We start from the raw sequence: 57671 nt of genomic DNA on the forward strand, positions 1-57671 counted from the left end.
GGCAAATTGCCCCCGTAACTTAGGGAGAAGGGGGGCCGGAGACGTGAAGCCCCGCGCGGGTGGAGCGTTGTATGGCCGCAGAGAGCAGGGGGAAGCGACTGTTTACTAAAAACACAGGTCCATGCGAAGAAGTAATTCGATGTATATGGACTGACGCCTGCCCGGTGCTGGAACGTTAAGGGGACCTGTTAGCTCTTCGGGGCGAAGCGGAGAACTTAAGCGCCAGTAAACGGCGGTGGTAACTATAACCATCCTAAGGTAGCGAAATTCCTTGTCGGGTAAGTTCCGACCTGCACGAATGGCGTAACGACTTCCCCACTGTCTCAACCACAGGCCCGGCGAAATTGCAGTACGAGTAAAGATGCTCGTTACGCGCGGCAGGACGGAAAGACCCCGGGACCTTTACTATAGCTTGACATTGGTACTCGAATTAGCTTGTGTAGGATAGGTGGGAGCCGGTGAAGTCCATACGCCAGTATGGGTGGAGGCAATCTTGAAATACCACTCTGGTTGATTTGGGTATCTAACTTCGGACCGTTATCCGGTTCAGGGACAGTGTCTGGTGGGTAGTTTAACTGGGGCGGTTGCCTCCTAAAAGGTAACGGAGGCGCCCAAAGGTTCCCTCAGCCTGGTTGGCAATCAGGTGTTGAGTGCAAGTACACAAGGGAGCTTGACTGTGAGACTGACAGGTCGAGCAGGGACGAAAGTCGGGACTAGTGATCCGGCACTTGCGAGTGGAAGCGGTGTCGCTCAACGGATAAAAGGTACCCCGGGGATAACAGGCTGATCTTCCCCAAGAGTCCATATCGACGGGATGGTTTGGCACCTCGATGTCGGCTCGTCGCATCCTGGGGCTGTAGCAGGTCCCAAGGGTTGGGCTGTTCGCCCATTAAAGCGGTACGCGAGCTGGGTTTAGAACGTCGTGAGACAGTTCGGTCCCTATCCGCCGTGCGCGTAGGATACTTGAGAAGGGCTGTCCCTAGTACGAGAGGACCGGGACGGACGAACCTCTGGTGTGCCAGTTGTCCCGCCAGGGGCACGGCTGGTTAGCTACGTTCGGAAGGGATAACCGCTGAAAGCATCTAAGCGGGAAGCCTGCTTCAAGATGAGGTATCCCACCCACCTTGGTGGGGTAAGGCCCCCAGCTAGACGACTGGGTTGATAGGCCGGAAATGTAAGCCCGGTAACGGGTTCAGTTGACCGGTACTAATAGGCCGAGGACTTGACTACTAAGCTGCTACGCGTCCACTGTGCAACTCTGAACAAGCGAACACCCGTGACTGTGTGCCGGGGTTGTTTGATATGTTCATAGAGTTACGGCGGTCATGGCGGAGGGGAAACGCCCGGTTACATTCCGAACCCGGAAGCTAAGCCCTCCAGCGCCGATGGTACTGCACTCGTGAGGGTGTGGGAGAGTAGGACACCGCCGGACAATCTTCCAGTCGAGGGCCGCCCCATCCGGGTCGGCCCTCGACTGCGTAGCGCCATTGGTGGCGCAATCAGGAAGGATGTACCTGTGAGTTCAGGACCGCAGGGCGGAGATCGTCCCCGTCGTCACGAAGACCGCACCGACGGCCCGGGTGGACGCGACCGTGGTGCGCGCCGCGACGACCGGCCCCCGTACCGGGGGGATCGGGACAACGCCGGCGGCGCCCGAGGCGGATACGCCGGCGGCCGTGATGGTGGTTCCCGTGGTGGCGACCGTGATGGTTCGCGTTCCGGTGCTCCGCGTGAGGGTGGTTTCCGCGGTGGTGACCGCGACGGATCCCGCACCGGGGCACCGCGTGAGGGCGGCTTCCGTGGTGGTGACCGTCGCGAGGGTGGCGGTTTCCGTGGTGGCGACCGTGATGGTTCGCGTTCGGGTGCGCCGCGTGAGGGTGGTTTCCGCGGCGGTGACCGTGACGGTGGTTTCCGTGGTGGTGACCGTCGTGAGGGTGGTTACCAGGGTGGCGGCGACCGTGGCCGTTCCGGTCCGCCGCGCGAGGGTGGCTTCCGTGGCGGCGACCGCGAGGGCGGCTTCCGCGGCGGTGACCGTCGCGAGGGTGGCGGTTTCCGTGGTGGCGACCGTGATGGTTCGCGTTCGGGTGCGCCGCGTGAGGGTGGTTTCCGTGGCGGTGACCGCGAGGGTGGTTTCCGTGGTGGTGACCGTCGTGAGGGTGGTTACCAGGGTGGCGGCGACCGTGGCCGTTCGGGTGCGCCGCGTGAGGGCGGCTTCCGCGGCGGTGACCGCGAGGGCGGTTTCCGTGGCGGTGACCGCGAGGGCGGTTTCCGTGGCGGTGACCGCGAGGGCGGTTTCCGTGGCGGCGACCGCCGTGAAGGCGGTTTCCGTGGTGGCGACCGCGATGGTTCGCGTTCCGGCGCGCCGCGTGAGGGTGGTTTCCGTGGCGGTGACCGCCGTGAGGGCGGTTTCCGTGGTGGCGACCGCGATGGGTCGCGCTCGGGCGCTCCGCGTGAGGGTGGTTTCCGTGGCGGTGACCGCGAGGGTGGTTTCCGTGGTGGTGACCGTCGTGAGGGTGGTTACCAGGGTGGCGGCGACCGTGGCCGTTCTGGTCCGCCGCGCGAGGGTGGCTTCCGTGGCGGCGACCGCGATGGTTCGCGTTCCGGCGCTCCGCGTGAGGGTGGTTTCCGTGGCGGTGACCGTCGTGAGGGTGGTTACCAGGGTGGCGGCGACCGTGGCCGTTCCGGTCCGCCCCGCGAGGGCGGCTTCCGTGGCGGTGACCGCGAGGGTGGCTTCCGTGGCGGCGACCGCGAGGGCGGTTTCCGTGGCGGCGACCGCCGTGAAGGCGGCTTCCGTGGTGGCGACCGTGATGGTTCGCGTCCCGGTGCTCCGCGTGAGGGTGGTTTCCGTGGTGGCGACCGTGATGGTTCGCGCTCGGGTGCTCCGCGTGAGGGTGGTTTCCGTGGCGGCGACCGTGAGGGTGGTTTCCGTGGCGGCGACCGTGAGGGTGGTTTCCGTGGCGGCGACCGCCGCGAGGGTGGCGGCTTCCGTGGTGGCGACCGCGATGGGTCGCGCTCGGGTGCGCCGCGCGAGGGTGGTTTCCGTGGCGGTGACCGTGAGGGCGGCTTCCGTGGCGGTGACCGTCGTGAGGGTGGTTACCAGGGTGGCGGCGACCGCGGCCGTTCCGGCCCGCCCCGCGAGGGTGGCTTCCGTGGCGGTGACCGCGACGGCTTCCGTGGCGGCGAGCGTGGTGGCTCCCGCCCGAGTGCGCCCCGGGACGGCGGCCGAGACGGCGGCTTCCGGGGCGGTGACCGTCGTGAGGACGGCACGTCCCGTGAGGGCGGCTTCCGCGGTGGCGACCGTCGCGAGGGCGGCGGGTTCCGGGCCGACGAGCGGCCACGTCGCGAGGGGGACTTCCGCCGCGACGACCGTGGCGCGGCCTCCGAGTCGTCCGAGGGCGGGCGCAGCCTGGCCCCGGTGTTGCCGGACGACATCGTCGCGACCGACCTCGACAAGGACGTCCGCGCCGAGCTGCTCTCGCTGAACAAGCCGGTCGCCGAGACGGTGGCCCGGCACCTGGTCGCCACCGGTCAGCTGATCGACGAGGACCCGGCCGAGGCGTTGGCGCACGCGCTGGCCGCCCGACGGCTCGCGTCGCGCATCTCTGCGGTCCGTGAGGCGGTCGGTCTGGCCGCGTACCACGCAGGGGAGTGGCAGACGGCTATCGCCGAGCTGCGGACGTACCACCGGATGACCGGCCTGCAGAGTCACCTGGCCGTGCTCGCCGACTGCGAGCGCGCCCTGGGCCGGCCGGAGCGGGCCATCGACCTGTTCCGCGGCGCCGACCAGGCGAAGCTGGACCAGGCCGTCGCGATCGAGCTGCTGATCGTCGCGGCCGGGGCGCGTGGTGATCTCGGCCAGAAGGATGCCGCTGTCGCGATGCTCCAGGTGCCCGACCTCACCAGCGAGGCGACGGTGCCGTGGACGGCGCGACTGCGGTACGCGTACGCCGACGCGCTGCTCGCGGTGGGCCGACGCGAGGAGGCCCGCGAGTGGTTCTCCCGCGCGGCCGACGTGGACACCGAGGGCGAGACCGACGCCGCGGAGCGGCTGTTGGAACTCGACGGCGTCGTCATCGAGGGAGATGACGAGGACGAGGCCGAGGAGATCGCCGCTGGCCCGGGTGCGCCTGGATCGGTGCCGGCCCAGCCGGACACCGACCTGACCGCAGGCGACGACCGTGACGCCGACGACTCGGACACGTCCGACCGCGACGTCGACGCCGAGGCTGGCGGTCTCGACGACGACGACGAGGGCGAGGACGACCGCGGCGACGAGGACTTCGACGACGACGAGGACGACGACGCGGAGGGCGACGAGGGCGAGGACGACCGCGACGACGAGGACGAGGACTTCGACGACGACGAGGAGGACGGCGTCGCCGGCCGCCCGGGCGTCGGCGAGGGCGTCGACGGCGAGGACGAGGACCGCCACGCGGACGCGAGCGGCACCTCCCCGGACCCGACCACGCCCGCCAGCGACGACAGCCGCGCAGACGACACGCTGAGCGGTGACACGCTGAACGGCGACACGATTAGCGGTGGCACGGCCGACGGCGACGCCCCCACCCGGGGTGACGAGTCGGAGTCGACGCAGCGATGAGCGCGGACGCCGGGAAGCGGCTGATCGACGGGTACACCCTGGTGGTCTTCGACCTGGACGGGGTGATCTACCTGATCGACCGGCCGATTCCCGGCGCGGTCGACGCGGTGGCCCGGCTGCACGCCGAGGGGCGGGCGGTGGCGTACGCCACGAACAACGCCTCACGCCGTTCCAGCGACGTCGCCGACCTGCTGACCGGAATGGGCGTGCCGGCGCGGCCGGAGGAGGTGCTCACCTCCGCCGCCGCGTCGGCCGAGCTGCTGCGGGACCGGCTGCCGGCAGGCGCGCCGGTGCTGGTGGTCGGCGCGGAGGCGCTGCGCGCCGAGCTGCGCGCGGTCGGGCTGACCCCGGTCAGCCGCGCCGACGAGAAGCCGGCCGCGGTGGTGCAGGGCTACGGTCCGCAGGTTGGCTGGGCCGAGCTGGCCGAGGCATCCGTCGCCGTACGGGCCGGGGCGATCTGGGTCGCCACCAACACCGACCGGACGCTTCCCAGCGCCCGGGGTCCGCTGCCGGGCAACGGGTCACTGGTCGCGGTGCTGCGGACCGCGTTGGAGCGGGACCCGGACCTGGTGGTCGGCAAGCCGGAGTCGGCGCTGTTCGAGACCGCCGCCCGGCGCGGCGACGGCGGCCAGGTCCTGGTCGTCGGGGACCGGCTGGACACCGACATCGAGGGCGCCCGCCGAGCGGGGTTGGACAGCCTGCTCGTGCTCACCGGCGTCAGCGACGTACCCGAGCTGCTCGCGGCCGAGCCACGACGGCGGCCCACGTACGTCGCGCGGGACCTGGCGGGGCTGTTCGACCCGGCGGCGGCCGTGCGGGTCCCCGGCTCGGCGGACGTCGGCGGCTGGTCCGTCACGGACCGGGCGGGGACGCTGGAACTGGCAGGCGCCGGCCGGCCGCTGGACGCCCTCGCCGCGCTCTGTGCGGCGGCCTGGGCGGCCCCGACGCCACCGGCGATCCGCCCCGCGGGCCCGGACGCGGCTGCCGCGCTGGAGAGCTTCGGGCTGGCCACCGACGGGTGACGCAGTCGCACGCGCTCGTCAGAGCAGCTTGCGCAGCTTCATCAGGTCGAACGGGTTGGCCTTGATCGACACGCGGCGGGACGTGATCGCCTTGGTGACGTCCAGGTCACCGCGGACCAGGGCGAGCAGGTCGTCGCTGGACGTGCTCAGCGCGATCTTGGCCTTCGGGTCGTCACCGTCGGTCAGCTCGACCAGCCGGCCACCGCTGATCCGCCCGTGGAACGCCGTGTCCAGGTCGGTGATCCGGCAGGCCAACGTCCGTTCCAGGTCGATCCGTTCGCGGACCGTCTCGGCGTTGCGGTCCAACCGGGCGGCCAGCTCCTGCAACGCCTGCCGGCACTCGTCCACGCTGGCCACATCTCCCCCTCGCCGATCGCCACGCCGTCCCCGGCACCGTACCGCACAGGACAGTCCGGGGTGCCCGGTAGCGTGACACCTGCAGACCGGCGCCGGATGGAAGGACTCAGGCATGCAGGACGCGTGGCGCGCCTACCTCGAACTGGCCATGGGCCTGGCCGAGGCGCCCCGGAAGAAGGCCCAGGACGCGGTGCGTCGCCTCGTCGGCTCCGGCGGCGCGACAGCCGCCCAGCTGCAGGCCCTCGGCGAGGAGCTGGTCACCACCGGCGCCGCCAACCGGGAGGCGCTGACCAAGCTGGTCCGCTTCGAGGTCGACCGGGCCCTCGGCGCTGTCGGTCTGGCCACCGCCGACGAGGTGGCCGAGCTGACCCGACGCGTACGCGACCTGGAACGGCAACTGCGCGAGGCGCGCGCCACCGAGCCGCGCTCGGCGCCGACCGGCGAACCGGCTGCCGAACGGCTCGGCGATCCGACGCCGCAGCCCGACCCGACAGGCGCCGCACAGCCCGGCGCCGGCCTCGCGCCGTCGAACGCCCCGGCGGGCGCGCCGGTCTCCGCTCCGGCGGCGAAGAAGGCGGTCGCCAAGAAGGCCGTCGCCAAGAAGGCCCTCGTGAAGAAGCCGCCCGCGACGATCAGCCGGACCGCCGACGACACCCCGGCGCCGGCCGCCGTGTCGGCCAGGGACGACACCCCGACGCCCGAGGCCATGCCGGTCAGGGACGAGACCTCGACGTCGGCGGCTCCCTCGGCCCACGACGACATCCCGACACCGGCGGCGATGCCGGCGAAGAAGGCCGTCCGCAAGCGCCGCCCGGACGGTGACTCGTGAGCGACGACGCCCGCCCGGGCTCGCCGTCCGGCGTCCGTCCCGGTCCGCCCGGAGGCTTCCGGCCCGGCCCGCCGCAGGCCGGGTCGTTCGCCGCCCGGCCGAGCCCGCCGGTGGGCGTCCGCCCCGGCCCGCCGCCCGAGGGCGCGGACGTCGGCGACGACGCGGCCCGCCACCCGGCGGTGGACGCGGCCGTGCGGGCCATGGACAACGCGGCGGCGCTCGCCCCGGCCGACCAGATCGCGCAGTACGAGGCGGCCTACGAGACGCTGCGCGAGACGCTCGCCACCATCGACCAGACCTGACCAGGACGACCAGGTCGGACAGATCCGGAGAACCACCCATGGCACGTCGCAACCGGCTGGACGCCGAACTCGTCCGCCGCGGGCTGGCCCGCTCGCGTGAGCAGGCCGCCGCGCTTGTCGAGGCCGGTCGGGTCCAGCTGCGCGGAGTGCCCGCGCGCAAGGTCGCCGCGATGGTCGACCCCGCCGATCCGCTGCTGGTCACCGGTGCCGACCCCACCGAGGAGTACGTCTCCCGGGGCGGGCACAAACTCGCCGGGGCGTTGGCCGCGTTCGGCCCCGCAGGGCTGCGCGTCGCCGGGCGGCGCTGCCTGGACGCCGGAGCGTCGACCGGGGGCTTCACCGACGTGCTGCTGCGCGCCGACGCCGCCGAGGTGGTGGCCGTGGACGTCGGCTACGGGCAGCTCGCCTGGTCGCTGCGCACCGACGAGCGCGTCCGTGTCCTGGAACGCACGAACGTCCGTACCCTCGTCGCGGACGCGATCGGCGGACCTGTCGACCTGACGGTGGCCGACCTGTCGTTCATCTCGTTGCGGTTGGTGCTGCCGGCCCTGGCCGGCTGCACCCGTGACGACGGCGACCTGGCGCTGATGGTGAAGCCGCAGTTCGAGGTGGGCAAGCAGCGGGTCGGCGCCGGTGGTGTGGTCCGCGACCCGGCGCTGCGCGCCGAGGCGGTGCTCGACGTGGCCGCCGCGGCGGCTCAGCTCGGCCTCGGGTTGGCCGACGTGGCGGCCAGCCCGCTGCCCGGGCCCAGCGGCAACGTCGAGTTCTTCGTATGGTTGCGCCGGGGCGCGCCACCGGCGGACCCGCAGCGGGTGCGGGCAGTGGTGGAGGCCGGACCGGAGGGTCCGACGACGGCCGGCGACGTGCCGGACGTGGCGGCGGAGGAGGTCGCAGGGTGAACGCGTACAGCGAGCGGCGCACGACGGCGTACGGCCGTGCCGGCGCGGCGGCGATGACTGTGTGCCGTCCGACGACGGACGGACGGCCGGTCCGATGAGCCGCACGGCGCTGCTGGTGACCCACACCGGCCGTCGACGCAGCACCGAGCACGCCCGGTCGGTCGCCGCCGACCTCATCGCCGCGGGCTTCGAGGTGCGGGTGGTCGCCGAGGAGGCCGATGATCTGGACCTGCCCGGGACGGTTCCGGTCGCCGGCCCGGAGGCCGCCGAGGGCGCCGAGATCGTCTTCGCGCTCGGTGGGGACGGCACCTTCCTGCGCGCGGCCGAGCTGGCCCGCCCGGCGAAGGCGCCGCTGCTCGGCATCAACCTCGGCAAGGTGGGCTTCCTCGCCGAGGCGGAGATCGACGACCTGGACACCGCCATTCGGGACGTCGTCGAGCGCAACTACACAGTGCACGAGCGGCTCACGCTCGACGTCACGGCCGAGTTCGACGGCGGCCCGACCATCGAGTCGTGGGCGCTCAATGAGATCAGCGTCGAGAAGGGGGAGCGGGCGCAGATGCTCGAACTCCTCGTCGACGTGGACGGCCGCCCGCTGTCCCGCTACGGCTGCGACGGCGTGGTCTGCGCCACCCCCACCGGCTCCACCGCGTACGCGTTCTCCGGCGGCGGTCCGGTGGTCTGGCCGGAGGTGGAGGCACTGCTGCTGGTGCCGATCAGCGCGCACGCGTTGTTCAGTCGCCCCCTGGTCACCGCGCCCACGTCGACGTTCGTCATCACCGTCGACCCGTTCACCACTCTCGCCGTGCTCGCCTGCGACGGTCGGCGGGTCTACGACCTGCCGCCCGGCGCCCGGGTGACTGTGCGTCGGGGTGCCCTGCCGGTGCGTATCGTCCGGCTGCGCGACCGTGCGTTCACCGACCGGCTGGTCGCCAAGTTCGGCCTGCCGGTGCACGGCTGGCGGGGCAGCCGCCGGTGACTGTGGCGCACACCGTCGGTGTCCGGCGGTTGTCCACCTGACGACATGTCGCCGCTGCGGCGGCTGAACGCTAGTGACCTGGTTGTGCGCCGCGTCGCAGACTCCGATCGGTCCTCATCTACGGATGGCGGGCCCACAGGAGTAGAGGAGCGCATCGCATGCACTGGTCCCCCCGCTGGCTCAGCGCCGGCGCGGTCGGCGCGCTGGTGGTCGGCCTCGCCGCGCCGGCGTCCGCCGAACCGCCCGTCCGGCCCACCGGCCCGACCCTGGGCACGTCCGCCCCGGGCGCCGCGCCCGTCCGCATCACCCTCATCACCGGCGACCAGGTCGAGCTGGCGCCGGCCGCGCCGGGCCGGGTCGCCGCCACCGTACGCCCGGGGCCCGGGCGGGAGCGGATCATCTTCCAGACCGTGGAGGTCGACGGCGGGCTGCGGGTGCTGCCCAGCGACGCCCTGCCCTACGTCTCCAGCGGAGTCCTCGACGCCGACCTGTTCGACGTGCAGGAGTTGGCCGCCGAGGGCTACGGCGACGCCACGCAGGGCGCCCTGCCGCTGATCGTGCGCTACCAGGAGCCGGCCGCCGGTCGGGTCCGGCCACTCGGCGGCGTCACCGACGCCCGTCCCCTGGAGAGCATCAACGGTGCCGCGTTGCGGGTCGGCAAGGCCGACCTGGGTGGCTTGTGGAGCACCCTCGCCGGCACGCCGACGACACGCGCCACGACCGCCGCGCCCCGCCTGGGCGGCGGTGTCGCCCACGTCTGGCTGGACGGGCGGGTGCACCCGACGCTGGAGCACAGCGTCCCGCAGATCGGCGCTCCGACGGCCTGGGCGGCCGGCCGCGACGGCAGCGGCGTGAAGGTGGCAGTGCTCGACACAGGCGTCGACGCCACCCACCCCGACCTGGCCGGGCGGATCGCCGAGGCGCAGGACTTCTCCGGCAGCGGCAGCGCCCGCGACGGCCACGGCCACGGCACGCACGTCGCGGCCACCATCGCGGGCAGCGGCGCCGCGTCGGCAGGGCTGCGCAAGGGCGTCGCGCCCGGCGCGCGGCTGCTCGTCGGCAAGGTGCTCGACGACAACGGCTCGGGCTACGACTCGGCCATCATCGCCGGCATGGAGTGGGCCGCCCACTCCGGCGCGAAGGTGGTCAGCATGAGCCTCGGCGGCGACCCGACCGACGGCACCGACCCGATGAGCCAGGCGGTGAACGACCTGACCGCCGAGACCGGCGCGCTCTTCGTGGTCGCCGCAGGCAACGCGGGTGCGGCGCGTACCGTCGGCTCGCCGGGCGCGGCCGCGGCGGCGCTCACCGTCGGCGCGGTGGACCGCGACGACAACCTGGCGGAGTTCTCCAGCCGCGGGCCGCGACTGGGCGACAACGGCCTGAAGCCCGAGATCACCGCCCCGGGCGTCGGGATCGTCGCCGCGCGGGCCGCCGGCACCACAATGGGTACGCCCGTGGACGACGCCTACACGGCCGCGTCCGGCACCTCGATGGCCACCCCGCACGTGGCGGGCGCGGCGGCGATCCTCGCCCAGGACCACCCGGACTGGTCCGCCGGGAAGCTGAAGGACGCGCTCGTCAGCACCACGAAGGCGAACCCGGCCCTCACCGTCTTCGAGCAGGGCGGCGGCCGGGTGGACGTGGCGCGGGCGCTCACCCAGCGGGTGTACGCGTCGGCCACCGCGGACTTCGGCCGGATCACCACAGGCGGTACGGCAGTCGAGCGGAACGTGACGTACACCAATGGCACGAAGACCGCGCAGACCCTGCGGTTGGCCCTCGAGCTGCGCAACCTGGACACCGACGCGGCCGAGACCGACGGGGTCACGCTCGGATCCGGTGAGGTGAGCGTGCCGGCGGGCGGCAGCGTCGCCGTGCCGCTGCGCGCCGACCCGGCGAAGCTGGCCCGTGGCCCGCACGGTGGCTGGCTGGTGGCGACCGGTACGGACGGCGTGGCCGTGCGCACCCCGGTCGGGCTCACCGTCAGCGGTCCCGTGCACCACCTCACCATCAAGCTGCTGGACCGGCAGGGTCAGCCGGGCCTCTCGCCGGGGTTGACCCTCTTCGGTGAGCAGCCCGAGTCGGACTACTGGGGCTGGTGGCCGGGCGAGGGCACCCTGGAGGTCGAGGAGGGCACCTACCTGCTGACCGCGCTGGTCGAGCACGGCGCCCCCCTGGACGAGCAGATGACCGAGATCATCGAACCGGAGGTGACTGTCGACCGGGACCTGACAGTGGTGCTCGACGCCCGCAAGGGCACGCCGGTGCGGATCGAGACGCCGAAGCCCAGTGAGCAGCGGGCCACGCTCAGCTACTACGTGCACCGGGTGCTTGGCAACGGCCGGCAGATCGACCACGGCGTGATGGCGTACAGCACCGTCCAGCAGGTGAACGTCACGCCGACCCGCCCGGTGCGTCAGGGCGAGTTCGAGTTCGCCTCGCGCTGGCAGCTCGTCGCGCCAATGGTGGACGCGACGATCAGCGGGGTGTCCGGTCCGTCGGACATCAACCTGCTGGGCACGTCGCCGGCGCCGACAGGTCGGCGGAAGCTGCCGCTGGTCTGGGCCGGCGCCGGCGCCCCGGCCGAGTTGGCGCGGGCGCGGGGCGCTGCCGCTCTGCTCGCCGCCGACCCGAACCGGAGCGAGGACGAGCAGGTGGCAGCCGCGGCGGCGGCCGGCGTCGCCGTGGTGCTGATCGTTCGCCCGGAGGACCAGAGCGCGTGGACGGTCTGGCGGCCGGCCGGCGACCGGCTGCCGGTCCCGGCGATGGTCGTCGCGTACGACGACGGGCAGCGGCTGATCGCGGCGGCGCGCAAGGGCCGGGCGACGCTGGACCTGACGCTGACAGTGGACAGCCCCTACCTGTACGACGTGTGGCAGGTGTCGAAGGGCCGGGTGCCGGAGCGGATCGTGCACACGGTGACCGCGAGGAACACCGCCGAGGTGACCGCCAGCTACGGCGACACGGGCGCGGGCTGGGCCACCGAGGAGCGGTTCGGTTGGCGTCCGTGGCAGGAGTACTCCTGGAACGACGACCAGCGCCTGGTCCGCAACGGGACCACCCGGCAGGAGTTCGTCAGCGCCGGGGACTCCTGGTGGCAGCACCGGGTGCTGCACAAGGAGATGTTCATGCAGTGGGGGCAGTTGACAGGTGGGCTGACCGAGGCGCCCCGGCGGTACGCCGCCGACGACCGGGAGGTCGAGACCTGGCACGCCCCGGTGGTCCGTCCGGCCGTGCCGGCCAGCGGGACGCCGGTGCCCACGCGTACGGGCGACAGCCTGGACGTGCGGGTGCCCGAGTTCGTCGACGCCGACGGGCACTTCAGCGTGGCCGGCAACAGCGAGGAGGCGGACGGGGTCGAGGTTCGCCTGAGTCGAGACGGGCAGCAGATCGCCGACCTGTCCGACGGCTGGGCGCCGGTGCCGACCACCGCCGCAGCGGCCCGCTACCGCCTCGACGTGACGACGCGGCGGGCCTCGGACGAGTGGCGCTACGCCACCCGCACCGACACGGCGTGGCAGTTCACCTCGGCCCGGCCGACGGGTGGGGCGGCCGTGCCTCTGTCGCTGCTGCAGGTGGACTACCGGGTGCCGGCCGACCTGCTCGGCCTCGTACCGGGCCGCCGGCCGCACCAGCTGGGGCTGACCCTGCGCCAGCCGGCCGGAGTCGCCGCGCCGACTGGCACCAGCCTGCGGGTGGAGGTCTCCTTCGACGAGGGCGTCACGTGGCGGGCCGCGCCGACCAGAGGGTCGGGGACCCGCTGGACCGCGACGGTCCCGGCCGGGCGCGGAACCGTGTCACTGCGGGTGCACGCCACCGACCGGGCCGGGAACTCCGTGGACCAGACGGTGGTGCGGGCGTACGGGCTGCGCTGACCGGGGCTCGACACGTGGGGCCCGTCGTCGATCAGACGGCGGGCCCCGCCGCGTTTCAGAGCCAGCCGCGCCTGGCGACCTGGAACGCCAGCCCTGGTCGGGTGTCCACGCCTGCGGCGTCCATCAGGTCGGCGAGGCGGCGTTGCACCGTCCGGCGGCTCACCCCGAGCTGGGAGGCGATGGACTTGTCCGGTACGCCGGCCACGAACAGCGACAGCAGCCGGGCCTCGTCGGCGTCGGGCTGGTAGCCGTCGACCGGACGGTCGTCGGCGTCGTCGCGCCGGCTCTCGGTCGGGGCGGCGAGCGGGTCGTCGAGTCGCAGTCGGGTGGCCACCCGCCAGTGGCTCTCGAAGAGGGCGAGCAGCGCGTCGAGCAGTTGGCTGCGGCCGATCACCGCGGCGCTCGGCTCGCCACCGTGGAGGTCGGGCACCAGCGGGCAGATCGCGGTGCGGGCGTCCACGATGGCCAGTCGGACGGGCAGGCGGTCCAGCACCCGGGCCTGCTCTCCGGCGGCGACCCCCTTGGCCAGGTCCGCGAGGGCGCCCGGCTCCAGCAGCAGGTCCCGTTCGTAGATGGCCCGGTAGCTCACTCCGCGCGCCAGCGCGTCGAACTCCTCCACGTTCTCCGGGCCGGCCATCGCGAGGGGGTTCGCCCGGCAGAACCAGAGCACCTCGCTGCGGGCCGAGTTCTGCAGGTCACGCAGCCGGTCGCGCAGCACCCGGCCGCCTCGGATCACCTCGACGAGGTGGTCCACGTGGTGGCGGCGTAGCCCGGAGCGGTACTCCTCGGCCAGTTGGGTGACCCGGCGTCGGGCCGCCTCCAGGTCCTCCTGGTGGCGCAGCAGCGTCGCGCCCAGGGCGACGTCCGGCGCTCTCGGGCGCAGTGGGGCGTCCGGGTCACTGTCGGTGGTCTGCACCAGACCCTTGGCCCGCAGCGCCTCGACCTGCTCGACGACCTGCGCCCGGGGGCGTTGCAGTCGGTGGACCAGCTCGTCGACCCGGGCCGTGGTGAGCTGGAGCAGGCAGCGGTAGAGCTCCTCCTCGGCGGGGGTCAGGCCGATCACGTCCAACACGGGGCAAGACTGTACGTCGGTGGGGTGCGGGCCGCACCGGGGCCCGGCCGTGGGGCCGGTCGGCTGGTCAACTGTCGGCCCTCGCGTCTACTGTCGGGTGCTGTGCTGGAAGAGCTGCGCATCACCGGACTCGGCGTCATCGAGGACACCACGCTGCCGTTGACCGGCGGGATGAACGTCATCACCGGCGAGACCGGTGCCGGCAAGACGATGGTGGTGACCGGCCTCGGTCTGCTCTTCGGCGGCCGGGCCGACGCCGGGCGGGTCCGTGCCCAACCGGGCCGGGCCGTGGTCGAGGGGCGGCTGCGCCTGTCCGGCCGGGTCGCCGACACGGTGCACGCCCGGATCAGCGACGCCGGTGGCGAGCCCGACGAGGACGGCTCGCTGCTGCTGAGCCGTACGGTGACGGTGGAGGGCCGCTCCCGAGCCCACCTCGGTGGCCGGAGCATGCCCGTGTCGATGCTGGGCGAGGTCGGCGAGCAGGCGGTGGCCGTGCACGGCCAGTCCGACCAGTTGCGGCTGCTGCGCCCGGCCGAGCAGCGGGCCGCTCTGGACCGGTTCGCCGGGCCGGCGCACGAGAAGCTGCTCGACGCGTTGCGCGAGGCGTACACGGGCTGGCGGCGGGTGGTCGACGACCTTGCCGACCGGCGGCGCAACGCCCGCGAGCGCAACCAGGAGGCCGACCTGCTGCGGCTGGGCCTCGACGAGATCACCCGCGTCGACCCGCAGCCCGGCGAGGACGACGAGTTGAAGACCGAGGCGCAGCGGCTGGAGCACGCCGAGGGCCTGCGGACTGCCGCTCAGGTGGCCCAGCAGTGCGTGGCGGGCGGCGCGGAGGCGGCCGACGAGACACCTGACGCGGCGGCGCTGCTCGGCACGGCCCGGCGCACCCTGGAGGCGCAGTCCGGCACCGACCCTGCGCTGGGCGAGCTGGCGGCCCGCCTGGAGGAGGCGGCCACGCTGGTGACCGACGTCTCCGCGGAGCTGTCGGCGTACCTGGCGACCCTCGACGCGGACCCGGCCCGGTTGCAGCACCTCTACGAGCGGCGGGCCGCGCTGCGGGCGTTGACCCGCAAGTACGCCGACGACGTCGACGGCGTCATCGCCTGGGCCGACCGGGCCCGCACCCGACTGTCCGACCTGGACACGTCCGACGACCTGCTCGACGAGCTGGACCGGGAGGGGCAGCGGCTGGCCGCTGAGGTGGCCGACCTGGCCTCCCGGGTGTCGGTGTCCCGGCAGGAGGCGGCGGTCCGCTTCGCCGACCAGGTCACCGTGGAGCTGGCCGGTCTGGCCATGCCGCACGCCCGGATCGAGGTGGCGGTGCTGCCCCGACCGGCCGGGCGGGCCGAGCCGACGCTGACTGTCAACGGCGTCGAGGCGGGTGTCGCGGCGGACGGCGGCGACGAGGTGGAGCTGCGGTTGCTGGCCCACCCGGGCGCGCCGTCGTTGCCGTTGCAGCGTGGCGCATCCGGCGGTGAGCTGTCCCGGGTGATGCTCGCCATCGAGGTGGTCTTCGCCGGCTCGGGCGGCCCGCCCACGCTTGTCTTCGACGAGGTCGACGCCGGTGTCGGCGGCCAGGCCGCGGTGGAGATCGGCCGGCGGCTGGCCCGGCTGGCCCGCAGCCACCAGGTGTTGGTCGTCACCCACCTGCCGCAGGTGGCCGCGTTCGCCGACCGGCACCTGGTGGTGGCGAAGGACACCGGCGGCGCGGTGACCACGAGCGGGGTACGCGTCGTTGAGGACACCGAACGCGCCCGGGAGCTGGCCCGGATGCTCGCCGGTTTGCCCGATTCGGATCTGGGTATCGCTCACGCCGAGGAGCTTCTGGCCGTGGCCGCCAAGGAAAGGCGGTTGTGACGCCGCGTATTGTGAGCGCAAGCACACCGGCTTGTGCCGACGTGTGCTTCCCTGGGTAGGCGGCCCTGCTCAGGCATGTCGCGACAGAAAAACCTGCCTCACATGCCAGGATGGTCACGATGCGTCTACCCACGTTGCGCCGGAACCGAAACGCGGAGCCGGGCAGAGTCCTCGGCACCGCGCGCCTTGATCGCCGGACGAAACGGCTGGTCGGTCGGCTGCGCCCCGGTGACATAGCAGTCATCGACCACGTCGACGTGGACCGGGTGGCGGCCGACTCGTTGGTCGCTGTCGGTGTCGCCGCGGTGCTCAACGCCAAGCCGTCGGTCTCCGGCCGCTATCCCAACCTTGGCCCGGAGGTGCTCGTCGCCGCCGGCATCCCGCTCCTGGACGATCTCGGGGAGGGCGTCTTCGAGCGCATCCGCGAGGGCGACCAGGTGCGGATCGAGGGCAACACCGTGTTCGCCGGCGAGGAGCCTGTCGCGCACGGCATCCTGCAGGACGCCGAGTCGGTCGCCAAGGCGATGTCCGACGCCCGGGAGGGTCTGTCGGTGCAGTTGGAGGCGTTCGCCGCCAACACGATGGACTACCTGCGCCAGGAACGCGACCTGCTGCTCGACGGCGTGGGCGTTCCGGACATCCAGACCCAGATCCAGGGTCGGCACTGCTTGATCGTGGTGCGTGGCTACGACTACAAGGCCGACCTGGACGTGCTGCGCCCGTACATCCGGGAGTTCAAGCCGGTGCTGATCGGCGTGGACGGCGGCGCGGACGCGCTCGTCGAGGCCGGGTACACCCCTGACATGATCATCGGGGACATGGATTCGGTCACCGACGACGTGCTGCGCTGCGGCGCCGAGGTGATCGTGCACGCCTACCCCGACGGTCGGGCGCCCGGCCTGCCCCGGGTCAACGGTCTCGGTGTCCCGGCCATCACCTTCCCGGCCGCGGCGACAAGCGAGGACCTGGCGATGCTGCTTGCCGACGAGAAGGGCGCGTCGCTGCTCGTCGCGGTCGGCACCCACGCCACGCTCGTCGAGTTCCTGGACAAGGGGCGCGGCGGGATGGCCTCGACGTTCCTGACTCGGTTGAAGGTCGGGGGCAAGCTCGTCGACGCCAAGGGTGTGAGCCGGCTCTACCGGCAGAGCATCTCCGGCTCGTCGCTGTTGCTGCTGGTGCTCTCGGCGATCGCGGCGATGGCCTCCGCGGTGGCCGTCTCCACCGTCGGGAAGGCGTACCTGGGCGTGGTCGCCGAGTGGTGGGACAATTTCGTGTTCCAGCTGTACCGGCTCTTCTAGTTCCCGACCGATCAAGAGGCTGCAAGCGTGATCAACTTCCGCTACCACGTGGTGTCCCTCACCGCGGTCTTCCTGGCTCTGGCGATCGGCCTGGTGGTCGGCACAGCCGCCCTCAACGGCCCGGTCGCCGACTCGCTCAAGGAGCAGGTCACCGGGCTGCGCAAGGACAACCAGCAGTTGCGGCAGCAGGTCAACAGCATGGAGAAGCAGCTCGGTCTGGAGGAGGAGTTCGCCGAGCAGGTGTCCCAGGTCGTCCTGCCGGGCACCCTCACCGGGCGTCGGGTGGTGGTGCTCAGCCTGCCCAACGGGCGCGACCACACCGAGGGCGTGCTCAAGAAGCTCCAGCTCGCCGGTGCCACCATCACCGGCCGGGTCGACCTGCAGGACAAGTTCATCAACCCGGACAACAACTCCAACCTGCTGGAGCTGGCCGTCACCGCCGCGCGGCCGACCGCGCAGACCACCGGCCTGCCGGGCAACGGGCACGGCGTGGAGACCTCCAGCGCGCTGCTGGCAAGCGTCCTGCTGGACCGGGCCCAGGGCGTCGCGCCGGTGAGTGACGCCGACCGGCGGGCGGTGCTCGCCGCGTACAACAACGCCGGCTATCTGACCACCGACAACAACAAGGTCACCGGGCCGGCCGAGGCCGTCGTGGTCGTCAGCGGTCAGCCGTACGTCGACAAGGACTCCGAGAAGCGCGACGAGTCGGTCGTCAAGATCGCCGAGCAGTTCGACCGGACCGGGTCGATAGTGGTGGGCGGCAACGGCTCGGCCGGCGGCAACGTGGTGTCCGTGGTCCGCGGCGACCCGGTGCTGTCGCAGACCATCTCCACTGTCGACAACGCCAACACCGTGCAGGGCCAACTGGTCACCAGCCTCGCCCTGGTGCAGCAGCTCGTCGAGAAGAAGGCCGGTCAGTACGGCGTCGGCGACAACGCCGCGTCCCTGCTGCCTAGACTGCCCCAGTGAGCGAACGACGTACCCCCGTGTCCGTAGTCAACGAGGTGGCGCGAGCGCACCGGAGGGTGTCGTGAGGATGCTGGGCCGGCTGCTGATCGCCGGCGCCGGCGCGGCAGCCGCCCGGTACGCCCTGCGCGAGGTGCGGACCGCCCCGGTGGGGCCGGCGCTGGAGCGCACCAACTTCCGGGGCCGAACGGTGACGCTCGCCGCCGGGCCGGCGCTCGCCGCCGGTGCGACCGCGGCGAGCGCGTTCGGCGCGACAAGCGCCGCCTCCGGAGGTGCTGCCCTGGTCGCGGGTCTCGGCGCCGGCGGTGTCGGGCTCTACGACGACGTGGTCGGCGCACGTCCGGAGCAGAAGGCCGCCAAGGGCTTCGCCGGGCACCTCGCCGCGCTGCGGCAGGGGCGGGTCACCGCCGGGCTGGTCAAGGTCATCGGGGTGGGCGCCGCCGGGCTGGGCGCGGCCGCGCTGCTCGCCGCCGACCCCCGGGTCGCCGCGCACCCGCGCCGGCAGCGCCACGGCGCCGTCGGCCGAGGAGTCGACGTGCTGCTCGGCGCCGGGGTGATCGCCGGCACCGCCAACCTGCTCAACCTGCTCGACCTGCGGCCCGGCCGGGCCATCAAGTCCGGGCTGCTGCTGGGCGCCCCGCTGGCCGGTGGCCCGCACGGCGGGATCGCCGCCGGCGCGGCCGGCGCCGCAGCCGGCCTGCTCCGCGACGACCTGTCCGAGGACGTGATGCTCGGCGACAGCGGCGCGAACGCGCTCGGCGCCCTGCTCGGCGTCGCCCTCGCCGCCCGCAGCGGCCCGCTCGGGCGGGCCGGTCTGCTCGCCGTGCTCGCCGGTCTGACAGCCGCCAGTGAGAAGGTCAGCTTCACGGCGGTGATCCAGCGGACCCCGGGCCTGCGGCAGCTCGACGCGCTGGGTCGACGCGCCGACTGACGTGACCAGACCGGCACCCCTCGCCGGCGCCGGCCGGCTGGCCGGGGCAGCCGCGCTCATCGCCGTCCTCACCGTGCTCAGCCGGCTCGCCGGCTTCGGCCGTACCGCCGTGTTCACCGTGGGCCTCGGCCACACCGACCTCGGCGGCGCCTACGTGGTGGCCAACGCGGTGCCGAACTTCATCTTCGAGATCGTCGCCGGGGGAGCGCTGGCAAGCCTCGTCGTACCCCTGCTCGCCGGCGCGGTCGCGGCGGGCGACCGGACGGCAGTCGCCCGCACCACCGGGGCGCTGCTGACCTGGACGCTGGCCCTGCTGGTCCCGCTCGCCCTGCTCGTGGTGTTCGCCGCCGGGCCGGTGATCGGGCTGCTGGGCGACGGGTTGACCGCCGCCCAGCAGCAGAGCGGCGTGCGGATGTTGCGGGTCTTCGCGCCGCAACTGCCGCTGTACGGGATCGGCATCGTGCTCACCGGGGTGCTCCAGGCGCACCGCCGCTTCGCCTGGCCGGTGCTCGCCCCGCTGCTGTCCAGCCTCACCGTCATCGTCGTCTACCTCGTGTTCGGCGCCACGCAGGGCCGGTACGCCACAGTCGGCGGGGTGAGCCCCGGTGGCGAGTTGCTGCTCTCCGGGGGCACCACCCTCGGTGTGGTGGTGCTGTCGTTGTCGCTGCTGATCCCGGTCCGCCGGCTGCGCCTCGGGCTGCGCCCCGGATTCGGGTTCACCGACGACGCGCGGGCCCGGGTCGGCGGGTTGGCGGTGGCCGGCGCGGTCACCGTCACCACTCAGCAGATCGCCCTGATCGTCAGCCTGAACCAGGTCACCTACGGCGCGGCGACCAATCCCAGCGTCTACAACCTGGCGCAGACCGTCTACCTGCTGCCGTGGGCGGTGCTTGCGGTGCCGCTGGCCGTCGCGGCCTACCCGACCCTCGCGGCGGCGCGGTCGGCCGGCGACGAGGACGGCTACCGGGCGACAGTGGCCCCGGCCGTGCGGGGGGTGCTGCTGTTCAGTTGTCTCGGCGCGGCCGCGTTGATCGGGACGGCCGGCCCGGTCGGGCACTTCTTCTTCCCGGCATCCACCGCGCCGACGGCCGCCGCCGCGATCATCGGGTACGCCCCGGGTCTGGTCGGCTACGGCCTCTTCGCGCTGCTCACCCGTGCCCTCTACGCCCGGGGCGAGACCCGGGCGGCGACCGCCGCGACCGCCGTCGGCTTCCTGGTGGTGCCGCCCGCCGTCCTGGTGCTCGGTGTGATCCTGCCGTCGCGTGACCGGGTTTTCGCCGTGACGTCCGCCAACTCGGTGGGCATGGTGGTGCTCGGCGTGTTGCTCGTCACGGCGGTGCTGCGCAGCGCCGGCCGGCCGGCGCTGGCCGGCGCGGCCCGCGCCGGTGCGGCCGGTGGCCTCGCCGGACTGCTCGCCGCGCTCGCCGGGCTGGGCCTGAGCCGTTGGCTCGACAGGCTGGACGGCGGCACCCCGACGATGGCCGTGGCACTCGGTCAGGGCATGCTGTCCGGGGTTCTGGTAGGTGTCGTGTTCCTCGTCGTGGTCTGGTTCGTCGACCGGCGGGACGTACGGCCGCTACTGACCGGGGTGGTCCGCCGCCTCGGCCGGCGAGGGCCGCGGGGCCGGGCCGGGACGTCGACGCCGGGCGCGGTCCCCCCGGAGCGGGGCGACGGGAAGGAGACGGCGGTTCGGTGAGCGTTGTCAACGGGAACCGGCGGTGGCCGCGATGACGGAGACCAGTCTGCCCACCGGCTGGTCGGGCTCCGTGGCGCTGCTGCTCGCGTCCAGCACCGGCGGGGTCGGCCAGCACGTCCGCTCGGTGGCGCGCGGGCTCGTCGCGTCCGGCGCCACCGTACTGGTCTGCGGGCCGGCGGCCACCCAGGAGCAGTTCGACTTCACAGGCGTCGGCGCGCGTTTCCAGCCGGTGGAGATTCCGGCCAGCCCGACCCCGGCCGACGCGCGGGCGGTGCTCGCCCTGCGGCGGGCGCTCGCCGCCGCGCGTGTCGACGTGGTGCACGCCCACGGTCTGCGCGCCGGTCTCGTCGCCGTGCTTGCCCGTCCGTCCGCCCCGGTGGTCGTGACGTGGCACAACGCGGTCCTCGCGGGCGGCCTGCGCGGCGGGGTCTCCCGGCTCGTCGAGCGGGTGGTCGCCCGGGGCGCCCGGGTGGCCCTCGGCGCCTCCACCGACCTGGTCGAGCGGGCCGCCGCGCTGGGCGCCGCCGACGCCCGACTCGCCCCGGTCGCCGCCCCGACGCTGCCCGCGCCGCGTCGACGCCGCGCTGCCGTCCGCGCCGAGTTCGGCGTACGACCGGAGCAACAGTTGCTCGTCTCGGTGGGGCGGCTGCACCCACAGAAGCGCTACGACGTGCTGATCGACGCGGCGGCCCGCTGGCGTACGCGTACCCCGCCGCCGGTCGTGGTGATCGCCGGAAGCGGGCCGGCGTACCTGCCACTGGCCGCCCGGACCTCGGCGGCCCGCGCGCCGGTGACCCTGCTGGGGCACCGCACGGACGTGGCCGACCTGCTCGCCGGCGCCGACCTGGCGGTGGTCACCAGCGACTGGGAGGCCCGGCAGCTCTTCGCCCAGGAGGCGATGCGGGCCGGCGTACCGCTTGTGGCGACCGCTGTGGGTGGCCTTCCGGAGCTGGTCGGCGACGCCGCCGCGCTGGTCCCCGCCGGTGACGTGGACGCCGTCGACGCGGCGGTGCGCGCGCTGCTGGACGATCCGGCGGCCCGGGCCGAGCTGGGTCGGCGCGGCGCCGAACGGGCGGCGACGTGGCCCACCGAGGAGGACACGGTGGCCGTGCTGGCGGCCCTCTACGCCGAGCTGGACGCCCGTCCGACAGGTCCTTCGACCCCCGGCTCCGACGCGCCGATGACGGGACACCGGTGATGCTGCGTCGACTCGCTCCCGCCCTGTTGACAGTGCTCGTGGTGGTGTTGGGCGTCACCGCGCTGGCCGCCCGGCCACCCCAGGGCACGCCGCAGCGCACCGCCGACTTCGTGGTGCTCGCCGGGATCGCCGGGCTGCGCTGGGAGGACGTCGACCAGCAGAGCACCCCGACGTTGTGGCGGATGGCCCAGGAGGGCTCGATCGGCTCCCTGTCGGTGCGGTCCGCGCACCGGCCCACCTGCCCGGTCGACGGGTGGCTGACCCTCGGCGCGGGCAGCTTCGCCGCGTGGAACGGCACCCGGGCCGATGGCGACTGCCCGCCCGCCGGCGTGGCCGTGGAGCAACCCGACGGGATCGGCGCGAACCTGCCCGACCAGGAGAGCGTGGTCCAGTACAACCAGCAGAGGCTGCCCTGGGGCACCATGCCCGGGTCGCTGTCGGAGTCGGTGCGCTGCTCGGTCGCCGTGGGTCCGGGCGCCGCCGTGGCCGCCGCCCGCCCGTTCGGGCGGGTCGACAGGTACGCCGCGGGTCTGCCTGCCGATCCGCGGCGGCTGCTCGGCTCGTGCGTGCTGAGCATCGTCGACCTCGGCACGATCGAGGGGAGCGACCCGGCGGCGCGTGCCGTGCAGGCGCGGGCTGCCGACGACCAGTTGGCCCGGGTCCTGGCGGCTCGGCCGGAGCGGTCGCTGGTGCTTGTCGCCGGGATCTCCGACACCGAGCACCCGTCGCGGCTGCACGTGGCGGTCGCCGACGGGCCGGGCTGGGAGCGGGGCTGGCTCACCTCGGCGAGCACCGGTCGCGACGGCTACCTGCAGCTTGTCGACCTCGCGCCGACGGCGTTGGCCGCGCTGGGCCGGCCGATGCCGGAGCGGCTGTTCCTCGGCCGGCCGGCGGTCAGCACCGGTGGCCGCCCGGCCGACCTGACGGAGGCGATCAACGCGCCGGCGGACGCCGACCGGGAGGCGGCCGCCCAGCGGGCGGTCTCCGGCCGGTTCTTCGCCCTGCTCGCCGGGTTGCAGGTGCTGCTGGCCCTGGCGGTGCTGCCGTTGCTGCGCCGGGCCCGACCGCACGCCGGCCCGACCGGCCCGACCCCGGTCTCCGCCCGCGTCGTGGCGGTGGTGGAGTTGCTGCTGGTGGCGGCCGCGTTGACGGTTCCGGCCGCGCTGCTCGCCGACGCCGTGCCCTGGTGGCGGGGCGAGCACCCCGGATGGATCTTCGCCGTGGTCACCGTGCTGCTGGTCGCGGGCGGCACCGCGGCGGTCCGGTTCGCCCCCGGGTACGCGAGCACCCTCGGCCCGTTCGGCGCGGTGGCCGGCCTCACGACCCTGGCGGTCGGGCTGGACGTGGTCACCGGGTCGAGCCTCCAGCTCAACAGCGTGGTCGGCTACTCGGCGTTGCAGGGTGGCCGGTACGCCGGGCTGAGCACTGTCGGGCTGGGGGTGTTCCTCGCCGGCGCGCTGGTGACCGGCGGGTGGTTCGCGCAGCGGGTGCACCGCCGCTGGCGGCCCGCAGTGATGGTCGCCGTGGGCGGCCTCGCGGTGGTGGTCGTCGGCAGCCCGTACCTGGGCGCCGACCCGGTCGGCGCGATCGCGCTGACCGCCGGGCTGAGCGTGGCCGCGGCGATCAGCGCCGGCGGCTGGCTGACCATCACCCGACTGGCCTGGGCCACCATGGCCGCCCTGGCGGTCGGCATCGGCTTCGCCCTGGTGGACCTGCGCCGCCCGGCGGCCGAGCGGGGGAGCCTGGGCCGGTTCCTGTCCGCGGTGGGCGACGGCACCGGCGGGTTCACCGTGCACCGGTCCAGCACGGCGAACTTCGAGACGTTGGTGAACAGCCCGTTGACGGTGCTGGCGCTGGCCGGTGGGCTGCTGGTGTGGTTCGCCCTGCTGCAGCCGTGGGGCGGGCTGATGCGGCTGTTCGGCATCTACCCGGCGGTGCGGGCCGCGCTGGGCGGCACCGCGGTCGCGGCGGTGCTCGGTGGCGTGCTCGACGGCGCGGCACTGGACGTGGCGGGCGCGGCTGCCGCCCTGGTGGTGCCGATGGCCGCGCTGGCGTCGCTGCGGGTCCTCGGGCACGCCGCCGACCGGACCCGGCCTGGCACGGGCCGCGCCCGGGAGAACGGGGCGGACGACGACTCGGGCTCCGGGGGCGACGGGCCGGCCGGTGGCGGTGACGGTCCGACAGGTGGCGGTGGGCCGCTGGGCGCGGGCCATCCCCGGCCGATCGGCGGTCCGCCCGCGGCGCCCCCACCAGCTGTCGTGCTGCCCCCGGCCCCCGACGACGCGCCCGCGGGCCCTGCGGTGGCCGACGGGCCCGCGCAGCCGCCCGAGGGGGGCCCGGCGGCGGACGCGGCCGGGGCGCCTCCCGCGCCGGCGCAGCGACGACCAGTGGACACACCGGCGGACAGACCAGCCGACACGCCGGCGGACGCACCGGCCGCGCCTGTCGCCCGGCCATCGACAGAGGTTGCCGCTCCCTGACCGCCGGGCGTCGTCCCGGTGGCCCGGCGCTGTCCCGCCCGGGGTGCGGCCTGCGAGTACCCGCCGTGGAGGTGTTACCGTGGAATCCCGTGGATCGCGTGATCACTTTGCTGATCGAGCACGGCGGTCTGCATGACCGCGACAGACGACACGGGAGCAGGCCTTGGCCCCATCAGCACGGACGACCAGGCACATTTTCGTCACCGGGGGCGTCGCCTCCTCGCTGGGTAAGGGCCTCACCGCCTCCAGCCTCGGCAACCTGTTGACCGCGCGCGGGCTGCGCGTGGTGATGCAGAAGCTCGACCCCTACCTCAACGTCGACCCCGGGACGATGAACCCGTTCCAGCACGGCGAGGTCTTCGTCACCGAGGACGGCGCCGAGACCGACCTCGACGTCGGGCACTACGAGCGTTTCCTGGACCGGGCGCTGTCCGGCAAGGCGAACGTCACCACCGGCCAGATCTACTCCGACGTGATCGCCAAGGAGCGTCGGGGGGAGTACCTGGGCGACACCGTCCAGGTCATCCCGCACATCACCAACGAGATCAAGTCGCGGATCCTGGCGATGGCCGATCCGGACGACGACGGCGTCCTGCCCGACGTGGTCATCACCGAGGTCGGTGGCACGGTCGGCGACATCGAGTCGCTGCCGTTCCTGGAGGCGATCCGCCAGGTCCGCCACGACCTGGGCCGGGACAACTGCTTCTACCTGCACGTGTCGCTGGTGCCGTACCTGGCGCCGTCGGGCGAGCTGAAGACCAAGCCGACCCAGCACTCCGTGGCGCAGCTGCGCAACATCGGCATCCAGCCGGACGCCATCGTTTTGCGCTGTGACCGGGAGATCCCGGTGAAGCTCAAGGAGAAGCTGTCGCTGTACTGCGACGTCGACGCCGAGGCTGTCGTCGCCGCGCCGGACGCCCCGAGCATCTACGACATCCCGAAGGTGCTGCACCGTGAGGGCCTCGACGCGTACGTGGTGCGCCGGCTCGGGCTGTCGTTCCGGGACGTGGACTGGGCGAGCTGGGACGACCTGCTGGAGCGGGTGCACCGGCCCCGGCACACGGTCACCGTCGCCGTGGTCGGCAAGTACGTCGACCTGCCGGACGCGTACCTGTCGGTGAGCGAGGCGATCAGGGCGGCCGGTTTCGGTCACCGGGCGCGTGTGCAGCTGCGCTGGGTGCCCAGCGACGAGTGCGTCACCCCGGCCGGCGCCGCGGCGGCCCTGGCCGGCGTGGACGGCATCCTCATTCCGGGCGGGTTCGGGGTCCGCGGCATCGAGGGCAAGATCGGCACGGCCCGGTACGCCCGCGAGAACGGCATCCCCCTGCTCGGCCTCTGCCTCGGCCTGCAGTGCATGACGATCGAGGTGGCCCGGCACCTGGCCGGCCTGGACGGCGCGAACTCGCTGGAGTTCGACGAGCAGGCAGCGCACCCGGTCATCGCCACGATGGCCGACCAGGAGGACATCGTCGCCGGCAAGGGCGACCTGGGCGGCACCATGCGGCTCGGGGCGTACCCGGCGACGTTGACCGAGGGCTCGCTCGTCGCCGAGGCGTACGGCAGCACCGACATCAGCGAGCGGCACCGGCACCGCTACGAGGTGAACAACGCCTACCGGGACGCGCTGACCAAGGCGGGCCTGCACATCTCCGGCACCTCCCCGGACGGCAGGCTTGTCGAGTTCATCGAGCTGGACCGGGATCTGCACCCGTTCTTCGTGGCCACCCAGGCGCACCCGGAGCTGAAGAGCCGTCCCACCCGCCCGCACCCGCTGTTCGCGTCGTTCGTCAAGGCCGCCGTGACGTACTCGCAGGCCGACCAGTTGCCTGTCGACCTGGAGGCCGCGTCGGAGGCCCCGTCGGCGCGCAAGGCCGCCCGCAACGGCGCCGCCACGAAGGCCGCGTCGGCCTCGTGAGCGAGCGGAGCGAGCGAAGCACCGGCCTCACCAGCGCGGTCGAGCACCGCTACGAGGTGCGCTCCCGTGAGGAGCGCTACCGGGGTCGGATCTTCGACGTGGTCAGCGAGGTGGTGACCATGCCGGGAGGTGGGACCGCGCTGCGTGACCTCGTCCGGCACGTCGGGGCGGTGGCCGTGGTGGCTCTCGACGACGCCGGTCAGGTGGTGCTGATCCGGCAGTACCGGCACCCGGTCGGCCGGCACCTGTGGGAGCTGCCGGCCGGGCTGATGGACGTCTCCGGTGAGGAGTTGCCGGCCGCCGCGTTGCGGGAGCTGGCCGAGGAGGCCGACCTCACGGCCGGTCGGATCGACGTGCTCGTCGACCTGCACAGCTCGCCGGGTTTCACCAACGAGCTGGTCCGGGTCTACCTGGCACGGGAGCTGGCCTACGTGCCGGTGTCCGAGCGCCACGAGCGCCGCGACGAGGAGGCCGACCTGCAGATCGTCCGGCTGGCCCTGGACGAGGCGGTCGACATGGTCCTGGCCGGTGAGATCACCAACGCGTCCGCGGTGGCCGGGCTGCTCGCCGCGGCCCGCGCCAGGGACACCGGTTTCACGCAGCTGCGCCGTGCGGACGCGCCGCTGCCGCGCTGAGCGCCGCCGCCGGTCCATCCCGGCCAGGGTGTACGGACGAAAGGGGCCCCGCGGTCAGCCGCGGGGCCCCTTCGCCGTGTCCGGTCGATCAGTCGCGCAGCGTGCGGCCCTGCGCGTCCGTGCCGCCGTTGACCAGGATCATGATGCCGTCGATGACGCCCCAGAGCGCGCCGACACCGCAGGTCACCAGGCTCACGACGAGCTGGAGAACGGCGATCTTGGTGTGTCCGGTGTAGAACCGACCGGCCCCGAAGGTGCCGAGCAGGATGCCGAGGATGCCCGCGACGACCTTGCTCTTGTCGGAGTAACCCGGGGCGTACCCGGGCTGCTGGTAAGGAGGAGTGGTCATGGGCGGACACACTAGTGATCCACTCGCCCGCTGTCCGTACCGCCACACGGCAGATGGGACGATAATGGGCGAACACTGTCCTGACGGCTGAGGTGACGTCCCACCGCCGGCCCGTTCGGCGCCCTGACACTCCGTCAGGTCACCCGGGCACCGGATGCCACTGTGCTGGCTCCCGGCGGGGCCGGGCGCGCCTAGACTGCCGCCGGCGGGACCGGTGGACCGCGGCGGCATTGGGGCCGTCGTGGCACCGCGCAGTCGGGGGAAACCGGTGGACCGCGGCGGCAATGGGGCCGTCGTGGCACCGCGCAGTCGGGGGAACTCAGCCCCGAAGAGAGGTGTCTGCATCGTGAAGGTCGGAATCCCACGCGAGGTCAAGAACCACGAGTACCGCGTGGCGATCACGCCGGCGGGCGTCAACGAGTTCACCCGCAGCGGCCACCAGGTCTTCGTCGAGTCCGGCGCCGGCGTCGGTTCCAGCATCACCGACGAGGAGTTCGCCGCGGCCGGCGCCACGATCCTGGCCACCGCCGACGAGGTGTGGGACACCGCCGAGCTGGTGCTCAAGGTCAAGGAGCCGATCGCCGAGGAGCACCACCGGATGCGCGAGGGGCAGGTGCTCTTCACCTACCTGCACCTGGCCGCCTCCAAGGAGTGCACGGACGCGCTTGTCGACCGCAGGGTCACCGGCATCGCGTACGAGACCGTCGAGCTGCCCGACCGGTCGTTGCCACTGCTCGCCCCGATGTCCGAGGTGGCCGGCCGGCTCGCCCCGCAGGTCGGCGCCTTCTACATGATGCGTACCGGCGGTGGGCGCGGCGTGCTGCCCGGCGGCGTCTCCGGCGTCTACGCGGCCAAGACCGTCGTCATCGGCGCCGGCGTCTCCGGCATGAACGCCGCCGCCATCGCCCTCGGCCTGCAGTCCGAGGTGCTGCTGCTGGACAAGAACGTCGCCCGGCTGCGTCAGGCCGACGCCATCTACCGGGGCCACCTGCAGACCATCGCCTCGAACGCGTACGAGGTCGAACGGGCCGTGCTCGACGCCGACCTGGTCATCGGCGCGGTGCTGGTGCCCGGCGCGAAGGCCCCGACGCTCATCTCCAACGAGCTGGTCTCCCGGATGAAGCCGGGCAGCGTGCTCGTCGACATCGCCATCGACCAGGGCGGCTGCTTCGAGGACTCGCGCCCGACCACGCACGCCGACCCGGTCTACAAGGTGCACGAGTCGATCTTCTACTGCGTGGCGAACATGCCCGGCGCGGTGCCGAACACCAGCACCTACGCGCTTACCAACGTCACCCTGCCGTACGCCCTGGAGTTGGCCAACCACGGCTGGCGCGAGGCGCTGCGCCGCGACCCGGCCCTCGCCCTGGGCCTGAACACCCACGACGGCCAGGTCACCTACGGTCCGGTCGCCGACGCGCACGGCATGACAGTGCTCCCGCTGGCCGACGTCCTGGCCTGAGCGGTGGCGGTCTGAGCGGGGACGCGCAGCAGGCCGGCGTGGGCGCGGAGCCCGCGCCGGCCCTGCGTCGTGCCGTCCGCGGCTACCTCGACCACCTCACCGTCGAGCGCGGCCTGTCCGCGAACACCCTCGCCTCGTACCGCCGGGATCTCGACCGCTATCTCACGACCCTGGCCGACGCCGGCGTCGCCGACCTCGCGTCGGTCGGCGCCGGCGTCGTCGAGTCGCACCTGGCCCGACTGCGCGCCGGCGACGACGACCATCCGCCCCTCGCCGTGTCGTCCGCCGCCCGCGCGGCCAGCGCGGTCCGCGGCCTGCACCGCTTCGCGCTGAGGGAGGGGCTGGCCGGCGCCGACCCCAGCCGCGACGTCCGCCCGCCCACCCCGCCGCGCCGGCTACCCCGCGCGCTGGGAGTCGACGACGTGATCCGGCTCCTGGAGACCGCCGGCCCGATCACCGCGACGGGCGAGGACGCGCCGCTCGCGCTGCGCGACCGGGCGCTGCTTGAGTTCCTGTACGGCACCGGCGCGCGGATCTCCGAGGCGATCGGCGCCGCGATCGACGACCTCGACACCGACGAGGGCACCGTGCTGCTGCGCGGCAAGGGCGGTCGGGTGCGGCTGGTGCCGATCGGCGGGTACGCGGTCGACGCCGTCCGCGCCTACCTGGTCCGGGCCCGCCCCGGGCTGGCCGCCGCCGGCAGGGGCACCCCCGCGGTGTTCCTCAACGCGCGCGGCGGAGCACTGTCCCGGCAGGGCGCCTGGGCCATCCTGCGCCGCGCCGCCGGGCGGGCCGGCCTGCCGGTCGAGGGCGCCGCAGCGGTCTCCCCGCACACCCTGCGCCACTCGTACGCCACCCACCTGCTCGACGGCGGCGCCGACGTGCGGGTCGTCCAGGAACTGCTCGGCCACGCCTCGGTGACCACCACCCAGGTCTACACCCTCGTCACCGTCGAGCGGCTGCGCGAGGTGTACGCCACCGCCCACCCGCGCGCCCTCGGCTGACCCCCGGCGGTCGTCGGCCCCGACACGCCGGGCCGGTGCCGAACGCCCTGCTGGTCGGTGGCGTACAGTCGGCATCGGCGCGGACCTCCTGGGGCGACACGACCGGGGTGCGCAGCGGCGCCGCGAAGGACGTCGGACGGCTCCGACGCCGGGTGGGTCGTCGGGAGGGGGCAACGAGGACATGGCTGGCAACGGTGACCGTGCCGAGACCTGGACGTCGGAGCTCCGCGAGCAGCAGGCCACGCTCGGCGCGGACCTGGGTCCGGCGGACCCGGCTGCCTACACCATGCGCAAGCCGATCCCCGAGCCGATGCCCACCGATCGGCACGGCCCGGCTCGCATCATCGCGATGGCCAACCAGAAGGGCGGCGTCGGCAAGACCACCACCACCATCAACCTGGGCGCGGCGCTCGCCGAGTACGGCCGCAAGGTCCTGCTTGTCGACTTCGACCCGCAGGGCGCGCTCTCGGTGGGCCTGGGGGTCAACCCGCACAACCTCGACCTGTCCGTCTACAACCTGCTCATGCAGGACGACGTGATGGCCGAGGACGTCCTCATCAAGACCGACGTCGCGGGTCTGCACCTGCTGCCGGCCAACATCGACCTCTCCGCCGCCGAGATCCAGCTCGTCAACGAGGTCGCCCGGGAGATGGCGCTGGCCCGGGTGCTGCGCTCGGTCCGCAAGGAGTACGACTACATCCTGATCGACTGCCAGCCCTCACTCGGCCTGCTGGCGATCAACGCGCTGACCGTCGCGCACGGCGTGCTCATCCCGCTCGAATGCGAGTTCTTCAGCCTGCGCGGCGTCGCGCTGCTGCTGGACACCATCGACAAGGTGCGTGAGCGGCTCAACTTCGATCTGGAACTCGAAGGCATCCTCGCCACCATGTACGACAGCCGCACCACCCACTGCCGGCAGGTGCTCCAGCGGGTGGTCGAGGCGTTCGGCGACAAGGTCTACCAGACGGTCATCACCAAGACGGTGAAGTTCCCCGAGTCCACCGTGGCCGGTGCGCCGATCACGACGATGGACCCGGCGTCCTCCGGGGCGCGCAACTACCGTCAGCTGGCCCGCGAGGTGATCGCCGCCCAGTCGGAGCGGTAGCCGGAACGCCAGGTGTCCGCTTCGTGGACTACGGTCGTGCGGTGACCGCGCCGCCCCTCGACCCGCCCGAAGCCGCGGCCGTGGTCGACGGTGTGCCGCCCGCCGACCCCGCTGCCGACCCGCCGGCCACCGGCTTCACGGTGCGGCTGGCCAACTTCACCGGGCCGTTCGACCTGCTGCTGCAACTGATCGGCAAGCACAAGCTCGACGTCACCGAGGTGGCCCTGCACACGGTCACCGACGAGTTCATCGCCTACATCCGCGCCATGGGCGACAGCTGGGACCTCGACGAGGCCAGCGAGTTCCTGCTCATCGCCGCGACCCTGCTCGACCTGAAGGCGGCCCGGCTGCTGCCCGCCGCCGAGGTGGAGGACGAGGCCGACCTGGCCCTGCTCGAGGCACGCGACCTCCTCTTCGCCCGGCTCCTGCAGTACAAGGCGTACAAGGAGGCGGCTGCCCACATCGCCGAGTTGGAGGCGGTCGGCGGTCGCCGGTATCCCCGGGCGGTCAGACTGGAGCCCCGCTACGCCGAGGCGCTGCCCGACCTGGTGCTCGGCATCGGCCCGCAGCGGCTGCTGAAGCTGGCCGTGCGGGCGATGACCCCGAAGCCCGTGCCCGAGGTGTCGATCGCCCACGTGCACATGGTCCGGGTAAGCGTCCGCGAACACGCGGCGATCCTCGCGTCCCGGCTGCGCCGGGCCGGCACGGCGACGTTCTCGCTGCTGTGCGTGGACTGCGAGGCCACCCTGGAGGTGGTGGCGCGGTTCCTGGCGCTGCTGGAGCTGTACCGGGAGGGTCTGGTGGCCTTCGTGCAGGAACAGGCCCTGGAGGAGTTGACCGTGCGCTGGACCGGCCCGGTCGACGGCGAGACCGAATTGCACGTCGACGAGTACGCAGGCACCCCCGCCGACCCCGACCCGCCCGCAGCCCCGGAGCCGACAGGCGAACCCGGACCGCAGTCGGCCGCCGAACCTGGCCCGCAGTCGGCCGAGGCTGGACCGCAGTCGGCCGCTGAGCCCGGACCGCAGTCGGCGGGTGAGTCGGCGTCGGTGTCGGCCTTCGTGGCCGGGCCGGAGTGGGCGGCTGAGCCCGGACCGCAGTCGGCGGGCGAGACCGGGTCGGGATCGGCGTTCGTGGCCGGACCGCAATCGGCCGGTGAGACCGGGTCGGTGTCGGCGTTCGTGGCCGGGCCGGAGTCGGCGGGGGAGAGCGAGCCGGAGTCCACCGGAGCGGGCGGGACGGCAACGACGGAGGGTGAGCGGGATGAGTGACGAGGAACGCCGGGACTCCCTGGCCGACCAGGCCGCCGCCTGGGTTCCCCCGTGGGACCGCCCCCGCCCACCAGCCCTCACCCCGGCCGAGGCCCCCAAGTCCCCCGAGGCCGCCGGCTCTCCCGAGGCTGCCGAGCCTCCCGGCGCTGCCGAGGCTGCCGACGCTCTCGCGTCCGCCGCTGTCCCCGAGGTGCCGGCGGTGCCGGAGGTGCCCGAGCAGCTTGGTGCACACACGGTCTCCGAGTCTTCCGATGCCGCCGACGTCCACAGCGAAGGCGACAAGGAACTCGCGGCCACGGCGGTCACCGTCCCGCCGACGGCCGCAGAAGATCTTGGAAGCAAACCGCCCCTCCAGGGGCCGGAATCTTCCAAGATCGCTGACAGACCCACCGAACCGGCGGACCTGGCCGAGTTGGTCGAGGATGCCCCACCCATCGAGCTCGCCGAGCCGGCCGGAGCTGTCGAGCCGGCCGCCTGGATCGAGACGGCCGAGGCTGCCGAGCCGGCCGAGTCGATTGAGACGATCGGGGCAGCCGCGGAGGCCGGGGCGGGTGTGGCGGGCGGGGCTGGGGGCGTACCTCGGCGGGAGGTTGTGGGGCGGCGGCGGGTGACGGCCGCGCCGGAGCCCGCGCCCGACCTGCCCGACGGCGAGCTGCGCGGCGCGCTGGAGGCGATCCTGCTGGTGGTGGACGAACCGGTCAGCGAGCTGGTCCTGGCCCAGGTGCTGGAGCAGTCGGCCGAGCGGATCGGGCCGATGCTCGACGAGATCGCCGCCGGCTACACGGCCGCCGGGCACGGGTTCGAGCTGCGCCGGGCGGCGGGCGGTTGGCGGTTGTACACCCGGCCGGAATACGCTACGTACGTCGAGCGGTTCGTCCTGGACGGGCAGTCCGTGCGGCTGACCCAGGCGGCGTTGGAGACTCTGGCCGTGGTCGCGTACAAGCAGCCGGTGACCCGGTCGCGGATCTCGGCCATCCGGGGTGTCAACTGCGACGGCGTGATCCGTACGCTTGTCACTCGCGGCCTCGTCGAGGAGTGCGGCGCCGAACCGGACAGCGGGGCGTTCCTCTACCGGACCACCACGCTGTTCCTGGAGAAGCTCGGGCTGAACACCGTCGACGAGCTGCCACCCCTCGCACCCTTCCTGCCCGACGACGTAGAAGAGCTTGCTGATGCGACCCGATAACCGTTCCCCGAAGTCCGACGCCCCCGTCTACGAGGGGGCGGAGCGCCTGCAGAAGGTGCTCGCCGCCGCCGGCGTGGGTTCCCGGCGTGCCTGCGAGGACCTGATCTTCCGGCGCCGGGTGACGGTGGACGGGCGCGTCGCCAAGCTCGGCGACAAGGTCGACCCGGCCATTTCGGTGATCCACGTGGACGGCGAGCGCCTCCAGGTCGATGTCCGCCTGGTCTACGTGGCGATGAACAAGCCGCGCGGGGTGGTCACCACCATGGCGGACGACAAGGGACGCAACGAGCTGTCCGACTTCATCGGCGCCCGGCTCGAGCAGCGGGTCTACCACGTCGGGCGGCTCGACGCGGACAGCGAGGGCCTGCTGCTGCTCACCAACGACGGCACCCTCGCGCACAAGCTCATGCACCCCTCGTACCAGGTGCTCAAGACCTACCTCGCCGAGGTGGTGGGGCCGATCCCGCGCAACCTCAGCAAGCGGTTGCTGGCCGGCGTCGAGCTGGAGGACGGGCCGGTCACCGTCGACTCGTTCAAGGTCGTGGACACGCTCGGTAAATCCGCCCAGGTGGAGCTGAGCCTGCACGAGGGACGCAAGCACATCGTCCGGCGGTTGATGGACGAGGTCGGGCACCCGGTGACCCGGCTGGTGCGTACCGCGATCGGGCCGATCCGGCTCGGCGACCTGCGCACCGGGCGGATCCGGCGGCTGACCAACGCGGAGGTCGCCGCCCTGTTCCACGCGGTGGGTGACTGACCCCCGAGTTCGGGGTACGGCTGCCGGTAGGCTCGCGACGGCCGGGTACGCGGCCGCCGGAGGTGGCGTGGGTCGCCTCGGGCGGTGTCGCGCGTGGGTCCGTCGCGGACCCCGGGCATGATTGATGACGATTGACAAACCGCTTGCGGCGCCAGAGCACCGGGCGATCCGTGAGGTACGGGCTGAGGAGGACACGGTGGAGGAAAACGTACGGGCCGGGCGATGTGTGGTCGCTGTGGACGGGCCGTCCGGTTCGGGTAAGTCCACCGTGTCGCGGCGCCTCGCCGTCGGCATCGGTGCGCGCTACCTGGACACCGGGGCGATGTACCGGGCGATCACGTGGGCCGTGCTGCGCTCCGGCGTGGACCTCACCGACGCCGCGTCGGTGGCGAAGGTCGCCGGCGAGGTCAAGCTGCACATCGGCACACACCCGCAGGGGTACGCCGTGACCGTCGACGGCGTGGGCGTGGACGCGCACATCCGGGGCCCGGAGGTGACCGGAGCGGTCTCCGCCGTCGCCGCCGTGCCGGCCGTTCGTGAGCTGCTGGTTGCCCGGCAGCGCGAGATGATCGTCAACGCCGGTCGGATGGTGGTCGAGGGACGCGACATCGGCTCCGTCGTGGCGCCGGACGCCGACCTGAAGGTCTTCCTCACCGCCTCCGAGGCGGCCCGTGCCGCCAGGCGCAGCGCCGAGGACGCCGCCGACGTGGCGGCCACCGCCGCCGACCTGGCCCGCCGCGACCGGCTCGACTCGACCCGCAAGGTCAACCCGCTGGCCCAGGCGCCGGGCGCCGTCGTGCTGGACACCACCGAGCTGGGCATCGACGAGGTCGTCGCCCGGCTGCGTGACCTGCTCACCGAGCGGGGAGTGGCATGAGCGAGCGTAGCGAGCGAGTCATTGGGTTCAGCGCGGTCGTGCCTCATGGCGCTCCGGAGCGAAGCGGAGGAGCGGCATGAGCGAGCGTAGCGAGCGAGTCATTGGGTTCAGCGCGGTCGTGCCTCATGGCGCTCCGGAGCGAAGCGGAGGAGCGGCATGAGCGAGGGTGCGGGATGGGTCGAGCTGCGCGAGCCCGACGTCATCCTTGAGGAGCCGACGGGCCCGCAGCCGGTGGTGGCCGTGGTGGGCCGCCCCAACGTGGGCAAGTCCACACTTGTCAACCGGATCATCGGCCGTCGGCAGGCGGTCGTCGAGGACGTTCCCGGCGTGACCCGGGACCGCGTGCCGTACGACGCGCAGTGGAACGGCCGGTCGTTCACCGTGGTGGACACCGGCGGTTGGGAACCGGACGCGAAGGACCGGGCCGCGGCCATCGCGGCGCAGGCCGAGACGGCGGTGGTCACCGCCGACGTGGTCCTCTTCGTGGTCGACTCGATGGTGGGCTCCACCGACGTGGACGAGGCCGCGGTGAAGATGCTGCGCCGCAGCGCCAAGCCGGTGATCCTGGTGGCGAACAAGGCCGACAACACCGCCATCGAGATGGAGGCCACCTCGCTGTGGTCGCTCGGCCTCGGTGAGCCGTTCCCGGTGTCCGCGCTGCACGGGCGCGGCTCCGGTGACCTGCTGGACGCCATCCTCTCCGCGCTGCCGGAAGCCCCGGCGATCGTGGAGAACCGGCCGCGCGGGCCGCGCCGCGTCGCGCTCGTCGGTCGACCGAACGTGGGCAAGTCCAGCCTCCTCAACCGGTTCTCCGGCGAGGAGCGGGCAGTCGTCGACTCGGTCGCCGGCACCACTGTGGACCCGGTGGACAGCCTTGTCGACATCGGCGGTCAGACCTGGCAGCTCGTCGACACGGCCGGCCTGCGCAAACGGGTCGGCAAGGCCAGCGGCACCGAGTACTACGCCAGCCTGCGCACCGCCGGCGCGATCGAGGCCGCCGAGGTGGCCGTGGTCCTGCTGGACGCCAGCGAGCCGATCAGCGAGCAGGACCAGCGGATCCTGACAATGGTCACCGAGGCCGGCCGGGCGCTCGTCATCGCGTTCAACAAGTGGGACCTGGTCGACGCCGACCGCCGGTACTACCTGGACAAGGAAATCGACCGGGAGCTGCGCCGCATCCCGTGGGCGATCCGGCTGAATCTGTCGGCGATGACCGGCCGCGCGGTGGACAAGCTGGCCCCGGCCCTGAACAAGGCCCTCGCCAGCTGGGAGACCCGGGTGCCGACCGCGCACCTCAACCAGTGGCTGACCGCGCTGGTGCAGGCCACCCCGCACCCGGTGCGCGGTGGGCGCGCGCCGCGCATCCTGTTCGCCACCCAGGCCGGGGTGGCGCCGCCGCGGTTCGTGCTCTTCACCACAGGCCCCCTGGACGCCGGCTACCAGCGCTTCGTCGAGCGCAAGCTGCGCGAGGAGTTCGGGTACGAGGGCAGCCCCATCGAGATCTCGGTACGCCCCCGCAAGAAGCTCGGGCCCGGCGGCCGCGGCAAGGCGCACGGCTGACCTGTTCTGCGCGTCGAAATGCCGGATGGGCCATCGCGGTCCGTCCGGCATTTCTTCACCCCCACCCTCCTAGGACGCTGTAGGGGGTGTGCGGTGGTTCGCGACTCGTACGACCCGGGTGGGGCCTGTGCGGACGGGCGCGAGGTGCTGCGCTAAGCTTTAGCGGCTGTCGCGGGGGAAACCACGCGGGGGCGGGACGTGGCGCAGCTTGGTAGCGCACTTGACTGGGGGTCAAGGGGTCGTCGGTTCGAATCCGGCCGTCCCGACGCAGGTCAAAGGGCTGATCCGGAAACCGGGTCGGCCCTTTCGCCGTTCTGGGGACCAAGATCAGTCAAGTTGAGCTGGCTAGCGCTGCTTGACCGCCGGTCAAGCTTCAGCGGCCAGTGCGATTGTGGTCCGCCAGACAGCTGATGTGCGACGCAGCTCAGCCAGGTGATGTGCGACAGATCAGCAAGCTAGGGGCGACAGGACGGTCGCTGCCACAGAGTTCTCTCACGCCGGGTTGCCAGCATTCCCGGAGGTGGAGGCCCCGAGATCGGCGCAGGCATCCGTAACGGTCTTGGTCCACACCTCAGGATGGGTGAACCAGAAGTCATGCGGTACGCCAGGGACGGTCGAGAGCCTTCCGCGTGGAACCAGCGTGGCGACCTGCGCCAGGGGCCACGACGGGCGGATGTCATCGCCGGCTGCGATGAAATGCATCGGCACGGCGCAGGCGGCCAGTCCGCGCCACAGATCGGGTTGATGAATCCATGCGGTGAACGAATCGCTGAGAGCTGCATGCACTTCGGGCACCCAGCCGATGTCGACAACGGGCTCGCCGGCCTTGCCCGCTTCGTATGCCTCGGACCAGGTGCGGTCACGCTGGGGACCTCTGCCAGCGATGCCGATCAGCGCGGTCACTGTCTCCGGATGTTCGACCGCGTAGCGCACACCCAGATCGCATCCCCACGAATGGCCTACCACGATCCAGGTGTCGACGCGGACCGCCTCACGGATTCCTTCAAGATCAGCAATTGCCTCTTCCATGGTGTGCGGGCCGCCGCCCGAGCGACCAACGCCGCGCGGTTCGGGGTACCAGGCGCGGTGGTTCAGCGGCGAGATCTCATCCCGTTCCAGGTACTGCACACAACCCGGGCCACCGGTCAGGACGACGACGTCAGGCCCACGGCCCGTCACGCCAACGTGCAGTACAGAACCTCTTACGTGGAATGTCCGCGACTCCATGGCCTCGAACGCTACCCACATCAGCCGTACGGATAAGCACGATCAGCGCGGCGAGGGCTATGGCTGGCTGGAAGCCACCATGGGCCGTCCGTGGGCCAGGAAGTGTGATGCGCAGCGGGCACGGGACGCAATCGGACCTACAGCCAGCCGAAGGCGTTCCAGGATCACGGCCGGTCGGATGCGGTCTTCCATCGGGCGGCTTGAGGCCCTCAATCAAAGCCTTCCGAGCAGGGCAGATTGGCCGGCGGCCAGAACGTGTCCCTGGGCCACAGGCAGCCAGTACAGCTCGAAGCGGATCGGTTCAGTGTCGCCGTCGCCGCGTTCCACGGCGAGGTTCGGCTGCCCCGTGGCCTGCACGGCCTCGAGCTGGCGGCAGTGGACCCCAGTCTCGTTGTGTGCGCGGCGGATGACGGCCGCTGGCTTCATCTCACCCTGGGCGGCGCCGACGCGGAAACGACGGGTCCTGCCGGTCTGCGCGGTGTTCGAGAGGTCGCCCTGGATGGTGGAGGCACTTTGTCCGCCGCTGCCGTACGGGAAGCGGAGAAGCTGGAGGGCTTCCGGATCTTCTGGCGCAAGCCCCCGGGCCGGCTGGTCGACGCCGCAGCGCTAGCCGGTCTGCCTCGTCTGACTGTTATCGAGCTTGCCGATGGCTACGGTTTGGACGCGGGAACATTACCGGACCTGACCTCACTGACGCAGCTGAGCATCAGCGGTCTACGCCGATCGATCGTGCCGGCTTTGAAAGCCCGCTACCGCGGCGCCGGGGTGAGCCTGGTCATTGGCGGCGCGAAGCACGACACGTGGCTGGTCGCCAACCTGAACAACCCGTTCCGAGACTGGGTCGACGACGACGCCCGAGGCGGAGCCGCCGCCTGCAAGGCATACGCCAGCGCGGTCCGCGCTATTGACAAGCTTCCGCAGGACCGTGATCGGTGTGCGGGCGAAGCTGAAGCGGTGATGCGCACCCTGGTTGAGGCGCTCAACGGTATCGAGCAGAAGTACGACATCATCGACACGCTGCGCCGAGAGGAAGCCTGCGACGCGTTTATTGAACTCACTGCCCGAGCTGGAGTCCCATCGCATCTGGCCGACCAGTGGCTCGACGAGTGGCGTCGCTTCTAACTGACTCCCTCGGGCACCGTCGCGCTCGAGCGGTGCAAGATCAGACCAGAGCACGGCGCTACCAGTATCGGGTTCGCCTTCGGTTGGATGGGGTTGGCGGGGACAGCAGGAAGGAGGGAAGCGTGGAGGCCGTCGCCGCAGACGCAAGCACGCTGCCTGACACGGACGGCGCACCAACTACATTGGTGAAGCGCAGCAGGTGAGCGGAAAGCTGGCGTACATGGCCGCAGGCCCGTAGCTGGCGACGCATGACTTTGCCGACGAGCGTGCGTGGATCAGGCACTTCTGGCTCTGGTATGTACGCGGCCACGACGGGTGTGCGTACTGTCCATGCGAGAGCTCGATAAAGACGGTGGCCGTCGTCAGTAGCGACCAGGACACCGGTGTCCGGGCCGAGTCGGAGGGCAGGCGGCGCGAGCGAGCGCATGACCACGTTGCCCAGTCCGCGGCTCCGGTGTGCAGGTGCGGTTTCGACCTGGTCGACGATCCCGAATGCGTCGGCGGTCGTGAGCCTGCCGGACGCGGCGACCTGCCCCTAAAGGTCGAGAACGATAGCAGTGACAACATCGCCGGAGTCCGAGGCCGTGCGGTGTACGGCGATGGAGGAGTTGTGTCGGAATCGGCCCGGTGTGTCGTCGTCATGAGGAAGCCGGTGTCGGCCAGCTTCCACTGTGGCGGCAGAGCGGCACCGGCGCCCACATCACGAGGGTGCCCCGCGCTGTGGCTCAGGGCTGACTGATGGCCGTCGGTCTGGTGATCTGCCCACTCGCCGGTCCACACTGCGAGGTCGCGTACCCGACGCTCGGTGCTCTGCCGGGACTTGGCCGCCCACTTCGTTGCGTTCTTTGACGCCGAGTCGTCCAGGACCTGGCGGTCGGTCGCGGTCCAGGCGGGAAGCTGCGCTATCCACTCTTCTGCCTGCTCGGCGCTGTGGCCGCTACCGATCAACCATGGGCGGGCTGTCCGTTGTCCTGCCGGCGGCAGGACTGCCGTGCGTGCCTTGACAGGAAGGCGGAGCAGCAGGACAGTCGACATATTCATAGACGTCTAGTTATATACGGCGAGGTGTGCCATGCGGAAGTCGCTGACTGCTGTGGCCGCCATCGCTGTTGCCATGGTCGCGATGATGGCCGCGATCTCACACGCCAGTGCGGCGAACGCGGCGGCCGGGTGTCGGGTGAACTACGTCGTCACCAGCCAGTGGACCGGTGGCTTCCACGCCGACATCGCGGTCACCAACTTGGGTGACCTAGTCAACGGGTGGACGCTGCGGTTCGCGTTCCCTGCAGTCGACCAGCGGCTCACGCAAACCTGGAGTGCCACCTGGGTCCAGGCGGGCCAGCAGGTCAGCGCGACCAATCTGGGCTGGAACGCGACCCTGGCCACCAATGGCTCCGCGAACATCGGTTTCGTTGGCGCCTGGTCGGGCAGCAACCCCATACCGGCGTCCTTTACGCTCAACGGCGTCACGTGCACCGGCGGCGTCCTGCCCAGCGTGACGCCGACCTGGACGACCACACCGCCGGTCGCTGACTACCCGGCGATCGTCACCTGGCTCAGCCCGACCGCCGGCGCGGTGTACACCACGCCGGGAACCGTCCTGCTGGCGGCGACCGCGACCGTGGGAGGCGGACACAGCATCACCTCGGTGTCGTTCCGGGTGGACGGCGTCACGGCGGCCCGGGGGGTGAGGACGACCGGTGACCGGTACGAGGCGCTGTGGACACCACCGATCGGGGAGCCCGGCACCAGCACCACCTTCGTGCTGTACGTCTCGGCCGGCACCGACCAGTCGCTGTCTGGCGCTGCGCCGCCGTTGCTGGTCACGGTGGTGACGCCGGCGTCCACCGGCACCAACCACCCGCCGGCGGTGGCGTTGAGCACCCCCGGCGGGCAGACCTACTTCGTCGAGCCGACGACCGTCACGCTGGTCGCCGACGTCGCCGACACCGATCCCGGGGACCTCGTCAGCCGGGTGGAGTTCTACCTCGGCGCAACCCGGCTGGCCGTGACGCCGACCAACAGCGGACAGCGCTACCAGTTCCAGACGGCCCTGTCGGCCGGCACGTCGTCCACCTTCACCGTGTGGGTCCACGATTCCCACGGCGGCCTCGGCATCTCGAACCCGCTGACCTTCACCATCCGTTAGCGCCTCGGCCCTCCGTTAAGGGCTGACCAAGGTCATTCCACTGGCCGTCGATACGTTTGCGAGTCGGCACGGCGCTCTGGGTCAATTCGACCAGGCCATCGGGGTTGGCGGTGACCGTCGTGGTGGGTGAACCTGCGGCGGTCGCCTCAAACAGCTTGCTGGAGCTGTGGAGTTGCGGGTGAGCTTGCTGGAGTCCGCCGTAGTTCCGTCATTCGAGACACCGATCCCACAGGCAGTGCCCCGACCAGGACCTTCAGGCTGCAGACCTCTTCGGCGAACCCGAACATGTCAGCCATGGTGCTCCCGGTCGTCAGTCGGGCGACGTCCGCTCATGCCGATGAGCGGGTCGGAGATCGTGCGCGATGATCCGGTGCGGCATAGGAGGCGTCACTGTTCGGGTGCTGAGCTGAACCTTCGTGTATCGCCACGTGCCAGTACTTCTTTGATCATCGGGCGGGTGTAGGCCTTCTCCGGATCCTCCGAAGCATCGCCGCCGTGGTAATACTCGCCTTCGTCGAACGCCTCGAACACGTCGAGAAACACCTCGGGTAGCGCGGTGTCGAAGGTGGCCGTGTGGTGAGCATGAAACCAGTCCGGGAGGCGGCCGGCGAGTGGTCACCGGCGCGGGGCCGGCCCGCTGGACTGCCGGATGGTCAGGTGCGTGGGCAGCAACACGGTCTGACGGGATGCCGTTTCCCCCAGATGCTCAAGGTGGTCCAGCAGCATCGACACCGCCACCCGGCCGGCCTGTTCGATCGGCGCGGTGAGGGTGGTCAGCGGAGGGCTGCAGAAGTCGGCGCCGAAGATGTCGTCGCAGCCCACCACGCTGATCTCGCCGGGGACGTCGACGCCGCGTTCGGCCAGCCGCCGCAGGATGCCGATCGCCAGCAGGTCGTTGAAGGTGACGCCGGCGGTGGCGCCGGTGTTCAGCAGCGCGTCCGCGGCGACCGACCCGGAGCTGCGGGACACGCCGAACGGTCCGACGCGGGTCGCAGTGAGGCCGTGTCGGGCCATCGCGGTCCGCATCGCCCGCCACCGGGCTTCGTTGGCCCAGGAGGACGGCGGTCCGGCGACGTACGCGATCGCCCGGTGGTCCAGCGAGACCAGGTGCTCGACGGCCTGCATCACTCCGTCCGGGCTGTCGATGACGACGCTGCGCACCCGGGGGACGTTGCGGTTGATGGTGACGACCGGCAGTTCGGCGGCGATGACGGAGAGGGTCTGCTCGGGAAGGCGGGAGGCGGCGAGGATCACCCCGTCGACCGACCGGCGGACCTTGTGCAGCAGGTGGTTCTCCAGCTCGGCCGAGTCTTCGGTGTCGATCAGCAGCAGGGCGTGGCCGGCGGCGCGCAGTTGTTGTTGCGCGCCGCGGATCAGTCCGAAGTAGAACGGGTTCGTCGCGTCGGAGACGAGCAGGGCGACCGTTTCGGTACGCCCCGACGACAGCGCCCGCGCCTGGGTGTTGGGTACGTAGTTCAGCTCGCGGGCGGCGGCCTGGATGCGTTCCCGAGTGACCCGGTTGACCCGGTCGGGCCGGCTCAGCGCCCTGGACACGGTGGAGGCGGCAACGCCGGTGAGGGCAGCGATGTCGTTGATGGTCACGCGGCCCTCCCGGCGTACCGCCGCACGGGGAGAGGACGCGCCTTCGGGGTTCATGGACATCAGCAGAGCATCGATGGCAATTAATGGCAACCGATTGCCACCCGGTTTCCGTGGTTGTTACGTTCCCTCGCACGGTTCATCGAACCGGGGAATTCCCGGGCGTCTGGCTATGTGTTTTCCACACCATTCCTCTCCGGACAGCCACCACCCAAGGAGCAGAGATGAACGCCACCCGTGCACTTCTCGCGGCGGCCCTGGCCGTCACGGTCGCCATACCCGTCACCGCCTGCGGCTCCGGTAGCTCCGCCGAGGACGGCAGGACGCTCAACGTGCTCATCGGGGCGAACTCGATCTATCCCACGGAGCAGAAGCAGTGGTTCGCCGACGTCTCGGCGAAGTTCCAGCAGCAGGCCGGGGCGAAGGTCACGTTCGAGACCTTCGCCAGCCCCACCGACGAACTCACCAAGATCCAGACATCGATGCTCTCCGGGCAGGGGCCGGACATCTATGCCCTCGGCACCACCTTCACCCCGACGGCATACTCCACCGGTGCGTTCGTCGACCTCACCGCCGACCAGTGGACGAAGATCGGCGGCCGGGACCGGTTCCTGCCGGCCACCCTCGGCATCTCCGGCCCGGACGCCACGCACGAGGTCGGCATCCCCTTCACCAGCCGCCCGTTCGTCATGGCGTACAACAAGGAACTGCTGGCCGCGGCGGGCATCGACAAGCCGGCCAGCACCTGGGACGGCCTGCGGCAGCAGGCCAGACAGCTGACCGGGGCCGGCAGATACGGCCTGGCCGTGGCCTACGGCGACGGCTTCGACCCGTGGAAGTTCATCTGGGCGATGAGCATCCAGGCCGGCAACCCGCTGGTCTCCGACGGAAAGGCGCGGCTGACCGATCCGGTCACGGTCAGGGCCTACCAGACGTACCTCGGCTGGCTCGCCACCGACAAGGTCGTCGACCCGGCGGCGACCGGCTGGAAGAACGCTCAGGCCATCGCCGCGTTCGGCGCCGGCAAGGCCGCCTTCCTGCCGATGGTCTCGGCGACCTCGAAGGTCACGCTTGACAAGTCCGCGGTCGCCGGCAAGTACGGCTACGCCGTCATGCCGACCGTCCCGCCGGGCGCCACCACCCTGCCGCCGGGCGGCGTCGGCGCCACCAGCATCCTCTCCGGTGACAACCTGGTGATCGCCAAATACAGCAAGAACCAGGACCTGGCGCTGCGCCTGGTGAACATGCTGACCACCGCCGAGTCGCAGGAGGCCTACTACCGGACCTTCGGCGAGTTGCCGACGAACGCGGAGCTGGCGAACCGGCTGGTCGCCGACCCGGCGCTCGCGGCCATCGTGGACTCGGCGTCGAAGTCACACGGCACTCCGTTCCACGGCGGGTGGAGCAAGGCGCAGCTCGCGCTGGTCAACGTGGTCGTCCAGTCGGTGCCGAAGCTCGCCGCCGGCAAGGTCGACGACGCGTCTCTCAACGCCCTGCTCACCCAGGCCCAGTCCGAGGTGCAGGCCGCGCTGGACAAGGCGAAGTAGATGACGGTCACCGACCCAGCGACGGCGGACGCTCCGGGCACCGGCGATGCGCGCCGGGCCGGAGTGGCCCGCCCGTCCCCGCCGCGCCGCCGTCGCGGCGCGACCGCAGGCGGTGCCGCGGTGTGGCTGCTCGCGCCCGGCGGGCTGCTCACCCTGACCGTCATCGTCGTGCCGTTCGTCGTCGCGCTGGTGATGTCGCTGCTCGACCTCGACCAGTACACCTTCCGGCAGTGGCTGTCGGCGCCCTTCGTCGGCGTCGACAACTACGTCGAGGCGGTGGGCCGCACCAGCCTGCCGCACGCCATCTGGGTCAGCGGGTCCGCAGCGGTGATCGCGACGCTGCTCGCGTTGCCGCTGGGGGTCGCCGCCGCGCTGACCACCCACCTGCCGTTCCGCGGGCGGTCGCTGATCCGGTCCCTCTACCTCATCCCGTACGTGCTGCCCGCCTTCGTCGTCGGCACCATCTGGCGGATCATCCTGCAACCCGACGGGGTCGCCAACCAGGGCCTGGCGACAGTGGGCATCACCGGCGGCCTGTGGCTGAACGGGCCGAAGAGCTACCTTGCCCTGATCGTCGTGCAGGCCTGGTCGGGCTGGCCGCTGGTCTACCTGCTCGCACTGGCCGGCCTGCAGGGCATCGACGACAGCCTGCACGAGGCCGCCGCGCTCGACGGCGCGCAGTGGCGGGCGAAGCTGCGCCACCTCATCCTCCCGCTGCTGCGCCCCCCGGTAGCGCTCGCCGCGATCATCTCGCTGCTGCACATGGTGAACAGCTTCACCCTGCCGTTCGTACTGTTCGGCGTTCCGAGCCCGCACGACGTGGAGGTGCTACCGGTGCTGACGTACGTGGAGAGCTTCCAGAATTTGCGGTTCGGACTGAGCGCGGCGATGGCCGTGATCTCGCTGGTGCTGATCCTGGTCCCGCTGCTGGTCTATCTGCGCACCGTCAGACTCGACGAGCCGGAGGCCGCCGCATGAACTCCGTGCATCGCCTGCTGCCGCGACCACTGCAGATCGGCCTGACGGTGGTCCTGCTGACCATCGTCGGCGCGCCGGTCGGCTACGTCCTTCTCGCCTCGGTCAACACCGACCTGGCCGTGGCCGCCGGTGAGTTCTGGCCGGAGCGGATCAGCGTCGGCAACTACGTCCGGATCTGGTCGACGGTCCCGCTCGGCCGGGGGCTCGCGAACAGCCTGCTCGTCGCCGGCACGGTGGCGGTGACCTGCGCGGCGGTCGCGGTCTTCTCGGCGTACGTCCTGGTCCGGCACCGGTTCCGGGGCCGGCGCACCGTGCTGCGCGCGCTGCTGGGCATGCAGTCGATCCCCGGCACGCTGCTGCTCCTGCCGGTCTTCGTGCTCTTCGCGACGATCGGCAGCAGCCTCGGCGTGCCGACGATCGGCACCCGGTGGTCGCTTGTCGTCACCTACCTCACGTTCGGGCTGCCGTTCTCCACCTGGATCATGGTGACCTACCTGCGTGAGCTCCCCGGCGAGCTGATCGAGGCCGCCCGCGTCGACGGCGCCGGGAGCTGGCAGATCCTGCTGCGTGTCGTCATCCCGCTGAGCTGGCCGGGCCTGATCGTCGCGGCGGTCTTCGCGTTCCTGCTCGGCTGGAACGATGTGCTGTTCGCCTCGGTCATGACCGACGTGGACACCCGCACCGCGGCGGTCGTGCTGCAGGTCTTCGGATCGGCGCAGGAGGGCGGCGCAATCCCGCCGTACGGGCAGATGATGGCCGCCGCCCTCGTCTGCGCGGCTCCGGTGGTCGTCCTCTACCTCGCCTTCCAGCGGTACATCGTCAGTGGGCTGACCTCGGGAGGTGTGAAGTGACGGCGTGGACCCTGTCCGGCTTCGGCGACGAGATCGATCCCGAGCCGGCGGTGCAGCTCGCGGTGCTCGGTGCCCTCGGTGCCCGGCACATCGAGGTGCGCAGCGCGTGGGGCACCAACGTGGTGGAGCTCGGCGACGCCCAACTGGACGCCCTGGCCGAGGCGGTCGACGCGCGCGGCATGGCGGTCTCGGCGGTCGCGTCGCCCGTCGGGAAGGTCGACGTGACCACCGAGGACGGCGGTGAGCTCGACCGGCTGCGCGCCGCGGTGGCGGCCGCGCACCGGCTGGGCAGCCGGTACGTCCGGATCTTTTCGTTCTACCGCCCCGCCGGGGTCGCCCCGGCCGAGATCCGCGCGGCGGTGCTGGCGCGGATGCGGGCCTTCGCGGCCCTCGCCGAGGACTCCGGCGTCGTGCTGCTGCACGAGAACGAGAAGGACATCTACGGCGATGTGCCGCAGCGGGTCGCCGACCTCGTCGAGGCTGTCGACTCGCCCGCGCTGCGTGTCGCCTGGGACAACGCGAACTTCGTGCAGGTCGGGGTGCGGCCCTACGACGACGGGTACGCGCTGCTGCGCCCGCACCTGGAGTACCTGCAGGTCAAGGACGCGATCGCGGCCACCGCCGAGGTCGTGCCCGCCGGCCACGGCGACGGCCAGCTGCTGCGGACGCTCACGGCGCTGCGCGACGACGGCTATGCCGGCTTCGCCTCCCTCGAACCGCACCTCGCCAGCCAGCACGAACTCGGCGGATTCTCCGGCCCCGCCGAGTTCGGCCGGGCGGCGCGCGCGTTCGTGAACCTCACCGCTTCGATAGGAGTGCATCTTCGATGACCGCCCTCAACGTTGTGATCACGGGCAGCGGGGTCATCGCCCGCACCCACGCCGGGGCGATCCTGCGGCACCCCGGACTGCGCCTCACCGCGCTCGCCGACCCGGACCCGCAGGCCAACGACCGGCTCGCCGGGTGGATCGGCGAGCAGGGCGGCCCCCCGCCGGCCCGGTACGCCTCGCTGGGCGAGGCCCTCGCGGCCGAGGCGGCAGACCTGGTGGTGGTCTGCACGCCCAGCGGTACGCACGCCGACCTCGCCGAGGAGGCCCTCGCGGCCGGCGTGCACGTGCTCGTCGAGAAGCCCCTCGATGCCTCCCTGCCGGCGGCCCGCCGCATCGCCCGGGTCGCCACGGACGCCGAGGCGGCCGGTCAGGTCTGCGCGGTGGTCTGCCAACACCGGTTCGACCCGGCGAGCGCCGCGATCGCTGCCCGGGTGCGCGCCGGCGACCTGGGGCGGCTCACCTCGGCGGTGGCCAGCGTGCCGTGGTGGCGGGGCCAGCGGTACTACGACTCGGCGGGCTGGCGCGGCACCTGGGAACAGGACGGCGGCGGCGCTGCCATGAACCAGGGCGTGCACACCGTGGACCTGCTGCTGTGGATGTTCGGCCGGCCCGAGGAGGTGTTCGCCTACACCGGCGTCCTCGCCCACGAGCAGGTCGAGGTGGAGGACGTCGCCGTGGCGGCGATCCGGTTCGCCGACGGGCCGCTCGCCGTGCTGCACGCCACCACCGCGGCGTACCCGGGCCTCGGCGTGCGGTTGCAGGTGCACGGCTCGCAGGGGTCCGCGGTGATCCACGACGACCAGCTGGAATACCTGCACATCGCCGACGTCCCGGACCCGTCCGCGTACGCCGACGGGCCCGACCGGTCCGGCGACGCCGTGCCACCGTCGCAGCTGCGGGGGGCGACCAAGCCCGACGACGCCTTCGTGACCGGGCACCTGCGGCAGTACCACGACACGGTCGAGGCGATCCTCGGCGGCCGGCGACCGGGGGTCACGGCGGTCGAGGCGCTGCTCGACGTCGCCGTGGTCAAGGCGGTGTACCTCTCGGCGCACCTGCGTCGGCCGGTGTCGGTGCCGGCGGTGCTGGCCGGCGACTTCGACGACGTGCTCGCCGCCGTCGAGGGCTCCGCGGCCACGGTGTCCTCCGTCCTGCGGGCGGGGGTGGCGCGATGAGGTGGTCGGTGTTCACGGCGTCCACGCCGGACTGGACGCCGGAGGAGACGGTCGGGCAGTTGGCCGCGCAGGGCTGGGACGGCGTCGAGTGGCGGGTCACCGACCAGGAACCGGCCCGGCCGCCCGGGTTCTGGGCCGGCAACCGGGCGACCGTCCCGTTGACCGGGCTGGAGGGTGAGCTGACCCGGATCGCCACGATCACCCGCGAGGCCGGGCTGGCGCTGTCCGGGCTCGGGGCGTACGTGCCGGCGGCCGACCACGGCAACGTCGAGCGGGTGTTGGCCGCGGCCGCCGCGCTGGGCGCGGAACGGGTCCGGGTGACCATGCCGCAACTGGGCAGCGGCGACTACCGGGAGCTGATGGCCGGTACCCGCCGAGACCTGGCGTGGATTGCCGGACGGGCGGCGGAGCACGGGGTGACCGCGCTGGTCGAGCTGCACCACGGCACCATCGTCGCCTCGGCGTCGGCGGCGATGCGGCTGCTCGACGGCCTGCCGCCGGAGCATGCCGGGGTCATCCACGACATCGGCAACCTGACCATCGAGGGGTTCGAGGATCCGCTGGCCGGTTTCCAGCTGCTCGGCCCGTACCTGGCGCACGTGCACGTGAAGAACGTCGCGTGGCGGGTGAGCGGCACCCGGGACGACGGGGGACCGCGCTGGTCGGCCGAGTGGGCGCCGCTGCGGGAGGGACAGGCCGACCTGGCGGCCTATCTCGGCGCGCTGCGCCGGGTCGGCTACGACGGGTGGGTGACGGTCGAGGACTTCTCCACCGCCGTGCCGCTGGCTCAGCGGACCCGGGACAACCTGGCCTACCTTCGGGAGTTGGACCTGCGGGTACGTGCGGAGATGGCGGGACGCTGATTCCGTGAATTGCCGGGAATCATGATGCGTGTTGCCGGTATCGATCGAGTGTGGCAAATGTTGGCAACCGATTGTCGGCCCCTGGTGGCGCCCATAGTGTCCAGACAACCGCCACTGGTGCGCGATCCGTGGGCCATCGTCCAAGGCCCCTCGGTACCCGTCCCCACGAAGCCACCGCCGCCTGGCCGTCGGCGGTGGCTTCCATCCTGACCCCATCAGGGAGATGTCATGCAACGCTCCGTCAGCAGGGTGAGCCGGACCGGCAGACGCCGGTCCGCACTCGCCGCGGCCGTGTCCGGGCTGGCCGTGATCGTCACCTACGCCCTCGCCGTGACCACCCCCTCCGCCACCGCCGCCGCAGCCGGCTGCGGCACCGCCAACGTCGCCCTGAACCGGCCGGCCATCGCCTCGTCCGTGGAGAACAGCCGGCTGTCGGCGGCCAACGCCGTGGACGGCAGTGCCACGACCCGCTGGTCCAGCGCGTTCAGCGACCCGCAATGGCTCCAGGTGGACCTCGGTGCCAGCACCGATGTCTGCGAGGTCGTCCTCACCTGGCAGACGTCGTACGCGAAGGCGTTCCAGATCCAGGTCTCACCCGACGGGGTCGGCAACTGGTCGTCGCTCTACTCCACGGCCACCGGCAGCGGCGGCACGCAGACCATCCCGGTCAGCGGCACCGGCCGCTTCCTGCGGGTGTACGGCACCACTCGGGCTACCGGCTACGGATACTCGATCTTCGAGCTGGTGGTGCACAGCGGCTCGACGCCCACGACCCCGCCGCCCACCACCGCGCCGCCCACGACCGGCCCGCCCATTCCCGGTGGGGGCGACCTCGGCTCCAACGTCATTGTGTTCGACCCGTCGATGTCGTCGTCCAGCATCCAGTCGAAGCTGGACCAGGTGTTCGCCACGCAGGAGACGAACCAGTTCGGCACGCAGCGGTACGCGCTGCTGTTCAAGCCCGGCTCGTACACCGGCCTCAACGCCCAGTTGGGTTTCTACACCTCGATCGCCGGCCTCGGGCAGAACCCGGTCGGCGTGCAGATCAACGGTGACGTCACCGTCGACGCGGGCTGGATGGCCGGCAACGCGACGCAGAACTTCTGGCGCTCGGCGGAGAACATGTCGATCACTCCGGTGTCGGGCCGGGACCGGTGGGCGGTGGCCCAGGCGGCGCCGTTCCGGCGGATGGACGTGCACGGCGGAATGACCCTCGCCTCGCCCAACTGCGGGTGGGCCAGCGGCGGGTACATCGCCGACAGTCGGATCAGCGGCACGGTCAGCCCGTGCTCGCAGCAGCAGTGGTACACCCGGGACAGTCAGGTCGGCGGCTGGAACGGCGGCGTCTGGAACGTGGTCTTCTCCGGTGTGGCCGGGGCGCCCGCGAACACGTTCCCGACGCCGCCCTACACCGTCGTGCCGAAGACCCCGGTCAGCCGCGAGAAGCCCTACCTCTACACGGACTCGTCGGGCGCCTACCGGGTGTTCGTCCCGTCCCTGCGTACCAACAGCTCCGGCGTCACCTGGGCGGCCGGCAACACCGCCGGCACGTCGCTGCCCCTGACCCAGTTCTACGTCGCGCACCCGGGCGACTCGGCGGCCACCATCAACAGCGCGCTCGCGCAGGGCCTGAACCTGCTCTTCACCCCGGGGGTCTACCACGTCGGCCAGACCATCAACGTGACCCGGCCGGACACCGTCGTGCTCGGCCTGGGCTTCGCCACCCTCATCGCCGACAACGGGGTCACCGCGATGAACGTGGCCGACGTCAACGGGGTCAAGGTGGCCGGGCTGCTCTTCGACGCCGGCACCACCCGGTCGCCGTCGCTGCTCCAGGTCGGCCAGAGCGGCGCGAACGCGAACCACGCCGCCAATCCGATCTCGCTCCAGGACGTGTTACTGCGCGTCGGCGGCGCCGGCCCGGCCGCCGTCACCAACGCCCTGGTCGTAAACAGCAACAACACGATCATCGACCACATCTGGGCCTGGCGTGCCGACCACGGCGCCGGGGCCGGGTGGACCACGAACCCGTCCGACACCGGCCTGGTCGTCAACGGCGCCGACGTCACCGCGCTCGGCCTGTTCGTCGAGCACTTCCAGAAGTACAACGTGATCTGGAACGGCAACGGCGGCCGGACCATCTTCTTCCAGAACGAACTGCCCTACGACCCTCCGAGCGCGGCAGCCTGGTCGCACGACGGCATCACCGGCTACGCCGCCTACAAGGTGGCCAACTCGGTGACCAGCCACGAGGCCTGGGGGCTCGGTAGCTACTGCGTGTTCACCGCCGACCCGTCCATCGCCGCTTATCACTCCTTCGAGGTTCCGGTCAACCCCAACGTCAGGTTCCACGACGTGCTGACGGTGTCCCTGGGCAAGGGTTCGATCACCCACGCCATCAACGACACCGGTGGGGCGGCCCTGCCGTCCTCCGTGACCCCGCACAACGTGATCAGCTACCCGTGAGTCATCGGGTGTCCGGCCGGCCCGGGTCGGCCGGGCACCCCTGTGCGGTTTATATGCGGCACCCTCGACCAGCCTCTTTGGCAAACTGATGGCAACCAATTGTTTCAATCTTTGGGCATTGTTATCTTTTTGGAAATAGATGCTCGTTCCTACGTCCCAAAGGAGATCCGATGAGCATCAGGTCGCTCATGTCCAAAGCTGTTCCGGGAGGGCGTCGGAGAGCTGTCGCAAGGCCACTCGCCGCGGTTTTCCTGAGTGTCGTGGTAATAGCTGCGGTCGGTGGAAACGGCACGGCGTTCGCGGCGGACGACCCGCCCTTCGCGCAGTACCAGGAGGCGCACGCCAACTGCGACGTCAACCACCGGCTCAGCGACGACCCGATCGTCTTCCCCGGTCTGCCGGGTGCGTCGCACAACCACACATTCATCGGCAACCCCACCACCAACGCCAACTCCACCCCGCAGTCCCTGGTCGGTGGTGCCACGTCCTGTCAGGACACCCTCGACGCGTCCGGTTACTGGTTTCCCACTCTGTTGCAGAACGGCACGCCGGTGCCGAACAGCATCGTCACCGTGTACTACAAGTCCGGGGTGAAGGACTACCGCACGGTCAAGCCGTTCCCGGCCGGGTTCAAGCTGCTGGTGGGGGACGTGAAGACGCCGGACGCGGCGCACTTCGCGGGCAGCTGGTCGTGCACCGGCTACAAGGGCAACGACTGGCCGGCCTCCTGCCCATCCGGGTCGTCCCTGGTCGTGCGCCTCAAGGCACCGAGTTGCTGGGACGGCGTGCACCTGGACGTGCCCGACCACAAGTCGCACATGGCGTGGCCGGTGAGCGGGGTCTGTCCGACCGACCACCCCGTCCCGCTGCCGATGCTGGAGATCAAGCTCCCGTACAAGCTGGCGGGCACCAGCACCGCCGGCCTGGCATATTCCTCGGGGGCCAGTTACTCATTCCACTACGACTTCATGAACGGGTGGAATGCGGCCCGCCAGGCCTATGTCGTGGCCTACTGCATCAATGGGGGTCGGCAGTGCAACGGTTACGGTGAGGATCCCAAGAAGCCGTAGCGGTCAGGTGGCGTCGATCGTGGCCGGTGCTCCGTGTCGAGCGGGAGTCGTCCGGCCACGATCGGCCACGTCCGGTAGCGACCCGCCCCGACGCCCCGACCGTCCGCCGCCGTCAAGATATTTATGCTGATCAATTGAATTCCATTGACATCCGTGGTCGGCAGGGTTAAGAGTGAGCTACGTCGGAGAGCGCTCTCTCGCGATTTGGGCCCGAAGCAGTGAGCTGTCGGTCCCGCCGCCGCCACCCTGAAGGAGTACCGATGAATCGGACTCTCCCCCCGTCCCGCATCCCGTTGTCCCGTACCCCGTTGTCCCGAGCCGGGCGCGGCACCCGCCTCGCGGCCCTCGGCAGCTCGCTGCTCCTGCTGCTCGGCGCGTACCTGGCGATCCTGGCGCCGCCCGCAGACGCCGCCGACGCGCTGCTGTCCCAGGGGCGGCCGGTCACCGCCTCGTCGACCGAGTCCGCGGCGTTCCCCGCCTCGGCGGCCGTTGACGGCAACGCCGGCACCCGCTGGTCCAGCGCGTTCAGCGACCCGCAGTGGCTACGGGTCGACCTGGGTGCCTCCGCCACCGTCAGCCGGGTGGTGCTGCGCTGGGAGGCCGCCTACGCCCGCGCGTTCACCATCGAGACATCGCCCACCGGCACCGACACCTGGACGACGATCCACACCACCACGGCCGGCACGGGCGGCGTTCAGGACCTCGCGGTCACCGGCACCGGCCGCTTCGTCCGGATCAACACCACCCAGCGCGCCACCCAGTACGGCGCGTCGCTGTGGGAGTTCGAGGTCTACGGCAGCACCGGCCCGCCGCCCACGACCGCGCCGCCCACGACCGCGCCGCCCACGACTCCGCCGCCCGGCGGCGCGACGCTGCTGTCGTACGCCAAGCCGGCGGTCGCGTCGACAAGCCAGAACGACGGCGCGTGCTTCGGCTGCACGCCGGACAAGGCGTTCGACCACGACCCGGCGAGCCGCTGGGCGACGAGTCCCACCAACGGCTGGGCCGACCCGGGTTGGATCTACGTCGACCTCGGCGCCACCGCCACCGTGACCCAGGTCGTGCTGCAGTGGGATCCCGCGTACGCCAGGTCGTACCAGATCCAGGTCTCGCCGAACGCGTCCACCTGGACCACCGTCTACTCGACCACCACCGGGAAGGGCTTCAAGGAGACCATCGACGTGACAGGCACCGGTCGGTACGTGCGGATGTACGGCACCGCCCGCAGCAGCCAGTACGGGTACTCGCTGTGGGAGTTCAAGGTGTACGGCACCGGCGGCAACCCCACCCCGCCGCCGACGATGCCTTCCGACCCGACGTTCCCGGCTACCCGGCTCGTGTTCGCCGACGAGTTCAACGGCGCCGCCGGCGGCAAGCCCGACCCGACCAAGTGGACTATCGATACGGGCACCGGCCAGAACAACGAACTCCAGTACTACACGAACAACAACAACGCCAGCCTGGACGGCGCCGGCTCACTCGTCATCGAGGCCCGCCGGGAGACCGTCAACGGCCGCTCGTACACCTCGCACCGGATGAACACCGGCAACAAGTTCACCGTGCAGTACGGCCGGATCGAAGCACGCATCCGGGTGCCGAAGGGTAACGGGCTCTGGCCGGCGTTCTGGATGATGGGCGCCGACTTCCTCACCGGGCGGCCGTGGCCGTACAACGGGGAGGTCGACATCATGGAGGTCCTCGGCCGCAACACGCTGGAGGCCTACTCGACCCTGCACGCGCCGGCCTACAACGGCGGCAACGGGTACGGCCAGAAGTACCCGTCACCGGGCGGGGTGGACCTCTCCGCCGGCTTCCACGTCTGGTCCGCCGAGTGGGACAGTCGCGGCATCACCTTCAAGATCGACGGGCAGACCGTCTTCGTCGCCAGCAAGGCCACTGTCGAGTCGACCCGTGGGCCCTGGGTCTTCGACCACCCGTTCTACCTCATCCTCAACCTGGCCGTCGGCGGCGACTTCCCGGGCCCGGTGGACGGCACCACGCCGTTCCCGGCGCGGATGCTCGTCGACTACGTCCGCGTCTACCAGTAGCCCGGCCGGGAAGGAGTCCTCATGGCCCTGCCAACAACTCCGACATCGGTCAGCTGTCCGGCCGGCAGCAGCCACCCGGTGCCCGTGCCGAAGCTGCGCCAGGTGATCCGGTACCCGGCGAACGGTGACGCCGCCCGCTTCCGGCTCGCCTCCGGTGCCGGCTACACGATGCACGGCGACTTCTTCAACGCCTGGCCGGTGGCGGAGATGGAGCGCCGGGTACGGGACCGCATCCGCCCGATCATCAAGTGCGGCGTCAGCGGGACGCCGTGACGGTCGTACCTCCTCGCCGGCCCGGCACCGGGCCGGCGAGGCTGTCCGCTCTGCTTGCCGGGCTGCTGCTCGCCCTAGTGCCGGCGGCCGGCTGCGCCACCGGGCCGGCCACGGAAAGGGCCGGGCCGGCCCCCGTCGTGTCGACCCCGGCCACGGCGACGCTCGGCGGCACCGACGCGGCCTGGATCCAGTTGATGATCCCGATGAACGAACAGGTGCTCAAGGCGCTCGACCTCGTACCCGGGCAGACCACCGACGAGCGGATCCGCGAATTGGCCGGGCGGATCGCGGCAAGCCGGCGCGCGGAACTGGACGATCTGGGGCGGCTGCGGGGCAGCGCGGGGCTCCCGGCGGTCAACCAGCACGAGGGGCACGACCTGCCCGGCATGGTGATCCCGGCCGACCTCGTCGTGCTGCGCTCACTGCGCGACGCGGCGTTCGACCGCTCCGTGCGGGAAATTCTGCGTGAGCACGTGGAGCAGGGCGCGCGGCTCGCGGACGCCGAACAGACCAACGGGGCCGATCCGGAGACCCGGCGACTCGCGGACCGGATGCGGCAGACCCGGGTCACCGAACTCGGCTGGCTCAGGCGGACGACGGCCACGCCGTGACCCTGTCCGCCACGTCGGACGCCGGTGGCACCGAGCGATCGCCGCCGGAGAGCCGGCGGCGACCGCGGGTGGTTCAGGCGTCAGCGGCCACAGCCGGTAACGGGCTTCACCGTGTGTGTCGCCTACGCGAGATGCTCGCGTAGGAATCCCGCGATGTATATTCCCAGGAACTCAGTTGAAAGCTGAGTCGGATCTGGCCGAGGTCTTCGAGCGGGTCGTGCGACTGCAGGTCGATCTGTTCACCGCGGTCGACACCCGGCTCCGCCGCGAGCTCGGCATCCTGCTCATCGCGCTCCTCCCGCTACGGGTCATCGCAACCCGGCCGGACTGCCGGGTCCAGGACATTGCCGAGGGCGTCGGCATCAGCGTCGGCGGGGCCAGCAAATCAGTGGACCGCCTCGAACACGGCGGCTGGGTGCGCCGGGCCGAAAACCCGGCCGACCGACGCTCGTCGGTGCTGCACCTCACCGCCGAGGGCGAACGCATGGTCTCGGCCGGAACCGCCATCATCGAGGCGGAGATGCGTTCCCGGCTCCTTCCACCGCTCGGCCCCGCGGGCGTCGCACGGTTCGCCACCGACATCAACCAACTACTCGGCCTGCCACAGGCCACCGACTGAACATCCCTCGCCGGTCGGCGTCGTACAGTCTGCCGTTGTGATCGGCATGCGAGACGGGCGCAGGCATGAGGCGATTGCCGGCGGGCGTCGGCGACCTGGCGTCCGCTCATGCCGCGATCCGCATGCTTTACCGGGATCATCGTGCGTCGAGCCTGCCCGGGCGTACGGAGCCGGACAGGAGGACGAAGTTCAGCCGATGATGGCGGCGAGAGTTGGTTCGCAGCTCGCGTCGTAGTCGATGGCTGCGGCGAGCAGTCTGGCGGTTGCTGAAAAAGCTGGGACTGCAGTTTCACCTGCCAGTTCGTCGGGAGCCGGGTCGTCGCCGACCGCTACCCGCAGACCCAGTACTGCGGGGTCGGGTCGGCTGATCAGCCGGTCCGTCGACGGCACCAGGGCTGGAGAACGACACCGAAGGCGCTGCAGGACGGGAAGACTTCGGTGGCGGCCATTGCGACGCCGCGATCTGGGCCCCGGTGACCGGCAGGGTGGGCGAGATCTGGTCGAGCAAGCGCTGCGCCAGGGTGGCGTCGATCTCGACGTCTGCGCTGATGCGAACATCGGCCGCGGTCGCCAGGTCCACGACGTCGTCGCTGGTGAACGCATCAGCTCCGAGAGTACTCAGCCGTCGTGCGAACTCCTGGACATTGATCATTTGCAGCCTCATCGTCGGATTGTTAATTATCCACCGTAACCCCCGCTTCGGTCGGCGGATCCTGCGCCCGCCGTGCGGGCCACTGGGGCCGACAGTCGGCGCCGACAACTGCGACCGCTGCGCGGAAGTCCGCAACTCTTCGGTGAGCTATTCGCGCGCCTGCGGGGCCGTCACGCTCTGTGTTACCCATGCTGTCCCGCGACGCCCGGAAATGCCGCTCCGGGAGGGCTGGCGTTCATCGTTGGTGGTGACGCACGGTGATGTATGGCTACCTTTCCTGCTTCGGCTCTCAGTGTCGTACCTGTCAACCAACTTGTCGTGCGCGTCGCGGTGTCCGCCTTCTTAGGCCGCTACCGTGGGCAGACCCGCGTGCATACCGAGTCCGACCTGCGGGTCTTCCTCCGGTGGTGCAGCGACCACGAACTTGACCCGCTCTCCGCAGCTCGGGTGGATGTCGAGCGGTACGTGCGCTGGCTGCAAGACGTTCGCCGGTACCAGCCTTCGACGGTGTCCCGTCGGCTGTCGGTCGTGGTCGGGTTCTATCGGGTCTGTGTTATCGACGCGATCCTGGAGCACTCGCCAGCCGATTACGTCCGCCGGCCCACAGTGCCGGCCGAGTCACCGACACTCGGACTGGGCCACCTGCAGTTCGAGGCCCTTGTCACCGCCGCCCGACTGTCGGCCAACCCGAACGACTTCGCCCTGGTCGCCCTCTTGGGCCTGCTCGGCTTACGAATCTTCGAAGCCTGCGGGTCGAACATCGCCGACCTGGGGGAGGAACACGGCCACCGGGTCCTAGGGGTGCGCGGCAAGGGCGCCAAGGTCGTGCTCGTCCCGCTGCCACCCGCAGTCGCCCGAGCCATCGACCGGGCCGTCGATGAGCGCCGCTTCCGCCCGTGCCTAGATCCGCGGCTCGGGGCAAGCTGCTCGTAGTCGACGCCGCCGGCTAAGTCGCGGACGTACCTGCCAACATTGCGGGCCGGCGGCTGGGCGTCGACCTGGCGCGGCTGTCGGCTCCGCCTGACATTTGTAGGCGGAGCCGACAACCCTGCGCGCTCGGCCTGTCGGATAGGCGGTGGCCTGCGATTCCCAACGCATCTCCG

General features: G+C 71.6%; 45 protein-coding genes, 1 tRNA gene, 2 rRNA genes and 1 pseudogene. 42 read left to right on the forward strand and 7 right to left on the reverse strand.

Translation table 11 applies throughout. The features are described 5' to 3' along the window. Nucleotides 1–1230: ribosomal RNA gene (locus tag OOJ91_RS00005) — 23S ribosomal RNA — on the forward strand; the annotation flags it as partial. An 85-nt stretch (nucleotides 1231–1315) separates the two neighbouring features. Continuing rightward, nucleotides 1316–1432 (forward strand): 5S ribosomal RNA (gene rrf, locus OOJ91_RS00010). A gap of 90 nt (nucleotides 1433–1522) precedes the next feature. On the opposite strand, the gene OOJ91_RS00015 is transcribed toward rrf, so the two are convergent. Beyond that, the gene (locus OOJ91_RS00015) at nucleotides 1523–3514 is read right to left on the reverse strand and encodes a hypothetical protein (RefSeq protein ID WP_266241102.1); all 1992 of its coding nucleotides are present in this window, start codon (nucleotides 3512–3514) and stop codon (nucleotides 1523–1525) included. Between OOJ91_RS00015 and OOJ91_RS34340 the strand changes: the two are divergent. Then, nucleotides 3503–4214: pseudogene (locus tag OOJ91_RS34340) on the forward strand (hypothetical protein); the annotation flags it as partial. The gene OOJ91_RS00015 and the pseudogene OOJ91_RS34340 sit on opposite strands and share 12 nt — an antisense overlap. A 382-nt stretch (nucleotides 4215–4596) precedes the next feature. Next, a complete protein-coding gene (locus tag OOJ91_RS00025; RefSeq protein WP_266241104.1) occupies nucleotides 4597–5622 on the forward strand; it encodes an HAD-IIA family hydrolase in 1026 nt (341 codons plus the stop codon). Nucleotides 5623–5640: 18 nt separating this feature from the next. Here the strand turns inward: OOJ91_RS00025 and OOJ91_RS00030 are convergent, their stop codons facing one another. After that, nucleotides 5641–5979 (reverse strand): SCP2 sterol-binding domain-containing protein, encoded by a 339-nt coding sequence (locus OOJ91_RS00030; protein ID WP_266241106.1) that lies wholly within the window; start codon nucleotides 5977–5979, stop codon nucleotides 5641–5643. Between the two features lie 112 nt (nucleotides 5980–6091). On the opposite strand from OOJ91_RS00030, the gene OOJ91_RS00035 reads away from it, so the two are divergent. The 5 genes from OOJ91_RS00035 to OOJ91_RS00055 all read left to right on the forward strand — a co-directional run bounded on the left by OOJ91_RS00035 (nucleotide 6092) and on the right by OOJ91_RS00055 (nucleotide 12866). Next, nucleotides 6092–6808: a phasin family protein gene (locus OOJ91_RS00035; protein ID WP_266241108.1), complete on the forward strand. Its 717-nt coding sequence runs from the start codon at nucleotides 6092–6094 to the stop codon at nucleotides 6806–6808. Next, nucleotides 6805–7110, forward strand: coding sequence for a hypothetical protein (locus OOJ91_RS00040; RefSeq protein ID WP_266241109.1), 306 nt, complete (start codon nucleotides 6805–6807; stop codon nucleotides 7108–7110). Before OOJ91_RS00035 ends, OOJ91_RS00040 begins: the two co-directional genes overlap by 4 nt. 38 nt (nucleotides 7111–7148) lie before the next feature. Continuing rightward, entirely contained in the window at nucleotides 7149–8009 is an 861-nt protein-coding gene (locus OOJ91_RS00045) for a TlyA family RNA methyltransferase (RefSeq protein ID WP_266241111.1), read from the forward strand. A 94-nt stretch (nucleotides 8010–8103) separates the two neighbouring features. After that, nucleotides 8104–8988, forward strand: coding sequence for an NAD kinase (locus tag OOJ91_RS00050; RefSeq protein ID WP_266241112.1), 885 nt, complete (start codon nucleotides 8104–8106; stop codon nucleotides 8986–8988). Nucleotides 8989–9146: 158 nt separating this feature from the next. Next, entirely contained in the window at nucleotides 9147–12866 is a 3720-nt protein-coding gene (locus OOJ91_RS00055; protein WP_266241114.1) for a S8 family serine peptidase, read from the forward strand. Nucleotides 12867–12921: 55 nt separating this feature from the next. Here OOJ91_RS00055 and OOJ91_RS00060 read toward each other — a convergent pair whose 3' ends face one another. Further along, nucleotides 12922–13938 (reverse strand): helix-turn-helix domain-containing protein, encoded by a 1017-nt coding sequence (locus tag OOJ91_RS00060; protein ID WP_266241115.1) that lies wholly within the window; start codon nucleotides 13936–13938, stop codon nucleotides 12922–12924. 102 nt (nucleotides 13939–14040) lie between these two features. Between OOJ91_RS00060 and recN the strand changes: the two genes are divergently transcribed. The 9 genes from recN to OOJ91_RS00105 all read left to right on the forward strand — a co-directional run bounded on the left by recN (nucleotide 14041) and on the right by OOJ91_RS00105 (nucleotide 26917). Then, entirely contained in the window at nucleotides 14041–15798 is a 1758-nt protein-coding gene (gene recN, locus OOJ91_RS00065) for a DNA repair protein RecN (protein WP_266241116.1), read from the forward strand. 119 nt (nucleotides 15799–15917) lie between these two features. Then, nucleotides 15918–17096 (forward strand): putative cytokinetic ring protein SteA, encoded by a 1179-nt coding sequence (gene steA / locus OOJ91_RS00070; protein ID WP_266241117.1) that lies wholly within the window; start codon nucleotides 15918–15920, stop codon nucleotides 17094–17096. 27 nt (nucleotides 17097–17123) lie between these two features. Further along, nucleotides 17124–18065 carry a copper transporter gene (locus tag OOJ91_RS00075; RefSeq protein ID WP_266241118.1) on the forward strand — a complete coding sequence of 314 codons (942 nt, stop codon included), beginning with the start codon at nucleotides 17124–17126 and terminating at the stop codon, nucleotides 18063–18065. A gap of 61 nt (nucleotides 18066–18126) precedes the next feature. Beyond that, nucleotides 18127–18993, forward strand: coding sequence for a hypothetical protein (locus OOJ91_RS00080; protein WP_266241120.1), 867 nt, complete (start codon nucleotides 18127–18129; stop codon nucleotides 18991–18993). Between the two features lies 1 nt (nucleotide 18994). Then, nucleotides 18995–20689 carry a murein biosynthesis integral membrane protein MurJ gene (murJ, locus tag OOJ91_RS00085; RefSeq protein ID WP_266241122.1) on the forward strand — a complete coding sequence of 565 codons (1695 nt, stop codon included), beginning with the start codon at nucleotides 18995–18997 and terminating at the stop codon, nucleotides 20687–20689. 31 nt (nucleotides 20690–20720) lie between these two features. Next, nucleotides 20721–21887, forward strand: a complete 1167-nt coding sequence (locus tag OOJ91_RS00090) for a glycosyltransferase family 4 protein (RefSeq protein WP_266241125.1) — start codon at nucleotides 20721–20723, stop codon at nucleotides 21885–21887. Next, a complete protein-coding gene (locus tag OOJ91_RS00095) occupies nucleotides 21887–24367 on the forward strand; it encodes a hypothetical protein (protein ID WP_266241126.1) in 2481 nt (826 codons plus the stop codon). The genes OOJ91_RS00090 and OOJ91_RS00095 overlap by 1 nt, the downstream gene beginning before the upstream one ends. 163 nt (nucleotides 24368–24530) lie before the next feature. After that, nucleotides 24531–26282: a CTP synthase gene (locus OOJ91_RS00100; RefSeq protein WP_266241128.1), complete on the forward strand. Its 1752-nt coding sequence runs from the start codon at nucleotides 24531–24533 to the stop codon at nucleotides 26280–26282. After that, on the forward strand, nucleotides 26279–26917 hold the full coding sequence (locus OOJ91_RS00105) for an NUDIX domain-containing protein (RefSeq protein ID WP_266241130.1): 639 nt from the start codon (nucleotides 26279–26281) through the stop codon (nucleotides 26915–26917). The genes OOJ91_RS00100 and OOJ91_RS00105 overlap by 4 nt, the downstream gene beginning before the upstream one ends. Nucleotides 26918–27005: 88 nt before the next feature. Here OOJ91_RS00105 and OOJ91_RS00110 read toward each other — a convergent pair whose 3' ends face one another. Continuing rightward, a complete protein-coding gene (locus tag OOJ91_RS00110; protein WP_439117004.1) occupies nucleotides 27006–27314 on the reverse strand; it encodes a TM2 domain-containing protein in 309 nt (102 codons plus the stop codon). 298 nt (nucleotides 27315–27612) lie between these two features. Between OOJ91_RS00110 and ald the strand changes: the two genes are divergently transcribed. The 9 genes from ald (at nucleotide 27613) to OOJ91_RS00155 (ending at nucleotide 36754) form a co-directional block, all read left to right on the forward strand. Next, nucleotides 27613–28728 (forward strand): alanine dehydrogenase, encoded by a 1116-nt coding sequence (gene ald, locus OOJ91_RS00115; RefSeq protein ID WP_266241134.1) that lies wholly within the window; start codon nucleotides 27613–27615, stop codon nucleotides 28726–28728. Between the two features lie 11 nt (nucleotides 28729–28739). Further along, nucleotides 28740–29732, forward strand: coding sequence for a site-specific tyrosine recombinase XerD (locus OOJ91_RS00120; RefSeq protein ID WP_439117040.1), 993 nt, complete (start codon nucleotides 28740–28742; stop codon nucleotides 29730–29732). A 181-nt stretch (nucleotides 29733–29913) separates the two neighbouring features. Next, on the forward strand, nucleotides 29914–30837 hold the full coding sequence (locus tag OOJ91_RS00125) for a ParA family protein (protein WP_007458526.1): 924 nt from the start codon (nucleotides 29914–29916) through the stop codon (nucleotides 30835–30837). Between the two features lie 41 nt (nucleotides 30838–30878). Then, nucleotides 30879–32108, forward strand: a complete 1230-nt coding sequence (locus OOJ91_RS00130) for a segregation and condensation protein A (RefSeq protein ID WP_266241143.1) — start codon at nucleotides 30879–30881, stop codon at nucleotides 32106–32108. Between the two features lie 403 nt (nucleotides 32109–32511). Further along, complete coding sequence (scpB, locus tag OOJ91_RS00135; RefSeq protein ID WP_439117041.1) at nucleotides 32512–33294, forward strand: SMC-Scp complex subunit ScpB; 783 nt, start codon at nucleotides 32512–32514, stop codon at nucleotides 33292–33294. After that, nucleotides 33281–34051, forward strand: coding sequence for a pseudouridine synthase (locus OOJ91_RS00140; RefSeq protein ID WP_266241147.1), 771 nt, complete (start codon nucleotides 33281–33283; stop codon nucleotides 34049–34051). The genes scpB and OOJ91_RS00140 overlap by 14 nt, the downstream gene beginning before the upstream one ends. 196 nt (nucleotides 34052–34247) lie before the next feature. Next, a complete protein-coding gene (gene cmk / locus OOJ91_RS00145) occupies nucleotides 34248–34928 on the forward strand; it encodes a (d)CMP kinase (protein WP_266245211.1) in 681 nt (226 codons plus the stop codon). 156 nt (nucleotides 34929–35084) lie between these two features. Continuing rightward, nucleotides 35085–36488 (forward strand): ribosome biogenesis GTPase Der, encoded by a 1404-nt coding sequence (gene der, locus OOJ91_RS00150; RefSeq protein WP_266241149.1) that lies wholly within the window; start codon nucleotides 35085–35087, stop codon nucleotides 36486–36488. A gap of 192 nt (nucleotides 36489–36680) precedes the next feature. Next, a tRNA-Pro gene (locus OOJ91_RS00155) sits at nucleotides 36681–36754 on the forward strand. Between the two features lie 226 nt (nucleotides 36755–36980). On the opposite strand, the gene OOJ91_RS00160 is transcribed toward OOJ91_RS00155, so the two are convergent. Beyond that, nucleotides 36981–37736 (reverse strand): alpha/beta fold hydrolase, encoded by a 756-nt coding sequence (locus OOJ91_RS00160; protein WP_323178395.1) that lies wholly within the window; start codon nucleotides 37734–37736, stop codon nucleotides 36981–36983. A gap of 216 nt (nucleotides 37737–37952) precedes the next feature. Here OOJ91_RS00160 and OOJ91_RS00165 point away from each other — a divergent pair, with 216 nt between their 5' ends. Together OOJ91_RS00165 and OOJ91_RS00170 are read left to right on the forward strand one after the other, a co-directional pair. After that, entirely contained in the window at nucleotides 37953–38837 is an 885-nt protein-coding gene (locus OOJ91_RS00165) for a hypothetical protein (protein WP_266241152.1), read from the forward strand. 1072 nt (nucleotides 38838–39909) lie between these two features. After that, a complete protein-coding gene (locus OOJ91_RS00170) occupies nucleotides 39910–40986 on the forward strand; it encodes a cellulose binding domain-containing protein (protein WP_266241154.1) in 1077 nt (358 codons plus the stop codon). A gap of 387 nt (nucleotides 40987–41373) precedes the next feature. On the opposite strand, the gene OOJ91_RS00175 is transcribed toward OOJ91_RS00170, so the two are convergent. After that, nucleotides 41374–41517, reverse strand: a complete 144-nt coding sequence (locus OOJ91_RS00175) for a hypothetical protein (protein ID WP_266241156.1) — start codon at nucleotides 41515–41517, stop codon at nucleotides 41374–41376. A gap of 84 nt (nucleotides 41518–41601) precedes the next feature. Beyond that, nucleotides 41602–42588, reverse strand: a complete 987-nt coding sequence (locus OOJ91_RS00180; protein ID WP_266241158.1) for a LacI family DNA-binding transcriptional regulator — start codon at nucleotides 42586–42588, stop codon at nucleotides 41602–41604. Between the two features lie 221 nt (nucleotides 42589–42809). On the opposite strand from OOJ91_RS00180, the gene OOJ91_RS00185 reads away from it, so the two are divergent. The 13 genes from OOJ91_RS00185 to OOJ91_RS00245 all read left to right on the forward strand — a co-directional run bounded on the left by OOJ91_RS00185 (nucleotide 42810) and on the right by OOJ91_RS00245 (nucleotide 57501). Beyond that, a complete protein-coding gene (locus OOJ91_RS00185; RefSeq protein ID WP_266241160.1) occupies nucleotides 42810–44132 on the forward strand; it encodes an ABC transporter substrate-binding protein in 1323 nt (440 codons plus the stop codon). Beyond that, nucleotides 44133–45110, forward strand: coding sequence for a carbohydrate ABC transporter permease (locus OOJ91_RS00190; RefSeq protein ID WP_266241162.1), 978 nt, complete (start codon nucleotides 44133–44135; stop codon nucleotides 45108–45110). It abuts the gene before it with no gap. Then, complete coding sequence (locus OOJ91_RS00195; RefSeq protein WP_266241164.1) at nucleotides 45107–45961, forward strand: carbohydrate ABC transporter permease; 855 nt, start codon at nucleotides 45107–45109, stop codon at nucleotides 45959–45961. The genes OOJ91_RS00190 and OOJ91_RS00195 overlap by 4 nt, the downstream gene beginning before the upstream one ends. Continuing rightward, the gene (locus tag OOJ91_RS00200) at nucleotides 45958–46791 is read left to right on the forward strand and encodes a sugar phosphate isomerase/epimerase family protein (RefSeq protein WP_266241166.1); all 834 of its coding nucleotides are present in this window, start codon (nucleotides 45958–45960) and stop codon (nucleotides 46789–46791) included. Before OOJ91_RS00195 ends, OOJ91_RS00200 begins: the two co-directional genes overlap by 4 nt. Continuing rightward, nucleotides 46788–47966 carry a Gfo/Idh/MocA family protein gene (locus OOJ91_RS00205; RefSeq protein WP_266241168.1) on the forward strand — a complete coding sequence of 393 codons (1179 nt, stop codon included), beginning with the start codon at nucleotides 46788–46790 and terminating at the stop codon, nucleotides 47964–47966. Before OOJ91_RS00200 ends, OOJ91_RS00205 begins: the two co-directional genes overlap by 4 nt. Next, complete coding sequence (locus OOJ91_RS00210; RefSeq protein WP_266241170.1) at nucleotides 47963–48829, forward strand: sugar phosphate isomerase/epimerase family protein; 867 nt, start codon at nucleotides 47963–47965, stop codon at nucleotides 48827–48829. Before OOJ91_RS00205 ends, OOJ91_RS00210 begins: the two co-directional genes overlap by 4 nt. Before the next feature lie 228 nt (nucleotides 48830–49057). Further along, the gene (locus OOJ91_RS00215; RefSeq protein WP_266241172.1) at nucleotides 49058–51295 is read left to right on the forward strand and encodes a discoidin domain-containing protein; all 2238 of its coding nucleotides are present in this window, start codon (nucleotides 49058–49060) and stop codon (nucleotides 51293–51295) included. Nucleotides 51296–51555: 260 nt separating this feature from the next. Next, nucleotides 51556–52365: a DUF1996 domain-containing protein gene (locus OOJ91_RS00220; RefSeq protein WP_266241174.1), complete on the forward strand. Its 810-nt coding sequence runs from the start codon at nucleotides 51556–51558 to the stop codon at nucleotides 52363–52365. Nucleotides 52366–52625: 260 nt separating this feature from the next. After that, nucleotides 52626–54413: a discoidin domain-containing protein gene (locus OOJ91_RS00225; RefSeq protein WP_266241176.1), complete on the forward strand. Its 1788-nt coding sequence runs from the start codon at nucleotides 52626–52628 to the stop codon at nucleotides 54411–54413. Between the two features lie 21 nt (nucleotides 54414–54434). Further along, nucleotides 54435–54686, forward strand: coding sequence for a DUF1996 domain-containing protein (locus tag OOJ91_RS00230; RefSeq protein WP_266241178.1), 252 nt, complete (start codon nucleotides 54435–54437; stop codon nucleotides 54684–54686). Continuing rightward, nucleotides 54683–55297 carry a DUF305 domain-containing protein gene (locus tag OOJ91_RS00235; protein WP_266241180.1) on the forward strand — a complete coding sequence of 205 codons (615 nt, stop codon included), beginning with the start codon at nucleotides 54683–54685 and terminating at the stop codon, nucleotides 55295–55297. Before OOJ91_RS00230 ends, OOJ91_RS00235 begins: the two co-directional genes overlap by 4 nt. Nucleotides 55298–55472: 175 nt before the next feature. Beyond that, complete coding sequence (locus OOJ91_RS00240; protein WP_266241182.1) at nucleotides 55473–55916, forward strand: MarR family winged helix-turn-helix transcriptional regulator; 444 nt, start codon at nucleotides 55473–55475, stop codon at nucleotides 55914–55916. Between the two features lie 970 nt (nucleotides 55917–56886). Further along, nucleotides 56887–57501 (forward strand): tyrosine-type recombinase/integrase, encoded by a 615-nt coding sequence (locus OOJ91_RS00245; protein ID WP_266241184.1) that lies wholly within the window; start codon nucleotides 56887–56889, stop codon nucleotides 57499–57501. Nucleotides 57502–57671 lie beyond the last annotated feature (170 nt).

It is taken from the genome of Micromonospora lupini, assembly GCF_026342015.1.
GTDB lineage: Bacteria > Actinomycetota > Actinomycetes > Mycobacteriales > Micromonosporaceae > Micromonospora > Micromonospora lupini_B.

Bases quoted from the DNA above. Each gene is read 5' to 3' on its own strand.
- OOJ91_RS00055 (WP_266241114.1), top strand. From the start codon at position 9,147: ATGCACTGGTCCCCCCGCTGGCTCAGCGCCGGCGCGGTCGGCGCGCTG.
- OOJ91_RS00210 (WP_266241170.1), top strand. From the start codon at position 47,963: ATGAGGTGGTCGGTGTTCACGGCGTCCACGCCGGACTGGACGCCGGAG.
- OOJ91_RS00160 (WP_323178395.1), bottom strand. From the start codon at position 37,736: ATGTGGGTAGCGTTCGAGGCCATGGAGTCGCGGACATTCCACGTAAGA.
- steA (WP_266241117.1), top strand. From the start codon at position 15,918: ATGCGTCTACCCACGTTGCGCCGGAACCGAAACGCGGAGCCGGGCAGA.
- OOJ91_RS00230 (WP_266241178.1), top strand. From the start codon at position 54,435: ATGGCCCTGCCAACAACTCCGACATCGGTCAGCTGTCCGGCCGGCAGC.
- der (WP_266241149.1), top strand. From the start codon at position 35,085: ATGAGCGAGGGTGCGGGATGGGTCGAGCTGCGCGAGCCCGACGTCATC.
- OOJ91_RS00125 (WP_007458526.1), top strand. From the start codon at position 29,914: ATGGCTGGCAACGGTGACCGTGCCGAGACCTGGACGTCGGAGCTCCGC.
- OOJ91_RS00195 (WP_266241164.1), top strand. From the start codon at position 45,107: ATGAACTCCGTGCATCGCCTGCTGCCGCGACCACTGCAGATCGGCCTG.
- OOJ91_RS00095 (WP_266241126.1), top strand. From the start codon at position 21,887: ATGCTGCGTCGACTCGCTCCCGCCCTGTTGACAGTGCTCGTGGTGGTG.
- OOJ91_RS00225 (WP_266241176.1), top strand. From the start codon at position 52,626: ATGAATCGGACTCTCCCCCCGTCCCGCATCCCGTTGTCCCGTACCCCG.
- OOJ91_RS00185 (WP_266241160.1), top strand. From the start codon at position 42,810: ATGAACGCCACCCGTGCACTTCTCGCGGCGGCCCTGGCCGTCACGGTC.
- OOJ91_RS00090 (WP_266241125.1), top strand. From the start codon at position 20,721: ATGACGGAGACCAGTCTGCCCACCGGCTGGTCGGGCTCCGTGGCGCTG.
- OOJ91_RS00045 (WP_266241111.1), top strand. From the start codon at position 7,149: ATGGCACGTCGCAACCGGCTGGACGCCGAACTCGTCCGCCGCGGGCTG.
- OOJ91_RS00205 (WP_266241168.1), top strand. From the start codon at position 46,788: ATGACCGCCCTCAACGTTGTGATCACGGGCAGCGGGGTCATCGCCCGC.
- OOJ91_RS00170 (WP_266241154.1), top strand. From the start codon at position 39,910: ATGCGGAAGTCGCTGACTGCTGTGGCCGCCATCGCTGTTGCCATGGTC.
- OOJ91_RS00140 (WP_266241147.1), top strand. From the start codon at position 33,281: ATGCGACCCGATAACCGTTCCCCGAAGTCCGACGCCCCCGTCTACGAG.
- OOJ91_RS00050 (WP_266241112.1), top strand. From the start codon at position 8,104: ATGAGCCGCACGGCGCTGCTGGTGACCCACACCGGCCGTCGACGCAGC.
- OOJ91_RS00025 (WP_266241104.1), top strand. From the start codon at position 4,597: ATGAGCGCGGACGCCGGGAAGCGGCTGATCGACGGGTACACCCTGGTG.
- OOJ91_RS00215 (WP_266241172.1), top strand. From the start codon at position 49,058: ATGCAACGCTCCGTCAGCAGGGTGAGCCGGACCGGCAGACGCCGGTCC.
- OOJ91_RS00190 (WP_266241162.1), top strand. From the start codon at position 44,133: ATGACGGTCACCGACCCAGCGACGGCGGACGCTCCGGGCACCGGCGAT.
- OOJ91_RS00035 (WP_266241108.1), top strand. From the start codon at position 6,092: ATGCAGGACGCGTGGCGCGCCTACCTCGAACTGGCCATGGGCCTGGCC.